The organism is Halapricum hydrolyticum (assembly GCF_025517535.1).
GTDB lineage: Archaea > Halobacteriota > Halobacteria > Halobacteriales > Haloarculaceae > Halapricum > Halapricum hydrolyticum.
Map to the genome: position 1 here is coordinate 113,237 of NZ_JAOPKC010000001.1, position 57,671 is coordinate 170,907.

The following is a 57,671-nucleotide window of genomic DNA, read 5'->3' on the forward strand; positions in this document are numbered from 1 at the left end:
TCGACGCTGTCGTCGGCTACAGCGGCCCGTACGATTTCACCGTCCCGGAAGCCGAGGAGAACCTGCTCGTCGCGGCGTTCTTCGGCCCGGATGCCAGCGAAGCGACGCTCCAAGAAGGCTCGCCCGTCACGCACGTCGATCCCGGCGATCCGCCCGCCATGCTCGTGCACGGGACCGAGGACTCGATCGTCCCGTACCGCTCGACGACGGTGCTCGCCGGGACGCTCCGCGACGCGGACGTGCCGGTCGAGGTGGTCACCGGCGAGGGGGCCGGGCACGGGATGATCGACGATCCGGACTGGCGCGAGCGGACGCTCCCGCGCCAGATCGGCTTTCTGGACCAGCACCTCTAGCGATCGACGACGTCGCCGATCACGACTTCCGCTCCGGCTGAAAACCGCTCGCCACGGGATTCGGGCGGCGTGCGCGTGTTGACCATCACCCGGTAGTAGTGGTCGAACTGCTCGTCGTTCGCCCACGACGGCAGCGTCTCTCGACGCTTTTCGACGAACGTCGTCCGGAACCCCTCGATCGGACTGCCAGTGTCGGGATCGCGCGAGGGAACCACACACCGCTGGCAGGGCCCGTACCCCTCGAAGGTAACGTCTCCGACGTCGAACTCGACGTACTCGTCGGGCCCTGCATAGAGTCGATCCTCCCAGAACGGTGCCGCATCGACGACGAGATTCGGACGGAGTCGGCGACGCATCTCTCCGGGGCCGTCGATCGCGTCGAACCACTCGGTGACGACGTCCAGCGTCCCCGTCGAAATTACGGTCGGACCGGTGTCGGTCGTATCGTCGGGAAAGCCCAGGTGGTCGTCGCGAACGAGTTCGATCTCGGCCTCGAACCGCTCGTCGAGCCACGCCTGGGCGCGCTCGCGCTCGCCTTCGAGGTCGAACCGTGCCGTCTCTGTCGCGTCGTCGAACGTGACGATCGCCCCGCCCGGACCGAAGTCGGCGTCGATGCGATGGACAGCAGCCGTCCGCTTGCCGTTGACGTACTCGCCGTCCGAATCGATCATCGCGTACTGTCGGTCCCGCGCTAGCGACCCTCCAGGGTCGATCTGTGCCGTCTCGAGTTCGAGACCGTCGAGGGATTTGATCGGATAGACGTATATCGCTTCGAGTCGCGGCATGCACGCATACAGGTCGGGCCCGGGGCAGTCGGTTGTGGTTCAAGCAAATTTGGCAGCCATTCGCGAGCGGCTGTCAATCGACAGATGCGCCGGTCGTCGCGGCCTCGACGAGACGAACCGTCCCGTCCAGTCCGAGGTCCGCAAGCGCGTCGCGAGCCATTCGTTCGGCGGTGTCGGCCGTCGACGCGTGGGTGATGCCGTAGACGGTCGGCCCCCAGGACGATTGGCCGGCACCCGAGATCCCGGGGATGGAATCGAGTGCGTCGATCAGCCGACCGGCCGGCGGTCGATAGACGCCGCCTTGCTCGTCGGCGTACCACGCCCCGTTCAGGCGGCTCAGGCGGGCGACGGCGCGTCCGAACGTCTCGTAGTCGCCGGTCGCGATCGCCGGGAGCAACTGCCGGGTGAGCACGAGCGCGATGTCGTCGGCAATCCCGGGATCGGCCCGCTCGACGACCGATCTGATGCTCGCGTCTTCCGGATCGCCGCTGCGACCCCGCTCGACGTCGGGCGTCACCAGCAGGAAGCGCCACGTCCCGGGCACATCGTGGCGAGCGACCACTGGCGGGACAGTCCACTCGCCCTCGGCAGGCGGCGCACTCGTGAACAACTCCGTCGGATGTCCGGCGTCGACGACGAAGCCGCCGGCCTCGAAGGTCGCGATGCCGACTCCGCTCCGACCGCCGCGACCGAGATCGGGTGCCACGTCTCTGACGTCGACCGAGCGGTCGTACGCGCGGGCGACAGCGACCAGACTCGCCAGTGCGAGTCGCGTCCCGCTGCCGAAACCGACGTGGCGCGGGAGCCGCTGTTCGACTGTTACGTCCGCCCCCGGGACGCCGAGCACGTCCACCGCACGGGCGACGTACGCGGCAACGGCGGGCCAGTCACAGGACACGTCGTCGGCAGGCTGTGCCGTCAGCACCAGACGCGGCTCCGACAGACCGACGCCGACGCCGCCGTACAGCCGATCGTGTGCCAGCGAGAGGTTCTGGAACCCGAAGTGGATCCGACCCCCGACTGTGACTCGTGTCATACCTGTCCTGTGATGGGCGAAACCAAGAACCTGTGGACACGCCGCGCCGTCATTGTCGCAGGCCGCGATACGTCTCGAGAGCGCGGTCCCGGGACCACTCGATGAACATGACGTACTGATCGTAATACCGCTCGGCGAACCAGACAGCGATGACAGCCAGGCCGATCCCGGCAACGACGTCGGTCGCCCAGTGGATCGCGAGATACATCGTCGAGACACAGACCGATACCGCGAGCGGGACCGCGATCAGCGGCCACCGGGGATAGCGGTCGCGGGTCTTGACGGCAAGGATCGCGATCGTCGTCGACACGGAGGAGTGCAGCGACGGGAACACGTTCGTGTTGACGTTGACCTCGGAGGTGAGCAACTGAGACTGGGGCCAGGTGTCGTACAGGAACTGTGCCACGCCGAGGTGCTCGTAGTTTCGCGGACCGTACGCGATGAACGTGACGTACAGCAGGATCCCGACGACGTAATTGAACGCGTAGGCCAGCGACAGCGTTCGAAACGGCTGGTGGTCGCTCGCAAGGAGATACGCCAGGAACGGAAAGATAAGCAGATACACGTAGCCGTAAATGTAGACTCCTGTGAAATACGCCGTCAGGGCAGATGACTCGAACGACTGCAGCCACAGGATAACGGCACCGCCTTCGAAGTCGAGGATGTACGAACTGATCTCGATGCCGACGACCCACGAGAGGTCGGAACCGACCCTCCGAAACGTGCCCATGACACCGAGCACGATCCCCAGAAAGACGAGATACGGCAGTGCTGCCGCGATGCGCTTCCGGAGCCCGTCCCGATAGATCGACCGGAGTCGGCCAACGCCGACGATCAAGACGAGAGAGACTGCCAGCAGTGCTACCGTCACCGTCGTCACATCAAGCAGGACATCGAATAGTGCCATATGTTATCTCGTCTGTCGCGCTGTTAGTATACCAATCGTCCGTCCTCACCGTAGTGAAAGCCGGCCGCGCGGAAATGTTCGCGAGCACGGTCGGCGTCCAGTTCGTCTTCGACTCCTGCGAACGGAACCTCGGGATCGCCGCCGTTCCACCGAATGTTCCCGGGGATCCACGATTCATCAAGTACCGGGGACGTGTGCGGGTCTGCGTACCCACCGAAGACTGAGTCGACGACGCTGGCCTTGTTTATCAGGTGTGCGACCGCACGACGGAAGCCGGGGGTTCGAAGCGGCCGTCGCCGCGCGTTGAAGCCGACGTGATACAGCGTCCGAGACGGACTGGTGGCGACCGATAGTTCGTCGTTCGTCACGATCCGCGAGACGACTTCGTTGTCGAGGTGCGGTACCGTGACGTCGGCTTTACCCTCTTCCAGGAACGAGACCATCGTCAGGTCGGAGGGCGTCACGCGAACGACGAGTTCGGTGAACGCGAGTGGACCGAACCGACGGGCGAGTTCGGAGTCGTCGTCGCGGTTCACGGGGTGGTTCCCGACCCGGCTGAGCCGCAGCGAACGCTCTCTTCGTCGGCTCTTGAGGGCCATCGGGCCGGATCCGATGGCATCTGTGTTGCCGTGTGTAATCGCTCGTGTCAGCCCGGTCTGTGCGTCGACGACGTTCGTCCGTGATTCCCAGATGTGTTTGGGCAACAGCGCCACTGTGAGGGCGTCGGGTGCGACGGCGCCGGACGCGTCCATACGCATCCGGACCTGGCGCTCTCCGAGTACCGTTACTTCGTCGACGAGGCTCGCCTGACGCTGGAAGGTCGGGGCGGGATAGACGGCTTCTGTCGAGTCGAGTGACGTGTCTGATACGAACTGATACGTGAACCGGACGTCTTCGGCCGTCAACGGTTCGCCGTCGTGCCAGCGTAGTCCCGGTCGGAGCGTGACTGTCAGTTCGTCGCCGTCGATTGACCACTCCCGGGCCAGCCAGGGACGAACCGCTCCGTCGTAGTATCTGGCCAGCGGATCGTACAGCAACGATCTCACCAGGTCGAATTCATTGATCCAGGGGACGAGTGGATTCAGCCGCTCGGTTATCCGCTTGTCTTTCGCCGTGACGCGAAGCGTCTGCCCGTCTACGCTTTCTTCAACTGGTTCGATCTCGAACAGCCAGGTCGGGTCCCGAAGCCGCGTGCGTTCCCAGCCGGCGAACGCGTCCGTTCTGACGGCTGCGATCGCTCTGTCGGTTGCGATCGGGACGAACGGCTGCTCGCCGGCGATCGTCTGCAGCATATCGCGCACGACGTCGGCCCGATCGGCGCCGGCCTGCCGACGCTGGGCGTCAAGCCGTTCGTCGAGTGCCTTGTCCGTGAACCCGAAGGGGTTCTGCCACCCGAGCTCGTTCGTGCGCGTCGACGTGAGTAGCGGACGCAGGAAATCCGGATCTGATCTGACTGGCATCGTTCCCACGTACACGTCGAAGTCGCGCCGATAGAGGATCTGCTCTCGGAACTGTTCCGGCGGAAGCAAGGGAAACCGCGTGTCGACCCCCACCTTCTCGAGTCGGTTGACGAGCTGGCCCGCGATCTCGTTCGCTCGCCGATCCCAGTCGACCGGCGGTGCGACGACCCGAAGCGACACCTGACTGGCCGACGCAAGACCGAGAAGGTTCCGCACCGAACCCAGACAGCCGCCGGAGAGCGCGGCCACGCCGGCAGCTCCGCCCGCGACTACCTGCCGTCGCGTTAGCGGAGCCTGACCGTCCGTGTGATTATTCATCTGTTACCACCACTGCCTTTGCCGTGCATCCCGGGGACCAACCGGGGCGATGAGTTGCATAAATCATCTCATCGCCGACATATGAAGGTGTCGACTCGTCTCTCAGCAGCCGATTCTGCCGGTATGTCTTCTCCGGCTATACGTTCGGAACGATATTCGGCACGACGGGGTATCGAATGGTTTCGAAATGTGATAGCCGGCCGTATATTCCGGCCGCCCTCACCGGTCGCGAGCACAGGAGCCACCGCCAGCCTATTAGGAGGGGCTAGCCAAGCGATAGCTGTCGATGCCACTCGAGCTCGACGGGGAGTACACGACTGCGACGGTGATGATCGACGACGAGTCGCTACTCGAGACGTCAGCCCGCGAGCAGATCCAGACGCTGATCGATCACGAGGCGTTCACCGAACCGGTCGTGATCATGCCCGACACACACTGGGGAGCCGGCGCGCCGGTCGGGTTCACGATGTCGCTGCCCGACCGAATCGTTCCGAACGTCGTCGGCGTCGACGTCGGTTGTGGCATGGCCGCGACGAATCTCGGCGAGACGCTGCCACTTTCGGATCCCGAACGCGAGCGACGCGTCCGCGAGGCAGTCCCGATGGGGCGAGCGGTTCACGAGTACGACGACGCCCCACACCTCGTCGAGGAGTTCCCCTTCGAGCGCGCCAACAGGGTCTTCCAGCGTTTCGAGGGCACCTATCGCGAGCGGTTCGGTCGACCGATCGAGCCGCTCTCCTTCGAGTTCTCGGGGTACGGCGAGCAGTACTTCAAAGCGCTGTGCGATCGCGTCCTCTCCCGGAAGCGCCAGGGGATCGGCCACGTCATCAAAAGCGCCGGGACGCTCGGCGGCGGCAACCACTTCGTCGAGTTCGCCCGCGCTCGGGAGTCGGGCGAGTACTGGTTGGTGATCCACAGCGGGTCGCGCTACCTGGGACTGGCCGTCGCCGAGTACTGGCAACAGCGAGCGACCGATCTCCGGAACGCCGACGCGATCCGCGAGGCGATCGACGACGAGGACTATCCGTATCTCACATTCGACCCCGAGACGGTCAGCGACGCCGACCTGTACGCCTGGGTCACCGGCGGGATGGGCGAGTCCCACATCGATCGCGAAGCGGTCCTCGAAGATCACGACGGCGAGGCTATCGAGCGGACGTTCGACCGGCTCAACGACATCGAGCCGGAGCCGGGGACGCGCAACACGGACCTGGACTATCTCGACGGCCGCGAGGCCCACGGCTACTACGTCGACATGCTCTTCGCTCAGCAGTACGCCCGCTGGAACCGCGAGCTGATGAGCGACGCCATCTGCGAGGCGCTGGGCGTCGAGCCGCTCGATCGGTTCCAGTCGATCCACAACTACATCGACTTCCGGGATCTGACGATCCGGAAGGGCGCGACTCCGGCGAGGGACGGCCAGCGGCTGGTCGTCCCGTTCAACATGGCCGACGGGTCGATACTGGCTCGCGGGAAGGGCAACGAGGCGTGGAACCGGACGGCACCCCATGGTGCGGGCCGGACGATGAGCCGTCGCGAGGCCAGCGAACGCGCGTCCGTCGAGGAGCTTCGCGAGCGGATGGACGGCGTCTACTCGGAGTCACTGGTCGAATCTGTGCTGGACGAAGCGCCGATCGCGTACAAGGACGCCGGGCGGATCGCCGCGTCGATCGAACCGACCGCGGAGGTCGTCGACTGGCTGGATCCCGTGCACAACGTCAAGGCGCTTGAGTAGTCCGGACCCGTCGCTGCCATTCTGACGACGTCGGTCAGTAGTCACCGAGGACGCCGAGTCGCCGCGCCCGTCTGCTGGCGTAGTGGAAGACGGCGTAGCCGGCCACGACGTAGACGGCCGCAACGCCGACGAGCAGCGCGAGGTCAGCGGGCGAGAACTCCCAGATGCGGGTTCCGTCTCGCATCGCTCGCTGGAGGAGCGCGCTCCCGTGGACGAGCGGCAGGAACTCCGTCCAGCTGAGTTCGAACGCCGGCGCGGAGATGAGGACGACGAACCCGAACTGGAGGAGATTCAGCCAGTTCCCGATGCGCTTGTACAGCACCGACAGCCCCCCGGCTGCGAAGCCAAGTCCCATCACCGAGAGGATGGTGAACGTCGCCACGACGAGGATCGTCACGACGGGCAGCGCCAGTGTCGTCCCGGTGACGAGCAGCATGACCGCGAGGACGACTGTCGAGGTGAGGAACGTTCGGACTACCTTCGCGACGCCTTTCGCGAACGCCACCGGTGCGAACCCGAACGGCGTCATGAAGTGTCGCTCCAGCGTTCCCCAGGAGACGTCGCTGCGGATGTCGTTCGAGACCGAGGAGTAAGCGCCGACCGACAGCGTCCACAGGAAGTAGCCGACGACGATGCCTTCGAGCGAATCCGTCAGCGCCTGCCCTGCGAGCATCCGGCCGCCATAGAACAGGAGACCGAAGAAGATGAGCGAGACGACGATCGCTCCGACAGCGTTGGCCGGGTAGCGCACGAATATGAGGTATTCGCGGTAAAGGACGGCCTTCGCGAGGTGATAATACCCCGCCTCCGCGGACTCTCCGCCCGCGTCGCCCGGGGGGACGGTGGGGTCGGGGCTGCTCATCGCGCACCGCCGCCGGTCATCTCCAGGAACGCCTCTTCGAGGTCGGGTTCGACGGTGTTCACGGCGTCGAGGGTGACGCCGTGGGCCTCCAGCAGGTCAGTCAGCTCGTAGAAGCCTGCGGAGTCGGTCGCGACCTCCACGTGGACGCGACCGTCGAAGCGCTCGACTTCGGTCACCTCGAAGCGCTCGCGGATGGCCGCAACGGTCTGCTCGTCGAAGTCCTGGCCCCTGATACGGTAGCCGTGCGTGTCGAAGCCGCCGAGCAGGCTGGTGACGCTGTCGTCGGCGATGACCTGCCCGTCGCTCATAATGACGACGCGGTCACAGACGTCTTCGATGACGTCCATGTCGTGGCTCGAGAGGACGACCGTCAGGCCACGCTCGGCGACGATGCGACGGAGCTCTCGCCGGAGTGTGAGCGAACTCTCGACGTCGAGGCCGAGCGTCGGCTCGTCGAGAAAGACCACGTCCGCATCGGTCGCGAGCACGGAGGCCAGCGACACTTTCTGTTTCATCCCCCGCGAGAGGTCTCGGACCGGCGTGTCCGCCCGCCCGGCGAGGTCGAGCTGTGCCAGCAGCGACTCGTGGCGGTCCGCGACCGCGTTCGGGTCGACGCCGCTTATCGTGCTGAAGTACCGGAGGTTCTCCCGAACGGTCAGCCGCCAGTAGTCGTTGCGGGCCCCCTCGAGCATGGCGTCGACGTGCCGGTACGCCTGGCGCGGGTTCGCGTGCACGTCGATGCCCCGGATTCGAACCGACCCTTCGTCCGGCAGAACCATCCCGAGAATGGACTTGATAGTCGTCGTCTTGCCCGCGCCGTTGGGACCGAGCAGGCCGACGACCGACCCGCGCTCGACGGTGAACGAGACGTCGTTGACCGCGGTGACCGCGTCCGGGCCGCTCCCGAACGTCTTCGACAGCCCCTCGACGGAGATGGCCGGCGGAGCGGTCGCCCTCCGGGCTCTCGCATCCACTTCGTCGTCCCGCTCGTCGGCGACGGCGTCACTGCTCCCGGACCGGCCCACGGGCTGCTCTCTCGACTGGCTCGCCATGTAGCTCCGTTAGGTTCTCGAACGGCAAAAGCAGCGCCCTCGTCGTCCCTGAATCGCTTCGCGCGGAGCGTGGATCAGAGAGGCTGCCGACCTGACGCCCTCTCCGCCCTGCCTTGACGCGTCCGTGCCCCGTCGAGGACAGCAGCCCCTGGCGGTGGCACAGTAGTTTGCGGTCAGCGACCGCGGTTCACCCCGTGGATCGACCGACCCGACGAACGTCTTGACGGACGCACAGCGGCAGTATCAATACTCGGGTGCTTCGAGCACGAGCGACTGCTCGCGACCGGGGCCGATGCCGACCGCGTAGATCGGCGCGTCAAGTTCGTTGCTGAGATATTCCAGGTACTCTCGGGCGTTCTCGTGGAGTGCGTCGTACCCCTCGTCTGCGACGGCGCCCCAGTCTTGCTCCGGCCAGCCCTCGAACGTGCGGAAGCTGGCCGCGCAGCGGGCCCACTGTTCGGTCGTCGCGGGGACCGTCTTGCATTCCTCGCCGTCCAGTGTGTAGGTGTGGCCGACTTTCACCTCGTCCAGACCGGCGAGCGTGTCGACGTGGTTGACCGCGAGGCCGGTAAAGCCGGACGCGCGGGCCGCGTGGCGCAACATCGGCATGTCGAGCCAGCCGACGCGGCGCGGCCGGCCGGTGACAGTGCCGTACTCGTCACCCTCCTCGCGGATGTACGTCGCCAGCTCCTCGTTTTCGCCCTCGCCTTGCTCGTCGTATCCGGGCGTGTCGCCGACGACGCCGCCCAGTTCGGTCGGCATCGGGCCGGAGCCGACGCGGGTCAGGTACGCCTTGACGACGCCGATCACTTCCCCGTCACCCACGACGCCCGGCGCGAGCCCGCTCCCGACGCAGGCCCCGCCAGCGGTCGGGTTCGACGAAGTCACGTACGGGTAGTTGCCGTGATCGATGTCCAGAAGCGTCCCCTGTGCCCCCTCGAGCATGACGTTCTTGCCCTCGGCTCTGGCCTCGGTGAGGAACTGCCCGGCGTTGACCGCCATCGAATCCAGCCGGCGGCCGTATTCGCTGAACTCCTCGTGCAATGCGTCGACATCGAAGGCCTTCGGGTACTCGGTGTCTTCCGGATTCAGTCCGTAGACCTCCTCGGCGAGCGCACGCTTCTGTGGGACGACGTACTCCAGTCGCTCCCGGAGCACGGCCGGGTCGAGCAGGTCGCCGATCCGGACCCCGCGGCGGCCGGCCTTGTCTTCGTAGGTCGGGCCGATACCGCGGCCGGTCGTGCCGACCTCCTGGTCGTCCTCGCTTTTGACGTCTTCCTCGATCGAGTCCAGCACGCGATGGAACGGCATGATCACGTGTGCGCGCTCGGCGACGCGAACGTCCGGGTCGAGTCCGCGTTCGCGAAGCGAGTCGAGCTCCTCGAACAGCGTTCGCGGATTGATCACGCAGCCGTTACCGAGCACGCCGATCTTGCCCCGGACCGCACCGCTTGGCACCAGCGAGAGCTTGTACGTCTCGCCGCCTTCGACGACGGTGTGACCCGCGTTGTCTCCGCCCTGATATCGAACGACGATGTCGGCCGCGTCGCCGTAGAGATCGACGACGCCGCCCTTTCCTTCGTCGCCGAGCTGTGAGCCGACGATCGTGACAGTCATCACGGCCGACTTCCCACCACCCGGGTAAACAGATTACGGTCCGAACTTGCGATGGCTGCTAGTGAATATATCCCAATATCTAAATACCGGGACACCGTAGTTCGCTGTAGCGATTTTTCCTCGGACAGACAGCAACCTTTAAACCCTGGGCATACAAGTTAACAAATGCCATGATAGACCGGCTTGAGAAGGAAGTCGACATGCTGGAACGCCATTTGCAGGTATTGCGGATGGTCATCGAGAACGAACCGATCGGGATCGTGAAGATGTCCAACGAGACGGGCTACCCCCACCACAAGGTTCGCTACTCGCTTCGTGTGCTCGAAGAGGAGAACCTCATCGAGCCGTCCAGTCAGGGTGCGATCACGACCGAGCAGACCGGCGAGTTCGTCGACGACCTCGACGGCAAGATCGATCATATCATCGAGAAACTCGAGGGGATGAAGATCGACGACGCGGCCGAAGTCGAAAGCTAAAGTTCCGGAACCGAGAGGTGGAAGTCGTCGTCGCGAGACTCGACCAGACAGAGGTGGAAGCCGTCTTTTCTCGATAGTCGCACGAAACTCTCGCGCTTGTCGCGACTGAGGATGCCGCCGCCGGTCGCTTCGGCGGCCGTCTCGAGTGCGTCCGGATCGAAGAAACTCGACGTGACGAAGAAGGCACCGGCGAGCCGGTCGTGTGTTTCGCCGGCGCGCGTGGCCGCTGTCACCAGGGTCGTCATCATCTCTTCGGTCGTCGCCGTCCGAGAGTCGTCGAGGTTCGTGACTACCAGTGGGTTGCCCATCCGATCCCGGACGACGACGTCGAACGATTCGTTCCCCGGTGTTTCTTCGTCGTCGCCACCGACGGTGACGGTCCCGGCGAACTCCACGCGATCGACCCTCGGGATCGCGTCATAGAGGTTTTCGAGCGCGCTCCGATGGCCAGTATCCCGGATCTCGTAGAGCAGTTTGTGGACGAACCACTCGACGAACCGGTAGTGGATCGTGTCCTCCAGGAACGATTCGTACGGCTCGCCCTCGACTGTGGCCTCCGAGTCGTCGAACTCCGTGTGATATTCCAGCGAGAGGTTCGCGTTGACCGCGTCTGCGTCCGCGCCGCCGCCGTGAGCCGCCGAGAGCGTCGCGTCGCTTTTCGAACCGTAGCGCACGAACAGGTTCGTTCCCGCGATCGCCTCCCGAGGCGACAGCGACGATCCCGTCGTCGACGGTGGCGTCTCGGCCGCGGCCGACGACCCGCTCGACGCTTCCGCGGCTTCGAGACGGTCTTCGAGCTCGGCGATCTCCTTCCGAAGCCGCTGCACCTCTCCCTGCAGGTCGTCTCGTTCCTGTCGGACTTGCTGGAGCTGTGCCTGCAGGTCGTCCCGTTCGGCCTGCAGTTCCGATCGACTGGCTTCGAGTTCCTCGATTCGCTGTTCGAGATCGTCGATTTCCGCCCTGGCCTCTTCTGGCTCGGGACTCGGCTGCTCGGATCGGCGTCGACTCGACGCCGACTGGCGGGACCCCCTCGTGGGCGTCTCGGCGGGGCGTTCGTATTGCGATCCGCCTGCCGAGCGGTCGTCGTCGGGCGTCCACGTCCGGTCGGGGTCGACCGACGGGATCGTCCGCCGCTCGAGCGACGCGTCTCCGGAACTGTCCGGGGCGTTTCCGGCCCGGGTGGCCGAATCGTCGACGTGTTCCGTGACGGCACTCTCGGCGTCGGGCGGTCGACGATCCCGCCGCGGTTCGGCATCGCGTGCCGACTGTCGTGACTCGCGGGAGCCTGACGGCGTCGAGTCACGCTCGTGTCGCTGGTCGTCACGCGACGTTCGTTCGGACTCGTACTGCTGTCCGTCGCGCGCTGTTCGTTCGGGCTCGTGTCGCTGGTCGTCGTGTGCTGGCGTCGAGTCACGCTCGTGTCGCTGGTCGTCGTGTGCTGGCGTCGAGTCACGCTCGTGTCGCTGGTCGTCACGCGACGTTCGCTCGGTCTCGTGTTCGGGCGGATCCGTCGACGCTGGTTCGTCCCCTGGCTCGGTCGCGTCCGTCGGGTGCTCGCCACCACGTTGATGCCGCTCGCCCGCCGCCGACTCATTCCGCTCGGCCGTCACCGACTCGCGGTCGCCGCCCTGGTCGGGCACGTCGGTCTCGCCCGTCGTGTCCGCAGCCCGAGACGGATCGCTCTTGGACTCGACCGATTCGGACGCGTCGTCCGCCGGTTGATCTCCGTCTGTGTCGTCTTCCTCGGACGCCGCGTCCCCGTTCTCTCCTCCGGCCGCCGCGCCCGTGTCGACTCCCTCGGATGCCGCGCCGGCGTCGTCGCTCGGGGGTTCGGGTTCCGGGATCTCGATCGGATCGATCGCGACTGGCCGGACCTTGTAGATCCCGACTTCTTCGTCGGCCCGTTCGAAGGCGTCCTCGCCACTAACTAGTCGTCCACTCTCTCCGAGAAACGCCACGCTCATGGACTTGCCTGCCTGATAGACGACGTAGTAGTCGCCGCTGAGGACGTTCTCCGACAGTTCGACGTAGCCGGTGAACCCGCCCTCCGAGAGCTTCCCGTCGGCCTCGCTCAGCGGCGTCTCTTCGCTGTAGTATTTCGCTCGCACCTCGTCGCTCCGCTCCTGCATCACTGCCAGCAGTGTCAGTGCCGGTGTCGGTGCCTCGTAGATCGTTCCTGTCGCGTCCTCGAAATCCGCGATCGTTCCATCGAGAACCCCGACGGCCGTACCCTTGACCATGTACAGCGTCGCACGACCTGCCGTGATCGCACCGGAAAACGACCGGTCGGCGAGCGTCCGGAGCTGCTCGTAGCCGTCGGTGAACGGACGCGACTCCCACTCGTCAACTCGCTCGGCCGCGCGCGTCGTCATTATCTTGCACAAGTCCCATCTGGGCCAAATAGTTTGCGCCGATCGCCGGGACCGGTGAGCCTTTTCGGCTCGAAGACAAATCACGCCCATGAGCGAGAAAGCGGGTGTCAGCGACCGCTACCGGATGGCCAGTCCCTGGCCGGTGTTCGTTGCGCTCGGGTTCGCGCTGACCGAACTCGGGCTGGTACTCGGCGTGTTTCCCGTCGCGGTCGGCGGTGGACTGCTCTTTGGTGCCAGCGTCGCCGGGATCCTGACCGAGGCCGACTACGTCGGCCACCTCTGGCGGACTGCCGCGTACATCGGCGTCGCGCTCGTGGTCGTCGGCGCGGGCCTGATCGCACTCGGCGGCCAGTTCGGCATCGATCCCGCGGTCGCCGCGGTCGACCGCCCGAACGCCGCCGGACACCGCCTGCTCAGCCGCGGACTGGCGATCGCGACTGCCGGCGTACTGTTGATCGCGACCGGCGCAGTCGGGCAGTTCGGCCGACACCCGACAGCTTAGCCGGTACCAACAATCTATTTATCTCGCTGGTCCACGTCAAACATATGACTGGCCGTATCTTCGACCGGGACACGCTGCTCGATCTCACTGTCAACGTCATCCCGCTGGCTATGCTCGCGTTCTTCCTCGTCGCGTTTCTCGTGTACGCGCCCGGCCCGTTCGCGTTCGATTCGGTGCTTTCGACCGTCCAGCTCGCGATCGTCTTCACGACGTTCGTCCTACTGGCCGTGCTGACCTACTACGCCGGGAAAGCGATCGCCGGCGCCGAGAAAGCCCAGGGCATCCACGCCGAGACCGCGACCGTCCAGCCCGACGAGTCGGCCGACCCCGAGACCGAATAGCCCCCAGAGCGCCCTGCCTTCTCTCGAGCCACCTGCAGAAGTTCTCTGTCCCTTTTCGCGCATCCGCCGCGTGCCCGGATCGAACGTCACTGGATGAGGGTGGCTTTCTACCCCGGATTACTTAAATAACCCCATATATAGTGGGTTAGTCTTCAAATCAGATCGCCGATTGACCCTAACATTTCTTTACCCCCCGGACCCGAATGGGGGACATGGCAAGCGGACAGATCGCGATCACTGTGCTGATGGGGCTCCTCCTCGTCGTCGTCGCGGCGCTGCTCACCCGCATCGAGAACTGGCGGTCGTACGCGCCGACGGCGGGTGCGAGCAGCCTCACCGGCGAGGAGACCAGCTACGGACACAGCGAGAAACCGGGCGGGATCACCCGCTGGCTCACGACGGTCGATCACAAGGACATCGGGATCCTCTATGGCGCGTTCGCGCTGGTCGCGTTCGCGGTCGGCGGGATCATGGTCGTCCTGATGCGCACCGAACTGATGTGGGCCGGCGAAGATATCATGTCTGCGTCGTTGTACAACTCTCTGCTGACAAGCCACGGGATCACGATGTTGTTCCTGTTTGGGACGCCGATTATCGCGGCGTTCGGGAACTACTTCGTGCCGCTTCTGATTGGAGCCGACGACATGGCGTTCCCGCGGATCAACGCCATCGCCTTTTGGCTGTTGCCGCCGGGAGCGCTTTTGATCTGGGGCGGCTTTCTCATCCCGGGCATGGAGGCCGCCCAGACCTCCTGGACGATGTACACGCCGCTGTCGGCCGAGCAGCCGATGATCGGCGCGGACCTGATGATCCTCGGGTTGCACCTCACGGGCGTCTCGGCGACGATGGGGGCGATCAACTTCATCGCGACCATCTTCACCGAGCGCGACGAGGAGGTTACCTGGGCCAACCTCGACATCTTCTCCTGGACGATGCTCACCCAGTCCGGGCTGATACTGTTCGCGTTCCCGCTCCTGGGTAGCGCGCTCGTGATGTTGCTGCTGGATCGCAACGTCGGGACGACCTTCTTCGCGACCGAGGGCGGTGGCGCGATCCTCTGGCAACACCTGTTCTGGTTCTTCGGCCACCCCGAAGTGTACATCCTCGTGTTACCCCCGATGGGATTGATTAGCTACATCATTCCGCGGTTCTCGGGCCGGAAGCTGTTCGGGTTCAAGTTCGTCGTCTACTCGACGCTGGCGATCGGCGTACTCTCGTTCGGCGTGTGGGCCCACCACATGTTCTCGACGGGGATCGACCCGCGCCTGCAGGTCTCGTTCATGGCGGTCTCTTTAGCGATCGCGATACCGAGCGCCGTCAAGACCTTCAACTGGATCACGACGATGTGGAACGGCAAGATCAGGTTGACGACGCCGATGCTGTTCTCGATCGGGTTCGTCGCGAACTTCATCATCGGCGGCGTCACCGGCGTGTTCCTGGCGACGATCCCCGTCGATTACCTGCTGCACGACACCTACTACGTGGTCGGGCACTTCCACTACGTGATCATGGGCGCGATCGCGTTCGCTGTCTTCGCCGGGATCTACTACTGGTTCCCCATCTACACCGGCAAGATGTACCAGAAGGCACTGGGCAAGTGGCACTTCTGGCTGACGATGATCGGGACGAACCTGACCTTTTTCGGCATGCTGATCCTCGGCTACCTCGGGATGCCACGCCGGTACGCGACCTACAACCTGGTCTCAGTCGGCCCGATTGATCTGTTCACGATCCTTCACCAGTCGGCTACCATCGGGGCCTTCATTCTCCTGATCGGCCAGCTCGTCTTCGTCTGGAACGTCGTCTCCTCGTGGCTGTACGGTCGACGCGTCGCTGACGGCGACCCCTGGGATCTCAAAGACGACGCCCTCTACAGCCGGGAGTTCCGCTGGCACGAACGCCGGATGAACGACGACCTCGTGCTCGCGGACGGCGGGGCATCGGACGACGGTTCCGAAGAATCGTAGCTGTCTGTCCTCTCATACGGGGTTTTTTCCGGTCGACAGCTGTAGACACCGGTCATGTCTGGGCAACAGCCGAGCGATACGATGCGCGAGCGGGCCGGGGAGCGCTCGCGGGTGCTCTGGGTGTTGCTGGAGGCCAATCGCTGGCTCGTTACAACGTTCCTCTCGATAGCTCTTTTCGCTTCGATCGTCGCCGGTGGCGTTCTCGTTCCCGATCCGGGACTTTCGACCGGTGATCCGATCGAGACGCTCTATCAGGCCCTGATTACGTCGACGGTGACAGGTGTGACGCTCGTGTTGACGCTGAGTCAGCTGGTTCTCTCACAGGAACTCGGGGCAGTCGGCGACCAGCGCGAACGGATGGACGGTGCGATGTCGTTCCGCCAGGACGTGGCCCAAGTGATCGATACGGGGGTCAGCCCGGCCGAGCCATCGGCGTTTCTTCGGGCACTCGTGACAGGGACACGAGACCGCGCTGCGGCAGTCGACGACGCGCTCGCGGCGAGTGACCTCGATTCCGACGCCAACGACCGCGTCACATCGTATCTCGACGGGGTGATCGAGAACGCCGATAGCGTGATCAATCAACTCGAGGGCGCCACCTTCGGCGAGTTCGATGTCGTCCGGGCGGCACTGAACTACAACTACTCCTGGAAACTCTACGAGGGGCGCTCGATCCACGAGGACGCTGCACTCCCCGACGCTGCCGTATCGGAACTCGAATCGCTGCTCGATACCCTGGAACTGTTCGGACCTGCCCGTGAACACTTCAAGACGCTGTATTTCCAGTGGGAGCTATCGAATCTCTCACAGACGCTGTTGTACACCGCTGTCCCGGCGCTTTCGGTTGCGGTCACGTCGTTGCTGTTTCTCGATCCGGCGACGTTCGACGGAGCGACCGGTGGCGTCTCACACGCGCTCGTGCTCGTCGCTGCGACGACGACGGTCTCGCTGTTACCGTTCACGATCCTGCTGGCATACATGCTCCGCATCGTGACGATAACGAAACGGACGCTCTCGATCGGCCCGTTTATCCTCCGTGAGACCGATCGGTCGGCAGAATAGCCGGATCTAGCCGATCACGAGCGCGAAGCCGGCAGCGAACATCATGATCGCGATCGCCGCCAGCACGAGCAGGAGCAATTCTTTCTCCGACATTGCCCGACGTTATCGCCGGAAGTGAAAAGCATAATCGCTCCCGGCACGAATCGAGGGTTGTGTCACGACGTCTGTCCGGGCGGCGGGTGATCTACATCGTCTACGCCGCCATCGTCTCGATCGCTGCCCTCATGGGATTCATCCTCGGAACTATCAATCCCGAGGGGATGGACCCGACGTTGTTCTTCGTCGTCGATCTGCCGGCGACGCCGGTCGGGATGGTGATCTTCGGCGTCTCGACGATCGGCCTGGGTCTGGGCGCGTTGCTGTTGCTGGTCGCCTACGTCGCGGATCGATACGACGACGCCGAACTCTCCTGAAACGGTCCTGATCACGCGGAGTCGTCGCCGTCGTCGCCGCCCATTCGTTCGGTCGTCTCGACGAGCGGGTGGCGGGCGTAGTCGACGATCGTGATGTCGTCGATCGATTTCAGGTCCTCTTCTTCGGCGGTTTTGGCCATCTCGAGATCGACGCGTTTGTCGACGCTGATGACGTATGCTTCCATCTCCCCGATCCCGAGTTCGTTGGCTGCGGTCGTCCGGTGGTGGCCGTCGACCAGCAGGAGTTCGCCGTCGTTGTCGACGACAACTAGCGGCTCCGCCAGTCCGCGTTCCAGTTCGTAACTCCGCCCTTCGAGCTCGTCGGCGTAGACGCGGGTCTGTGTCGGTCGGAGCTCCGACAGCGCGACCTGCCGACGATCCCGGTCCGTCTCGACGCTGTGGACCTCTTCGATCGTTTCCTGGAGTTCCTCGACTTTGTCCGGCGTCGCGCGCTCGATCTGACTGCGGATGACGTCCGTGTTCGCGATGATCCCGACGAGATCGCCGGTGTCGTCGACGACGGGCAATCGCTGGATGCCCGATCGCAGGATGACGCGAGCGGCGTCGTCCAGGTTCATGTCCGGGTGAGCGACGAGCAGATCCGTGCTCATGACCTCGCGGATCTCCGTCTCGTCGTCGGCCAACAGCAGATCGCTCGCGCTGACGAACCCCTCGACGTGGCTGTCGTCGGTGACCGGAAGCCCGCTGTGGTCGTCGCTGTCGGCGATCCGCCGGGCCACGTCCCCGACTGTCGCCGTCGGTGCGACTGTCGAGACCTCGCGCGTCATGTACTCCTCGACTGTCAGCGACCCATCGGAACTGGCCATCAACGATACTGACGGCGCCATGATTGAAAAACCCCACGTCAGACGGACCCGCTGTACGTCTGTTCCGTATTATCGTGACTGTTATACGTCTGTTCCGTATTATCGTGGTTGCTGTAGTCAGTACCGGATCGACCGCGGAGCGGTCGAAGCGGCAAACCGGTACGACAAACCGTATCAGTCGTCGATCGACTCGGCGTCGGGCGGGGTGACGAACACGTCGCGATCCTCGGGTTCGCCCTCGACGTGATACTGCTCGCCGGTCCCGGCCCGGATCGGCCGGTTCCAGCGCGCTTGCAGCACGTCGAGAAATCGATCCGTGACGATCTCGTCGACGATCTCGACGAGTGGACGATCGTCCGCTTCGAAGCCGTCCGCTTCGAAACTCCCGGCCTCGATCTGGGCGCCGGCCATGTCGGCGTGGCCGCCCGCACTGCCGATCGGTCCGAACGCGTCCCGGAGCGCCTCGCCGATGTCGAGGTCGGCTCCGCGCGTCCGCGCCGAGACGTGGATCGTGCCGTCTTCGATCCCGTAGACGAGTGTCGTCGTCACGTCCTCGATGTTCAGCAGTCGGTCGGCAGCCTGTGCCAGTGCGTCGCGGTTCTGGATGTCGTCGACGCCGGTGATTACGACCGGTCCGTGCCTGGTGCGATTGCGGATCGCACAGCCGATCGTCTCGAAGGTTTCCGGTGACATGCTCGGGTTCTCGATCCGCTGGAGTGTCCCCAGGTTCGCGACCGGGAGCAGTGCCGCTGCCGCCTCGAAGTCGGTCTGACAGGCCTCCCGACGAAACTCGTCGGTGTCGATCCGGATTCCGAACAGCAGTGCCGTCGCGACGGTCTCGTCGATCTGGACCGCCGATTGCTGGAGGTACTCGACGAGGAGCGTGCTCGTCGCGCCGACGTCGCTTCGCAGGTCGACGTGTGCCGCCTCGACCGGCTCTCGTGGCGGATGATGGTCGATGACGATGTCGATCGGCGTCTCGATCGGCAACTGGTCGTTGACGCCTGGCCGGGAGTGATCGACCAGGGCGAACCCACCGAATTCAGAAAGGTCGTCTCCGGCGTCGAGGTTCCGCAACTCGATGTCGAGGAGGTTGACGAACGCCCGGTTCTCCTGGTGCGTGATCGATCCGTAATAGCACAGCTCCGCGGTGCGTCCAGCCAGGTTCGCGAGCCGTGCGAGAGCGAGTGCGCTCGCGATCGCGTCCGGATCGGGGTTGTCGTGCATGACGATCGCCAGCGGGTCGTCGATATCGGTGAATACGTGCCGCAGGCTCCGGAGCCGGCTCCCGGCCTCGCTCAGCCGATTCGTGATCGCCTCTCTGGTGGCCGTCGACCGGTCGATGACGCGGTCGGCGTATCGTTCGATCGTCGCTCGCGCGTTTGTGTTCTCCGCTCCGAGGTACCCGATCCGGAGCGTCTCGGGGAAGATGTCCGCGGCGGCGCGCAAGATCTCGGCGGTCGTCGAGGGGTCGTCCGCGAACGCGAGGACGCTCTCGAGTTCGGTTTCGATCGCTTCGAGCGTGTCGGGTTCGGTCGGATCGCCGTGTCGCACAGTCGCGCCGGGCACGTTCTCAGTGGTAGTCTCCAGCAGCCGCTCCTCGTCGCTGACGACGACGAGCGGTCGGCTCCCGTCACCCAATCGCTCGACGAGTTCGTAGGCGAGCGTGCCGGATCCCGCCACCAACCGCGCGCGCATAGATCGGAACTGCTATCTACAGCGTCAAAAGAGCGTCGTTGCCGCCCTCGCCGGAGAATGCCGTCGTCACTCTGTCAGGATTACTTGAGTCGTTCCTGCAGAAACGAGGGGTGAGCGGCCGTCACGCCCTCGATGCTCAGGATCGACTCCTCGATGATGTCTCCCAGTTCGTCTCCGTCCCGTCCACGAACCTCGGCCATCAGCATGTGATCGCCACTGGAGGTATACAGTGCTTCGACCTCCCCGACGTCCCGGAGTTCGCGAGTCGCCTCGACGTAGCGTTCGCTTTCGACGTCGATACCGACCATCGCGATCGACTGGCTCGAGAGCTTCTTCGGGTCGACGTCGGCGGAGTAGCCGACGATCACGCCCTCCTCTTCGAGCTTGTCGATGTACTTTCTCACTGTTGGCTTGGAGACGTCCGCCCGTTCGGCGATCTCCGCGTAGGACGCCTGGGCGTCTTCTTCGAGAACGGCGAGGATACGGTCCGCCGTAGATTCCGCGCTCATGGACGTTTCTTTCCGGTGCGCGAAAAAATACCTTGCGAACGGGGAAACGGGGTTCGCCTCGTCGAACCCTTATTTATGCTTTTCGAGAAGCTGGTAGGATCGGTCCCACTCGGCGTCCTCGTCGAAGTACCGCTCGGCCAGCGGCTGCTCGGGCATCTCGCCGATCGCCTGCTTCTCCGCGGTGTAAGAGGGGCGCTCGTCGTCGACGTAGAAGCGACCGGTGAGGATCTCGCCTTCGTGGAGCTTGGATTCGGCGTCGTACATGGCGTGTGCGGCCTCGGCACGGTCGTTGATGTCGTGACCGTACTCGTCGGATTCCTGGATGTCGATGTAGGGGACGTACTGTTTGGCGTCCTTGTTCCAGGTCGGACACTGGGTCAGGAAGTCCACGTGTGCGAAGCCGTCGTGCTGGATGGCTTCCGCGAGGATCTCCGCGGCCTGGTTCGGGTTGACCGCGGCCGTGCGGGCGATGTAGGACGCACCGGCCGACAGCGAGAGGCTGAGCGGCCGAAGCGGATCCTTTGCGCTTCCGGACGGCTGGGTCTTGGATTTGTGGCCCTTCGGCGAGGTCGGGGAGGTCTGGCCCTTCGTCAGCCCGAAGATCTCGTTGTTAAACACGATATAGGTCATATCGTGGTTCTCGCGGGCCGTGTGGATGAAGTGGTTGCCACCGATTCCGTAGCCGTCACCGTCGCCACCGGCGGCGATGACTTCGATACCCGGATTGGCCAGCTTGGTCGCCCGTGCGACCGGCAGCGACCGACCGTGGATCGTGTGGAAGCCGTAACTCTCGAAGTAGCTGTTCAGTTTGCCGGAACAGCCGATTCCGGTGAACACGGCGACCTCGTCGGGATTGAGGCCGACTTCCGGCATCGCCTTTTTCAGTGCGTTGAGGACACCGAAGTCACCACAGCCCGGACACCACGTAGGCTGGGGCTCGATCCCCGGTGTGAACGCTTCGTCTTCTAGCTCGCTGTCCGATCCGATTGCGCTGAATGCACTCATTGGTTAGTCACCTGCCGCTGGGACGTAGGTCATTCGCTGGTGGGGCAGTTCCCCGCCCTCGTTGCTCGTTTCGAACCCCTCGACGATGTCGCGAGGTTCGAAGGGGTTGCCGTTGTACTTGAGGAGACTGGAGAGCTTGTCGCCGTACTTGCCCAGCTCCTTCTGGATGTGCCCGCGGAGCTGTCCGCTGGCGTTCATCTCGACGACGACGGCGTGCTCGACGCTGTCGAGGAACTCGGTCATCTCCGTCTCGGGGAACGGCATCAGATCCGAGACGCCGACGGCCTTCACGGAGTGGCCCATCTCGTTGAGCTCGTTGACGGCCTCGAAGACCGTGTCCTGCTGGCTCCCCCAGGTGACGATGCCGTAGTCGGCGTCCTCGGGGCCGTGATAGGTCTGGTGAGACTGCTCGGCGGCGTCCAGTTCCTCGCGGATGTCGTCGAGCTTGCCCATCCGTCGGTTCATCTGGATGACCCGGTTCTCGGGGTCCTCGCTGATGTGGCCGACTTCGTTGTGTTCGTTACCGGTCGCGAGGAAACGGCCACCCGCCTGGCCGGGCACCGAGCGCGGGCTGACGTTCGAGCCGTCCTCGGGACTGTGGAGGAATCGCTTGAACTTGCCGGAGGCGTGGTGGGCAGCCTCGGCGATCTCTTCTTCGGTCAGCACCGATCCGGGGTCGGTGTTGGGCTCCTCGTCGAAGAAGCTCTCGGGGACGTTACGCAGCTCCCCCTGGAGCTTCTGGTCGTAGGCGACGATCGCCGGGATCTGGTACTCGTAGGCGAGTTCGAACGCCTTGCGAGTCTGGGTGTAACACTCCCTGATGTTGGCCGGGGAGAACACGACCCGCGTCGAGTCTCCCTGACTCGTATAGAGGATGTGTTCGAGGTCGCCCTGTTCGGGCTTGGTCGGCATCCCGGTCGATGGACCGGCACGCATCGCTTCGACCAGGACCAGCGGCGTCTCGGTCATCTCCGCGAGTCCGAGCGGTTCGGACATCAGCGCGAAGCCACCGCCGGAAGAGCCGGACATGGCCTTCACGCCGGCGTGGGAGGCACCGATCGCCAGCGCTGCGGCGGCGATCTCGTCCTCGACCTGCTCACTGATTCCGCCGAACTTCGGCAGGTTCTGGGACATGATCGTGAACACGTCGGTCCACGGGGTCATCGGATAGCCCGCGATGAACCGACAGCCCTCGTCGATCGCCCCGTAGGAGATGGCGTCACTGCCCGACAGCAGGACCTGCTCCTCGTCGTGGCCTTCGCCTTCCGGCGCGGACCAGCCGTGGGTCTGCTCGACTTCCTGGCCGAGCTCGTAGGCGTCTTCGAGCACCTTGAGGTTCGCCTCTTTCATCTCTCCGGACATGCCGTTGGAGATGATTTCCTCGAAGTACGCCGGATCGATGTCCAGCAGTGCCGCCGTGAACCCGACACCGGCGGTGTTTCGCATGACGTCGCGGCCGTGCTCGCGGGCGATCCCGCGCAGGTCGACGGGATAGACGTGCCAGCCGTTCTCCTCGGCACGCTCCTGGAGGTTGATCTCCGCGACATCTTCCTCGTCGAGCAAGCCCTCGTCGTAGACGATGACGCCACCCTCGTTGAGCTCGTCGAGATTCTCCGTCAGCGGTTTTGCCTCCTCGTTGCCGTAGTAGGCGTCTTCGCCCGGATTACGGGCGAAACTGTCCCCGAGCGTGAGGAGGAAGTTGTATCCGTCGCCACGCGACTCGACCGGGCCGTTGCCGGCACGTACCTCGACGTACGTGTGGCCGCCGCGGATCCGCGACGGGTAGTGTCGATGTGTAAATACGTTGAGTCCCGAACGCAACAGGGCCTTCGCGAAGTTCTGGCTCGTCGAGTCGATTCCGTCGCCGGAACCGCCTGCGATTCGCCACATGAGGTCTTCTGGCTCTGGCATGTGTAAATCATCGGCCCCCTGCGGGCGCCGTATACGAACCAGGATTCGCCCGGACAAAAGCGTTGTCACTGACTTATTTTACAATGTTTATTATAATTCTGTCGTATCCTGATAAGAAATTTATCGGCCCTTATTGCCGGTTTCGGTCTGTCGGGGTTACTAGTGGTGAGCCGTGCCTCATGGCGGTTGCTATTGGTGTGTTTTGGATCCTACTTCGGCTGCTGGCGGTAGATCAGGTTGCGCTGGATGTCGTTGGCCCCCTCGTAGATGACAGGGATCCGGACGTCCCGGTAGACGCGGGCGATCCGCCGGTCGGCCAATACGGAGCGGCCGCCGTGCAGTTTCATCCCCTGTTCGGCACACTCGGCCGCCACCTCCGTGGATTTAGTCTTCGCGAGCGCGGCCCAGAAGCCGGCGTCGTCGCTCGCCGCGACCTTGCTCGCGGCCCGCCAGGTCAGCGCGCGGGCCGCCTCGAACTCCAGGCGCATCTCCGCTAGCGTATGCTGGACCGCCTGGAAGTCGGCGACGTCCCGGCCGAACGCCTCCCGGTCGTGCACGAAGTCGTTTGCCTCCTCGATGGCGGCCGCGGCCAGCCCCAGACCGTGGCCGCCGACGATCACTCGGCCGTGGTTGAAGAACTCCGCGAGCATGAAAAAGCCCGCGCCCTCCGCCCCGATCAGGTTCTCTTCGGGGATCCGGCAGTCGTTGAACTCGATGTGAGCCTGCTTGCTCGCGCGAAACCCCATCTTCTCGGGGATGTGTTCGGCGTCGTAGCCGTCGGCGTCGGTCGGGACGACGAACAGCGAGTAGTTGCCGTAGCGGTTGTCCGGGTCGTCACCGGTCTTGGCGTAGACGGTCACCCAGTCGGCCTCGACGCCGTTGCCGATCCAGTATTTCTCGCCGTTCAGCACCCACTCGTCGCCGTCCTTCTCGGCGGCGGTCGTCATCCCCGCGAGGTCGCTGCCCGTCTCGGGTTCCGAAACCGCCAGCCCGGTGAGCTGTTCGTTCGCGGCGACCGGCCGGAGGTATTCCTCCTTCTGGGCCTCGCTGCCGTGATCGGCCAGGATCTCCGCGCCGAAGCTCGCGAGCTGTAGCGTCAGCGCGATCCCCGCGTCCGCCCGGTAGAACTCCTCGGCGATCGCCAGTACCTGCTGGAGGTCGAACCCGCGTCCCCCGTACTCCTCGGGGATGTCCTGGGCGACGAGTCCGGCGTCCATCCCCGCTTCGAGGATCTCCCAGGGGTACTCCCCCCGTCGATAGTGCTCCTCGGCGTTCGGGATGATGTGTTCGGCGGCAAACTCCCGCGCGTCGTGTTTGACCTCGCGTGCGTGTTCCGGGACGATCCCGTCGTCGAGTAACTCCATAATAGATCATGTCGAATCGGGTCGATAAATACGCGATGGAACCGGAAGAAACGACGCTGGAGTTTCGGAGTGGGGTCGTGAGGAGGATACGGGGGAGCGTTCCACAGAGGAAACAAGGCGAGTGCCTCGGGGCTTGACCCCGAGGCGGTTCACACTTCGATTTCTTGCATCAGGTCGACCAGCTCTTCCAGCTGTGGGAACGTGTAGACGGTGACGTCGATATCGGAGTTCAGGGCGTGGATGTGCGAGTCGAACATGAGTGCCATGTCGGAATCGCGGCCACCGACGAGTTCGTCGACCATGCCGCTGCCGGGGCCGTAGGTGAACGTCGGCGTGCCCATGTCGATGGTCGTCTCGAGGACGTTCGCCCAGCCGTCGATGAACCCCGAGGTCATGATGTTGCCGATCTCTTCGATCGCCGACCGCTCCATGTCCGTGAAGCCGCTCTGGTCCGGATCGGCCCCGCCCATGTCGCCGAGCATCCCCTGGGCGAGGTTCTTGGCGTTCGTGTAATCGAGCAGAAAGAGGACGTGTCCGTGTGGCGGTTCCTGGAGTTCGATAGAGATGCCGATCAGCTTCTCGTCGCCGACGTGGGTCTTGATGTCCGGGATGTCGATGAAGTTGATCTTGGTGATCTCCATCTCGGTCTCCATGCCGGTCATCTGACTGAGGTGGTCGGCGACGGTGTTGCCCCCTTCCTTGGCCATCTTGTTGAACAACGCGAGCTTCCGGATATCGAGCATCAGACTCATGGTGACGATTGAATTACCCGCCTGTTTCGACCGCATCCCTATAAGTCATAGTCCCGCGATTTTCGCTGCCGAGAATCGGCCAGGGGTCGTGGGTGTTTGGACTGCTGTCGGCTCCGATGCGTTACTCGATCCGGTAGCTCACCGCGACGCCCTCGCCGACAGGCAGCAGCGTCGTCCGGAAGTAGGGATCGGCCCGGACGGCCGACAGGTACTCCGCGATTCCCGCTGTCGGGCCTGTCGCGTCGACGGACTCGCCTTCGAGCAGTCGTCGCACGTCCTCGTGGTCGATCGTGCTCCCGGCGACGGCGTTGTCCGCGACCACGACCCCGCCAGGGGCGACCTTCTCGCGAACGCTCTCGAAGGCCTCGCGGTAGCGGTGTTTCTCGTTGTCGATCAATACGACGTCGAAGGGGCCGCCGTAGGACCCGATCGTCTCGATCGCGTCGCCGAGTTCGAAGTGAGCGGTCGCTCCGAAGTCCCCGCGGCCGAGGTACTCGCGGGCCAGCTCGAGTTCGTCCTCGTCGACCTCAGTGAGGACGATTTCGCCGTCATCGGGAAGCGCCCGGCAGAACCAGTACGCCGAGTAGCCGTACCCGGAGCCGAACTCGAAGACCCGCTCGGCTCCGACCATGCGCGCGAACAGTTCGAGCCAGCCGCCGACGGCGGGACCGACGGTCGGAAAGCCCTCACGGTCGGCATAGTCGTCCATCTCCGCGAGTACCGCGTCGCCGTCCGGACCGACGACGCGTGCGAGCTGTTCGACGCTATCGGGAATCGGGTTTGACATGTTGGGTTTTCGGCGGGCACTGGTGATAGGGATTGCTATACCGACGGTGTAGTCCGGGCTCACGTAAATGATATCGAATATATGATTTTGGAAAATATTATGCGTGCAGCGTTTTGGCGTGGAATCATGGGCACGTTTTCTCGCGGGGTGACCAGGAGACGATTCCTCGGAACGGCCGGGGCGTCGATGGCGGCCACTACTGGCTGTCTCGACAGTGCCGAGCAGTCGACGCCCGTTGCCTGGCCACAGCGGGGCTATGACGCCGGAGCGACGTTCTACAAGACGGAGGGGTCGCCGCCGGTCGAAGACGCCGAAGTCGTCTGGACTGCGAACGTCGACAACAGCCTGTACGCTGCCATCGACGAGCAGTGGCGCGGTGCCTGGGAGCAGGACCGATATCGGGACCTCACGAACCAGCGGTACATCGCGACGTTCGCCAACAGATACGGTCGGACGCCCCTCATCGTCGTCGGCGATCGTGCGCACGTCCAGGGGGGGAAAGATTCGGTCGTCGATCTGACTGACGGCACAGTGGTAGAGCAAAGCAACTGTGCGGAGCGCGCGCTGGTCGGTGCCGCCCGGACGAACACGTACCGGGACGGAGTGATCGTGGGCACGGGATCCAGCAACGGTTCGGATTGCCGGGATCGCTGTGTCGTCCTCAAGGGGTTTCGACCCCCCGACGGCGGGGCGTGGTGTAAGGGGCCACAGCGGTGGGCAGCGGGCGCACCCCGAGACCTCGCGTCGACCGCGGCCGCGGGCCGAATAGCGGACGGGATGGTCGTGACGGTTACCCCCGATCGGGAGCCACCCTACCGGATCGTCGCGATCGACGCCGACGACGGGCGCATCGAGTGGGAGAATACGGTCCCGCACGGCGTCCATCGGCTTCGCGTGGACGACGGGGTGGCGTACGCGTCTGTCGCCGGCGAGGCAGGCGGGACGATGACGATACTGGACGGAGCCTCGACTCACCAGCGCGTCGAGATCGGACCGACGGATCTCCTCGAAGCAGTCCGGGACGACGTGTCCTATTTTCGGGATTTGGGAGCCAAAAATAAGACTCCGTCTATCAAGGCGATCGACACCGAGTCCGGCGAGACGAGACAGTTGCTGGACGGACCGGCGGTCTCGGAGCGGATCGCGGGTACGCCGGCCGGCGTCGGTGATATCGTCGTCGGACCGGATCGGCTGTTCGCGACCCTGCAGACCGAGACGGGGAGCGACCCTGCAATACTCGCGCTGGACCGATCCGACGGGGCGGTCGAGTGGGTGCGCCAGCTGTCCGGTCCGCTTCGACTCACCGGGACCGACGACGCCCTGTACGTGGCGGGGTCTCGTGAGCCCGGTCCACACGCATACGCGCTGGATCCGGCGTCCGGCGATCGCCTGTGGTCGGTCGAGCTACCCGACCGTACCGGTTTCGGCCGCGGCGTCTATCGTCCGGCCGTCGTCGATTCGAAGATGCTCGTTCCCCTCAGCGGCCTGCTCGTCGCACTGGAGGAACCATGACCGCGGCCAGTCGGAGCTCTCGGGAGCGTCGAACCCGGCGACACCGAGTGAGCACGGTTGCGATCTACGCCGCGGTCTTCGCCGCCGTGGGTGCGCTCTCGTTCGGGACGATACTGGCCTATCGCTGGCTGTCGATCCCGCTCGCGGATCGGATCTCCGTGAATTTCGCGCTGTCGGTCAGACCGACCACGATCCCGGTCTGGGTGGATCCGGTCGGCCTGGTGGTGGGGGCGCTGTTCGGCCTGCGGCCGGTCCCGCTGGTGGCGGCCGTCGGCCTGTGGGCGGGCTCGATCGTCGGCGTCGCGCTCGCTGCCGGACTCGCCTGGTGGTGGACCGACGAGGGTGTGTCCGCCCGCATGCCACCGTTCTCGCGTCTCGGATACCTCGTGGGCTATGCGCTGCTCACCACCGGCCCCCTCTACGCCCTCGTGCCCTGGCTCCGTGACCTCGGGACCGAGGTCACCGAGACGGAACTCGCGCTCCTGATCGGTGTCCTCATCGTCGCCACCCTGCTGTGGATCGGTGCGATCCTCGTCATCGCGCTCGTCTCGGTCGGGGTGGGGCGTGACACGTCTCTCTGGTCGATGCCGCTGTCGCGCTTCGAATACGCCGCGATCTACGCCGGCGCGGTCGTCGTCGCGCTGCTCGTCATCGCGCTCGGGTCCTGGTCGACGCCGCGGCTCGATCAGGTTTCCTGGACCGGAATCGCCGGCATGTTCGGCATCGTCGCGATCGTCGTGGTCGCCGGGCGACTGTTCGTCGCACCCGTGACGATCATCAGAGACGGTCGCGGCCCGATCGAGGCGATCCGCTGGAGCAACGAGTCGATCGCCGATAGGAGACTGACAGGAAACACAGCTGTTTTCGTTTTCGTCGTTGCTTTCCTCGTCCGTCTCAATGCCTACTTCGTCACTGTCCCGTCTGATCCGGTGGCCGGACTGGCACTCGCGACGGTCGTCGGAACGGCAGCTGTCGGCCTGATCCACGCATCGGAGATGGAATCCGTTTACCGGATCGTTCAGGAAGAGCCGAGATACCGTCCGTCGCTCACCGATTTCGGCCGATAGGTCGCTCACCGATTTCGGCCGATCGGGAACTTCACCCGCTCGGGATGCTCGTTCAGCGCCGCGAGCACTCGCTCGTAGAGAGCGTTTTTCGTCCGCTGGCCCCGGCGCGGATGGACGAGATAGCGCAATCGGAGCGTCACCCACGACTCCTCCTGGACGACGTTGACGGTGGGTCGGTCCTGCACGTCGAGTTCGACGGGCGTCTCGGCCAGGCGGTCGCGATACTGCTCGATCCGGCGGGCCATCTCGTCGCCGAGATACTCGTCGGCCACCTCGGCCATGGTCGCCCGGGCGAACTCACGGTCAGTCTCGTAGGCGACCTGGACCTCGATCTCGTTCCAGACGAACGGGAACTCCTCGCGCGTGTAGTTCGTGACGTGACTGGAGAGGACGACGCTGTTGGGGACGGTGATGATCCGCCCGGAGGGCTGGTTGGAGGCGACGAGTTCGCCGTCGATCTCCCACAGCGTCGTCACCAGGTAGTCGACGTCGGCCACGTCGCCTTTCGACCCCTCGATGGCGACCCGGTCGCCGACCTGGTAGGGGCGTTTGGCGACGATGTAGAACCAGCCCAGGAACGAAAAGAGAGGCTGCTGGAGCGCGAAGGTGATCGCGAACCCGACCACGCCCAGCGAGAACAGCAGGCCGAGCCATTGCTCGGTCAGCGCGCCGAGCACGCCCGCGACCGCCGCGATCAGGAACGCCAGCCGGAGGATATTTCGGACGTCGTGCTGGCGACGTTTGCTCTCGATCTGCGTCTCGATCGCACGGTAGGTGAGCAGGTAGACGCCGGCGGCCAGAAGCGCCACGGCAGCTGCGAGCAGCAGTCGGATCGCCACCGGCGTGACCGCGACGCCGCCGACCTGCGCGGTATAGCCGACGGTATCGAGTCCGCTCGCAGCGACGGCGCAGGCGAGTCCGAAACCGACCAAGACGGTGCCGAGATGACGAACCACGACCACGGTATCGGATGGCTGGGTAAAAATCGTTTGCACGTCAGAGTCGCCGTGTCGAGATCACTGCGGAGCGACCTTGCAGATTTTTCTCCCATGCATCATCCAAAACTTTCTTTGAATTTCGATCTGAAAATCGGTTATGGCTCGCCTGTCACGCCGAGCCCTCCTCGGCGGGATCGGGGCAGCGTTGGGATCGGCCGCGGGGTGTCTGTCCCTGGATCGCTCGGAGTTCGGCCCGGCCGACTGGCCGCTGTTGCAGGCCGATCCCGGGCAGACGAACTACTCGCCGGCGTCCGGTCCCGTCGAAGACGCCGAGATCGTGTGGTCGAGACCGATTCTGACCAAATACAGAAGCAAGCCGCTGTTTCTGTCGGACGGCACGCTGTACACGCTGTTCGCGGATGGTGAAGGGAAGTACCTCTCAGAGCAACTAAGTCTCCACGGGATCGACGCCGAAACTGGCGAGACGCAGTTCCGCGTGCCGGACGTCACACAACTGTTCGCGCTGGGAGCGAGTACGTCCTACGAAAACGGGATGATCCTCGGTCGTGGCACGGGAACGTACGACCACGGCGCCATGCTCGGGATCAACCCTGACGATGGCCCTGCGCCCCGCCGGTGGACTCACGAGAGGCCTGGTGTCCACACTTTCAGGCACAGGTCGCCGGTCGACTCACAGACCGTCCTCGAGGGGACGTGGTACTACACGACACGTTCGCCCCCGGGTCCAAACGAGATACTCGCCGTCGACGTCGACGACGGTCGAACGCGCTGGCGACGGCAGTTCGACACCGATACAGACTGGTCGCTGGCCGCGACCGATGGGCGCCTCGTGTCGACGATCGACCACGACGAGTCCCCGTCGACGATACGGACGCTCGATCCCGATGACGGCCACACGCTCCGGGAGGTCTCCGGGGGACAGTGGTCTCGATCGATGGCGAGTGACAGGACTGTCTACGTTACGGCATCCTCGCGACTCGGGGCCTACGACGTCGACAGCCTCGAACAGCAGTGGGAGAGCCGGGTCGGACCGGCAGATATCCATATCTGGGCCAGTGCCATCGGTCCGGAACGCATTGTGATCGCTCTCGGGAGGCCGAACGACGGCGAGCCCGAAGACGAGATATTTGCAGTCGCACTCGATCGGGATACTGGCGATGAACAGTGGCGCGAGCGCGTGCTCACTGTGGATGCCGACCGGCAGTCGGAGGGTGTATCGATCTCGATCGGTTCCGAGACAGTCTATTTCGCCGCCTTTCCCGATCGCGTGGCTGCCCTCTCGATGACAGATGGCACCGTCCGGTGGCAGATAAGACCCGAGTTAGAGGACGCTTCCTCTTTATCAAACGGTAGCGTCAGCGAACCGGTCGTCGGCGACGGTCGCCTGTACCTCCTGATCAGTGGCCACGGACTCGTCGCGCTAGGGGAACCATGACGAAGCAGGAATTCACGGGTGGGATACACTTCGATCGCACGTCCGACTATCTCTTCCGAAATCGAGTTACACTGCCGGCGTTCGCGCTACTCGGGATTGTCAAGGGGCTGCTCGCAGCAGTCTGGATCGCGGCGGAGATCCCGCTGGTCACGTTCACCTATCCGCGACAGGGGTTCTTCTACCCGATGCTGTCGCTCGTTCCGAGCGGCCCGCTCGTCGCCCACCCGCTCCCGGGGACGTTCGTCGGGCTCGATCCGCTCCTGATCGCGACCTACGCCGTGGGCGTTGTGGTGACGCTCGTGACGGTCACGCTCGCGTTCGCGACGGTCGCCTGGCGAACTGCGCCAGAAACGACGGGCTGGCTTCCGCCGGTCCGCCGGCTCCTGTGGCTGGGGACGTTCGTCACAGTTGCTATCGTCGCGTCCGTCCCGGCTCTCGTCGCGTGGCTCCCCGTGACGGGGCGGCTCACGAGCACGCTCCTGACGGCCCTGCTTGCGTATTTCCTCGCGCGGCTGTTCGCCGCCCCGGTCTCGATAGTCCGCGACGGCCGTGACCCACTGGCCGCGATTCGCTGGAGCTGGGGCGTCTCCAGGAAAATCCCCGGGAGCTGGGGCGTCTCCAAGGGAGTCCCCGAAATCGCGCTCATTATCTTCTTCGTCGCGCTCACCCAGTACTGGCTGTCGGGACTTCCGTGGTTTGCCCTGCTGGGTGACTCAACGGCGACGGTGGTCGGCACGGCCGTCGGCACGACGGTCTTCGGGTCGGTCTTCGCTGCGGTCATGTGCGCGACCTACGATTCGGTTCCGCTACCTTCGAATCAGTAGTTCGGTGCTCCACTCTACGAGCGAGGTCGGGCCTCGAAGTACTCGGGTTCGTTGCCCGCCTTCCACTTGATCGAACAGCCCCGCGAGGGCTTGTCCTCGGCGTCGACGTCCTCGCCGGCCAGCACCGTCTCGACGTACTCGCGCATCTCGTACTCGGTCGGTTCGTCGTCTGGGTTCAGGGCGTTGTCGATCCGGCCGTGATACGCCAGCCGGAAGGTCCCGCCGTCGTTAGCGAACAGGAACGGATCAGGCGTACAGACCGCGCCGTAGGCCGCCGCGACGTCCTGCGAGCCGTCCCGGAGGTACGCGTCGTAGGCAACCGTCCCGTCGTCGACGAGTTCCTGCATGCGGTCGAAGGAGTCGTCGGGGTACTCCTCGGCGTCGTTGGGGTTGATCCCGACGACTGCGAGGTCGTCGTAGGTCTCGGCGAGATGGTTCAGCTCGTTCATCTTCGCTTTGGCGTACGGACAGTGGTTGCAGGTGAACACGACCAGCAGCGCGTCGAAGTCCTCGAAGTCCGCCAGGCTGTATTCTGCTCCGTCTGTCCCGGTCAGCTCGAACTCGGGGGCTTCGTCGCCGCGTTCGAGTCGATAATCGTCGGTGTCGAGTGCGACCATGACGGGTGCGGCTACGAGCGGAACGATGAAATCGGTGTCGGCGAGACTCGGCGCTGACTACGGTTCGACGCTCTCTGCCAGCACCTGCTCGAAGTCGGCCGCACGTTCGTACACGGGCGAGTCGTCGTCGATGACGTAGGTCGCCTCGCCACCGTCGTCGACGCGGTCGAGAACCCCGATTTCCGTCAGAGCGGCCAGCGTGTCCGAAAGGTAGAGATCCTTGAGCGGCACTCCCGCGGCGTCGGCGAGTTCCGAGCGGGTGTACGGCCCGACTGGCTCCAGCTCCACGACCGCACTGAGAACCGAAGCCATATGGTCGTGCTCGGCGACAAGTCTCCAACCACCTCGCGAAGCAATCGGCTTTCCCATCGCTATCGGATATGCGCCACATAGTGTTAATTCTTCCGACACGTTTTCCGATAATCACGTATGATATTATCTACATAAAGTTTATCCCGGATAGCCGCAGAACAAGGAACTAATGGCAATCGATGACACTGACGGGGGGGAGAGTGAGGGGACTCGCTCCGAGAGAGAGCGGATGTTACAGAACGTCAGTGCCGGTGGCGAGTACGACTGGACTGATTTCCGACGCGAGTTCCACGACGGTGGTCGGTTCGACCGCAGCAAATATCTGGGGTTCGATCCGCACCACACCGGGGATCGATTCGAGGACGGGGCGACGGCAGCCAAGACGCTCAATCAACACTGGGAATCGTTTCTCGACGTCGAGACGACGCCGGTCGCCAAGGGGAGGTATTTCTGGGAGCACTTCAAGCGGGAATACTACTACAAGAGCGACGGCGAACCGCCGCGGGACGGCGACGGGAACAAGGTCCCATTCGAACCCGAGGAGTATCTCGGATTCAATCCCGACGAGACCGAACAGCGGCTCAGCGGGGCGCAAGACGACGCGAGCGCGCTCAAAGAACTCGTCGACGAACGCACGGTGGACGTGAACGAGGAACTCGACGAGGACGATTTCTTTTCGACGCCGGAGGGACATACGACGGTCGTTAATCGATACCATCTGGAGAAGGCCGTCCCGGTGGAAAAGAAGAAACACTTCGACGAGGTCGAGCGATACTGGGTCAACAAACCCTACGCCTGTGCGATCGTCTTTCATTCTCGCAAGGAAAACGAACGCAAGTATTACGTCGTCCAGCCGTACCTGAATCCGATCGAAGAAGACGTCAGGGACTTCCTCGCGAAGAAGCTCCGGACGGCGATCAAGTACGCCGACGACGAGGTGGCGATCGACGGCTCACAGGCGGAACGGGCGAACGTGATCCAGCGCGAAACCGAGCAGTTGCTCGATCGCTATGACCTCTACAGTGGCCCGACCCAGAACGGCGTCGGTCAGGTCGGCAAACTGAAGAAATTGCTGGGAATGAACGTGGACATCGAGGATTCCTCGGGCGAACTTGAGGGGATCAAAACCCGTCCGGAACCGGCCGTCCTCGCGGACGATCCGAAGACGCTCACGGAGTATCAGGTCGAGAAGCTCCTGTACTACCTCAAGCGTGACTTCATCGGGTACTCGAAGATCGACCCGATCAAACACGACATCAACGTCGAGGACGTCTCCTGTGACGGGTACAACTCCCGGGTGTTCGTCTACCACACCGAATACGAGAACATCATCTCGAACGTCGAACACGGCAGGGGAGAGCTCGACGACTTCGTCGTGAAACTCGCCCAGCGATCCGGGAAAGGCATCTCCAAACGACAGCCACAGGTCGACGCGACGCTGCCGGACGGCTCGCGTGCACAGCTCACGCTCGGGAAGGAAGTCTCGGATCACGGGACAAACTACACGATCCGTCAGTTCAAGGACGTTCCGTTCACGCCGATCGACCTGATCAACTGGAACACCTTCTCGCTGGACGAGATGGCGTTCCTCTGGCTGTGCATCGAGAACAACAAGTCGATGATCTTCGCCGGTGGTACTGCCTCGGGGAAGACGACCAGCCTGAACGCCATCTCGCTGTTCATTCCCAGCAACTCCAAGATCGTCTCGATCGAGGACACCCGCGAGGTCGAACTCCCTCAGCGCAACTGGGTCGCTTCAGTGACGCGCCCCTCGTTCGGACAGGACGACACCGGCGACGTTGACGAGTTCGATCTGCTGGAGGCCGCACTCCGTCAGCGTCCCGACTACATCGTCATGGGTGAGGTCCGCGGTGAGGAGGGTCGAACGCTGTTCCAGGTCATGTCGACCGGGCACACGACCTACACCACGTTCCACGCCGACTCGGTGGGCGAAGTCATCAAGCGGTTCACGACCGATCCGATCAACGTCTCGAAGACGCTGTTCACGGCACTGGACCTGGTCTCGATCCAGACCCAGACTCGCGTCGGCGGCTCGAAGGTCAGGCGCAACAAGACGCTGACTGAGATCAACGAGTACACGCCCGAGAACGACGAGATCAACGTCAGGGACGTCTACCAGTGGCAGGCAGATACCGACCAGTTCATCCAGATGGGCAACTCCAACACCTTGGAGGAGATCAAGTTCGACCGCGGGTGGGACCAGGATCGGCTGGACGAGGAGCTGTTCAAGCGAAAGGTCGTGCTGGCGTACCTCATCGAACAGAATCTCAACACCTACACCCAAGTCGCCGCGACGCTGCAGGCGTTCATCAACGATCCGGATACGATCATGACGTTGATCGCGAACGATCAACTCGAACGCAGTCTCGAGGACCTCCGAGAGATGGAATCGGTCCAGATCGAGGTCGACGCGGAAAAGGAAGAACTGGTGCCGCGGCCGGATCCCACCGACGAGATCCTCGGAGAGGCAGAGGAGATTCTCGACAACGCGGATCCGCTGTTCCGACAACTCCGCTCGGCCGAGACGTCCGATATCGTCGAGGCGCTGACCGGCGTCGAGACCCAGGAGGACGTCACGGTCGAGGAGGCGACCGAAGAGACGGACTTCGGTCAGTTTGTCCCGAAGGCTGGCGCGGAGGCGTCTGAAGAAGAATGAGCCTCGACACCCGCTCGACCGACGCTGGTTTCGCGACGAGCAGCGCCCTCGGCGACACGTTTTACCCGCTGTATCAGTGGCTCTTCGACGAAGAGGGGGATTTCGTCAGCAACGTCGAGGACAAACTCGCGGAAGCCCGGATGGCCGACAACGTCGAGATGTTCCTCTCGCGGGCACTCGCGGTCGGGCTGATCTCAGGATTCGCGCTGTGGCTCGTCGGCTCGCTACTTGGATACCTCATCGTGTCGATGTTCCTGCCGGAGGACTGGCTCATCCTGGGCATCGATCTCGGTCAGTACAACCAGCTCGTCAACACACTCAAACTGCCTGCGATCGTCCTCGTAACGGGGATTTTCTTCGGTGCGATCGGCTTTGCAATCGGGTTCGGCTCGCTCGTCTCGATTCCGTATTTCAGATCGAGCGCCCGCAAACGCGAGATCAACGTGCTGCTGTCGGACGCGATTTCGTTTATGTACGCGCTCTCGGTCGGCGGGCTCAACCAGCTGGAGATCCTTGAGGCAATGGCCGCGGCCGAGGACACTTACGGTGAAGTCGCAAAGGAGTTCCAGTCGATCGTCCTGGAGACGGAGTACTTCGACACCGATTACCGGACAGCGTTGCGAAACCAGGCGCTGCAGACGCCCAGCGACGAACTCAGTCAGTTCTTGACGGACATGCTGTCGATCATCAACTCCGGCGGGGACATGACGAGCTTCCTCGAAGACCAGAAGAACAAGCACATGCGCACGGCAAAACAGGAGCAGGAAAAGCTCCTGGAGACGCTCGAGCTGTTCGGCGAGATGTACATGACGATCTCGCTGTTCCCGCTGCTTTTGATTATCATTCTCGTGATCATGAACATGATGGGAAGCGGGAACCCGATGCTCATGTACGGGACGGTGTACGGCCTGATCCCGCTGACGAGCATGGCGTTTCTGGTGCTGGTCTCGACGGTGACCCAGGATACGGTGGGCGACGGGTATCTCGAAGCGGGTCGTGGCGAACAGATCGAACAGCGTGCGAGTGGCGGCATCCTCAATCTGGGACTGGCCAAGCAGTTCACTGGCGAGTACAGCGTGTTCGACCGGATCAAAAGCCGGGAAGGGAGCTACCAACTCAAGGAGATCCTCCGACAGCCACACATTTTCTTCCGGGACAACCCGCTGTACGTTCTCGGGCTGACCGTTCCGATCTCGCTGTTCGCACTCGGCGTTTCGATCGTCGCCGGCTGGGCGGCACTCCCCTTCCCGTTTCAGACGGCCGACGGCACCGGGTTCTTCTCTGCGATGGCCGAAGACCCGATCCAGCAGACGTTCTTCTGGATCTATCTACCGATGTACATCAACTTCATCCCGCTGGCGATCTTCTACGAGTGGAACCAGCGCTACCGGAAATCCGTGATCGGCAAGCTCTCCGAGAACCTCCGCAAGCTCGCCAGCGCCAACGACACAGGGATGACGCTGCTCGAGTCGATCAACGTCGTCGCCGACACCTCGACGGGACGGTTGGCCGACGAGCTCGATACGATCCATGCGAAGACCAACTACGGGACGAGCCTCAAGCAGAGCCTCCGGGAGTTCAACAACAAGTTCCACGTGCCCCGCATGGCCCGGACGGTGAAGCTGATCAGCGAGGCACAGGAGGCATCGAGCCAGATCCAGGACGTCCTCTCGACGGCCGCCCAGGCCAGCGAGAACCAGGACGACATCGAACGCGATCGCAAGTCCCGCACGCGAATGCAGGTCGTGATCATCATCATGACCTATCTCACGCTGCTCGGCGTGATCGCATTGCTGAAGGTGCAGTTCCTGGATACGATGCAGGGGCTCGAAACGGCAGCGTCTGGCGGGAGCGAGGCCGGATCCGGGCAGTTCCAGGTCGAATCGCTGGGGCCGCTGTCGATGTTGTTCTTCCACGCCGTGACGCTGCAGGCGATCCTCTCGGCGTTCATCGCAGGTTATATTAGGGATGTCAATCTCGTCTCCGGCGTGAAGTACGCGGTGATCCTTTCGACCATTGCACTGGTGGTCTGGATCGCCGTCGGTGGCGGCGATACGGCTACTGGCGGTTCGAACGAGACGGCTGAAGCAGCCCTTGTGATGCTGGTGGCGGGGCCCGCCGGTCACGATCTGCGGCGGCTTCGAACGTGGGTGAGAGATCGATGGAACGGGGACAACTCCTGACGGACGAACGGGGACAGACGCTACAGGACTTCGCCGTCGGGATCGGCGTCTTCCTCGTCGTATTCGTATTCGTGCTATCGCTATTTCCTGGCCTGTTGACACCGTTTCAGTCCTCTGCAAGCGGTGCTGAACGGGCGCAGGCTGAACAGGTGACGACCCAGATGATGCACAACCTTTCGGAGGGGTCGGAGCCGAATCATCTCAACGCGACGCGTGTGACGGCGACGCTCAACCAGCCAGAGAGTGACCTTCGCGACCGGTTTGGATTGCCGTCGACGGTGAATCTCAACATCACCGTCGAGACGCTCGATGGGGAAACACATATCGAGTCGACAGTGAACCGTCTCTACGATCGAGAAGTAGCGACGTCGGCACGGATAATCACAATGGATGACCCGGAGTGCGATCCAGCGTGTCGCCTCGTCGTGCGAGTGTGGTAAGATGCGTGAGGATACATCGATTACAAGGGATTCTTCCGATCGGGATCGATCGACTGACCGTGGACAGGCATTCACCCTGGAAGGGATTATCAGTGCAATCATCGTGTTGACGGCGCTGCTGTACGCACTTCAGGCAGTCACGATCACACCGACGACGGGTGGAACGGTTGATCAAGGTGTCCGCACGGAGATCCAACAGCAGGCTGATGACATCCTCGTCGTCGCTGGCACCGACGAGACGAACCAGCTTTCTGCGTTAGCCCGAAACTGGTCACAGACCCGTCAGACGTTTTACGGGGCCGTGAATCCCCGGATCGGGTACGGGGACGAACAGATCCCTGGCTCGCTGGGGACGATGCTGAGCGAGACGTTCGACGAACGGGATCGAATGTACAACGTCGAGATGCGATACCTGCCGAAAGATCCATCCGACGGGATACAACGGACAGTCATTGCGTCCCGGGGGACTCCCTCAGACAGTGCGGTCGCCGCATCGTATCAGGTGACGCTATACGATAATATGACGTTGACGTCACCGACTGCCGGATCGGCAGAGCTGCGGCAGTACGATACGTATCCGACGACGAACCCGATCGACGGGAAGAGCGGGTACTATCCGGTGCCGGACGCGATTCCGGGCCCCGTCTACAACGTCGTCGAAATCAGGGTGATCGTCTGGTGAGCGACCGTCGCGGTCAGTTGCTGCTCGTCGGAGCGATTGCGCTCGCGGTCATCATTCTCGGCCTGTCGGTCGTCGCAAACACCGTCTTGTTTACGGAAAACGTCGGTACCGGGGAGGATCGCGTCGAGTCGTCCGAGATCGGCGAGTTCTCTTTCGAGGCCCAGAAGGGGACTCGCTCTCTCCTGCTTCGGGTCAATCACGCCAACGAGACCAACACGATGGCCGAGCTAGACGCGAACGTTCGAAGACAGGTCACCAATTACAGCGATGGCCTGGCCCGTATGTACGCTTCCGCCGGAACGAAGATTGTCGATATCTCGTATAACCGGACACTCGCAAACGGGACGCGAATCGTCCAGCGAACCGATCGTAACTTCACCTATCCTGACGGTGGCTCGCGCGTCTCGGACTGGTCGCTCTTCGATGATCCCGCTGATGTCGGGTGGATCGTGTTCAACGTCGATTTACGAAACACGAGTGGCAGACAGATGACGGTTAATGTCAGTGGCGACAGCGAGACTCTCCAGTACCGATTCAATCGCTCGAACGGCGGGGACGGGGCAGCACTGAGAGTGACGACGACGAATTTGAACACGGGGGCGACTGACACGACGGCCTGCGAGTCGACCGGCGGTCGCGTATTGTTCGATCTCCGGCGTGGCGAAGCGTTTTCCAGTGAGTGTACGTCCCCCGGAATCGAGACACTCGCCCCTCCGTACGAAATCAGCGTCTCCGACGGTCACAACCTCGCCGGCCAGTACGACGTCGTCGTTGACGGGAGGTGGCATTCTTCGGAATCGGAGACCCTCGATGCTGTCAATACCGATACCGGGAACGATCTCTCGTACCCACACTGTACCGGGAGCGATCCGGGCCCCTGTGTGTTACCCGTCGTCTGGGAGGGACAGGTCGATCTAGCCTATCGTTCCGACCGGACTGACTTCGCCACGACCAGAAACGTCACCGTCTACGATCCGTGAGCGGGAGCCATCGAGTCTTTTTCGCACTCGCTAATCACACAATGGTATTTATATATTATGGCCGAAAACGAGGGTAAATGAGTGGGCGGGCCGGATCGAGAACCGCTATCCGGGTGGCCCCAATGGTGTGACCGGGACGGAAAAGTAGCGTCATCACAGGAGATCAACAGAGGGAATCACGATGGTCGACAGTAACCGACAGGGTGGAGCAAAGGGACAGTCGTTGTGGGGTGACGGTCGCGGGCTTTCGACGCCCGTAACGCACGTGTTGACAATCGCAATCACTGGGCTCGTACTGATTATGCTGGTGAGTACTGCCAGTGGGTTCCTTTCCGATCAACAGGAGTTCGCGGCCCGAGACGAACTGGATACGATCGGCAACCGACTGGCTGACGACGTCCAAGAGGTCGTCGCACTGAGCGAAGAGAGTGGGGAAGCGACGGTCTCTATCGAACAACCTGGTTCGATCGTCGGCCACGAGTATCGCGTCTCCTACGAAAGCGATCCTGCCGCCTGCGATGGCGCGACGCACGCGACCGACACCTGTCTCGTCATGTCTGTCGTCGGCATAGACGTCTCACAGACGGTCCCCCTGTCAGTGCCGTCGGACGTCAGCCTGCAACTCTCCCGTTCGGGTTCGACTTTCGAGCTGACTGTGGAGAAGACTGGTACAGGAAGCAGTCGCGACGCCGTCGTGCCGATGACGCGAACGATGCGGGTCGGCGTCGGTCAGAACATCAATACCAACGAGTACGGCGAGGTGATCGACCCGACGAACCGACCGCCGATTCCGAAGCTCACGTTCGCGCCTGATTTCCCCCATAGTGGAGCAAAAATAACGTTCGACGCCGCAGCCAGTCGAGATCCTGATGGAGAGATCGAGGAGTACAAGTGGTATATAAGCGAATCATTGGCCGGCTCTGGTCAAACTTACCGCGAGGAACTGCCTCCCGGACAGTACAACGTGACGCTGCTCGTCGAGGATGACGAAGGTGCTCAATCAATCAGGACACGCCAAGTGAGGGTTTCGGGTCTGGCGTATAACGAGGACCTCTCTTCACCTCCCAGCAGTGAGACGCGCTGTAATGGAGTTGGGGCGAAATTCACTATGACAAATGAATGGGACTACACTGTTCGCGTGGATCATCTTAGCATTGACCCACCAGATAATGTAAACAAGATTAAAAACAATCGTGGTCCAGAAGTAGCCTTCGATCTCAATAATGATGGGGGCTATGAGACGGGAGTCAATAGGGAAATGAACTTCAAAAATAAAAAAGACGGCTATATCATGTCCTTGCGATCACGAGATGGGTCATTGCCAATCACGATCAGTTCTGGAGATACAGTTGGTGTGAGCGTCTGTGCGTTTAACGGCGGTGGTGATTTGAAGAGCGGGGCTGCGGAGACAACTTTTGGATTCCGCTATTGGAACCGTGGTACAACGAACCGGACAGTAATCGATCCAGAAGACGTTTCTCGATCCTCGTCTGCTGTCGGCCGAACCAATGGCGAGATCACCATTGATCCCAAATCAGACCACAATCACGATTCGTCTTCCACTGGAACCAATAACAGGCAGGCGTACGATGATACTTCGCGAGGAGGTCATGATGTCGCATCGATCGAGTAACCGCGGGGTGAGTGACGTTGTCGGGTTCGTGTTGATGTTTGGGATCATCCTCACGTCAGTCGGGCTCGTTGCGACGTTTGGGCTGTCAGAGATAGAGTCGTTCGACGAGAACCAGCAACTGAACAACGCTGAGCGAACCTTCGACCTGATCTCCCGTTCGTTCACTGAACTCGAAGAAAACCAGGCACCAACTCGAACGGAAGCGATCGAACTCAGCGGGGGATCGATCACCATCTCGCCATCGTCGTCAGTGACGGTCAACGTGACGGATACCGGCGGTACGACTCACACAGAGTCGTTCCCGCTTAACGCGCTGGTCTACGAGAACAACGACGTGCAGATCGGTTACGAAAACGGTGCGCTATTCAGACTCCAGGAAGCGTCCGACGCGGGGCTCATTACCAGTGATCCGGGATTCGTCTGTTCGGACGGGACGGTTATACTCTCATTCGTGGCTGTCAAGGGGGATGCTGCGCGCCAGATCAGCGGCGAAGGAACGCTCCGTCTCACGGGACAGCTGACCAACCAGTCGCTGCTGTATCCCGTCGCATCGTCAGGGGTCGGCAACGCCTCGACGGCTGACGAGGTCGAGTTGGAGTTCACGTTCAGCGGCGGGAGTCGCACCAGGGAGTGGGTCAATCACTTCGAGAACGCGGACGGCGACTGGAATGTCACGGGTGAGACCGATACGTCGGTGACAGTACAGTGTGGCAGTACGAGTTTGGATCGCGTGTACGTCCGACAATCCGTTATCTCGATCACGTATTCGTGATGTCGGCGTGTCATTTCGATCCGTGAGCCTGTCGGAACCACTTCATCCGTAGTGACAGCCGAACATCAATACCGTGTCGCCCAGTTGCGACGGGAGCCTTTGACAACAATCGCTGCGATCAGTCCGCGACTTCGACGTTGTCGATGTCGATGTCGATCACGCCGGTCAGACGCGCTTCCTCTTCCGAGAGACCGACGTTATAAAGCATCAACATCCTGTTGTCGGTGTGCTTCCCATCGGGGAAGTCGTACAGGACCAGCACCTCGTTGCTCTTGAGTGTCAGCTCGTTCGACGACTCGTTGTAGAGGCCGCCGTAATCGTCGAGTGCTTCAGAGAGGTTAGTTTGCCACTCGGCCGACGACGTGTTATCGAGGAAGTCGTTGAACACTGCGGAGTCGTCGTTCGTGAAAACGGTAACGTTGTCGCTGTCTACGACGGTCGGGCTGGTAGTGTTCATCTCCGCACAGCGCGTGACGGGGATCGACGAACCGTTGATCATCTTCGTCTGTCCGGTCCCAACCCATTTGTCACAGCTGTACTGCGTGGCCGTGAAGTCGACCATGTCCCCGCCACTGACGGCGAAGGCGTGGCTGAACGCCGACGGCGCAGTGGGATCGTTGACGTTCAACCACTCCTTTCCGTCCGCGGTTGCAGTTGCGATACGACTGACGTCGCCGGTGATCTGTGGCGGATGTGCCGTCTCGTCAGTAGAGAGGTTCGTCGTCACACCGTAGTGGCCGACCTGTTCGGTGCTGGAAACGCGCTCGGCAATCGAAGAGAAGACGTCTTCGAGTTCCTCGCTGTCTGTTGCGAAGTAGTACTCGCCACCGCCTGCGTCGGCAGTGTCTCTGAGGAAGTCTTCATTAACCCTATCGTCGTCTTCGGCGAATCCGATAGTGTAGGTAGTCATGCCCGTCTGATTCATCCGCTTAGCGAGCTCAATCGTCGCGCTGTTGCTCCCTGTATATGAATCTTTCCCAATATACCACGTATCGGCCCCAGTGTTTTTCCCATCTGTTAACATTACAATGGTGCGGTTTCGAGTCTCGTTACTTTGGAGATCTAGCATGCCCGCGGCCTTTTTCATACCTCCCCCAGAATACGTCCCCCCGACTGCCTCGGTTTCAGTGACAGTCGAACTATTGAATTCAACGAAGTCTCTTGTTAACATCCGACTGTTAGTTCTGTATATCGCTCCTCTGTTGGAGCCTTCATTGATTTCCCGGTATTCTCCGTCGAGATAGTATGATACGCCCCCGTTATCGACAACGAATTCAGTGTGATACTGGTTGTAGCCTACGAGACCCACACGATCCATATTGCTGTCGAGATACGTCGTGAAATCCCTCATCGCGTCCCGAACCGCCTCGTATTTGGCCTTCGAATCGCCTGCAGCGCTCCAAGCCATCGACCCAGATTCGTCGACGACGAACACGACGTCGAGCGGTGGACGAGTCACGTTATCGGCCTGTGCCACCCGGCGGACAGTCCCAATCTCCGGTCGCTCGGAGATCGGTTCACTGTAGACCGTGTACGTGTTGTTGACGCCCTTGTCGATCCGGATGCCGTCGTCGGAGACCGTCACGTCGTGCATGTAGTCCGCCCCGGTGACGTTGACGACGTTGTTGATCTCGTCGTTCGTCCGGCGCGGCAGCGAACTCTGATTCAGATAGACGGTGACGGTCTGGGTCGCGTCGTCGACCATTAGATAACTGTCGTCACCCGACGGCGTTGACGTCACTCGTTCGAGTCCGGTCTCGCCCTCCAGGTAATTCCCCCATCCTCGATAGAAATCGCTCTGAACGCGCAGCGTGACGTTGTCCGGGCGGACACATTCGTCCTGTAATAACGTGTTCACCGCGTTTTTCGTGTCCCGTCGAGACGTGTTGACGTCGACTACAGCCTGATTGTTCCCCTCCCGTACTTTGCCAGTCAGGTTCAAGAGGGCGATATCGATCGTCCCGTTTCTGTAGAAGATGTCCGGTGCCGTGTTGTAGATCGCTCCCCCATCGGGACTCTTGATCCACGTCCCCCCAGCTTCGTAGGCGACAATCTGTCCATCGTCGCGTTCGACGCGCACAGAGTCAAGCGACTCCTGTACGGAACACGCGCTGCGTTCGTTGACCGTCAGGTGCACGTATCCCTCGTTTTCGGCGAGAGACGCGTCGCCTTCGATGTTCGATCCGATCTCGAAGTTCGCCACGGTCGTCGCACTGGAGGTCGCCAGCGTGCTCAAACGCGAATCTACCTCTTGGATTCCGATTTCCGTCGACTCGTCGCTTTGTCCCTGCTGTGCCTCGTTGATGGTGTTCGTCCCGAAATAGACGACGAGTAGCGACCCCGTCAGCACCAATCCGACAATAATCACCGCACCGATGAGTTCTGAGACCCCCCGTTCGTCACCCTGCATCGCCCCTCTTTCCGGCTGGCGCATAGTTTCGCGTACTCAGCACGTCACAAAATGTGTTTTGGTGCCCGTTGATCTGTTCTGGCGACACAGACTCGTCGGGTCTGGTTGCTGGAGCGCGCTCATTTTACATGCTCGCCGACGCGGAGCTGATCGACTCGCTGACGACCGATCTCGAACACCGAGTACTCACCTGGGCTGACGAACGGTATCTCGCCGAGGAGCTGGTCGACTTCGTCCTGTGAGAGCCACACTTTCTTTCCGTCCTGGTCGGGGTAGTCGTCGAGATTCACGTCCGGAATGTTGCCCTGACCGGACAAAAAGGACCCAAATGAGCGAGTGATCGGGGCGAGTCGAGGGGGCTCCCGGCGTGATCGAGCCGAATCTGTCCGCGACTGGCCGGAGAACCGGACACTGTGTCCGATCTGCGTTTCACGCACTCCGAGAAAACTGGCTGCTAGATGGAGAATGCAAATCCATCGGTTATGAGTGAGTCTGACAAAATATATCAAAGATATAATAGACGGATTGTTTTCAGTGGTCACCTACGCAGCCATCCGGATGGAACAGCTTGCGTGGATTGGTTGGATGGAATACTCCTTCGGGATTGTAATTGTGAACCCACGCGTGGAGGGTCCACAGTTCTTCCGTCGGCGCAGGTGCTTCCGGTGGAAGCTCCAGCACATGCCACTCTGGATCAGCGTTCTCAAACAAGTCCTCAGGCGGTTCCGGGAAGAACGGCTCCGGCCCCTTCGGGACCGCGTATTCCACCGCTCCGAGGACAAGATTGCCATTCCGCTCGCCATAGGCCAACACTTCCGGCTTGGTCTTGACGACCTCAAAAGTCATAGCGAGGTCGAGATTCATCCAGTGATAGCCCATCCCACACACTGGAGGCGCTTCTTCAGCATGGTATCCCGCTGCTTCCGCGTTTGCGGGGTTGTTGTACGCAGCGGTTGCCGAACGTACCTCGGCCAATTCCCGCTGTAAACCGCGTTCACCTGCTGCTGCAGTCCCGCTGAGAGCAACACCACCAACAACGCCCGTGCTGATTGTTTTTAGTACTGTTCGTCTGGTCTGTTGTCTGGGTGCCATCCTTATCCCTCTGTAGACATTCTCCCCACACATTTCATCGGCTGCTGTTCCGACGCAGAGAATGCCACCCTCTAGTTATTAATGATTAATATTGATTTTTATCTAGCCGGTAGAAGTTGCCGTATGATAGGCCCCCCTCTGTCTCTCCCAATCGGAAGATCGTCCGATACTGGGCGCAGAACCGAACAAGAGTCACGAAACGATAACGTCGAGATCAACAAGCTGGTAGACAGATGGTTTGTCGAAGTCGTTGCTGTTGTGTGTGATGAACGTCGCCCCGGCCTCATGAGCAGTGGCGAGGTTCAGAAGGTCGAGGATGTCGAGTGAGATCTCCTGTGCAAGAAGCCGATCGTTGAGACGCCAGGCCTCGACGGCGACATCGTCCGTGAACGGTAGAATCTCGTCGAAAACGTCGTGGAGTCGCCGCTGTGTCTGAGCAACAACAGTCAGCTCTCCGTAGTGTTGGAAAAACTCGAAGCTCACCAAGGACGGAATCGCCCAGGCTTCGCCGCTGTACTGACTCAGATGAGATTTCACCGCAGAGTCGTCTTCTCGAAGGAGTTTGACCGCGACGTCGTTGTCAAGAACAATCACTGCTCGGACCGCTCCATTCGCTCTTCGAGAGACTTGTTCAGTTCCTCATGTGCCCGGCTGACGGACTCGGCCAGTCCTTCGTCTTCTGGCCTGTCGAAACTGCCAGCGATAGCGTCAATGTCTTTCTCGTCTCGGCTGAGGCGGTCAAGTAACTCATCAAACGTCTCGTCGTCTCGCTTCAACCGCTCAAGTCGATCTTTGATGTCATCGGAGACCCGGATAGTCGTTGTCATACGTATACATTGTAGATCGGTCCCTGTAGTTATTTCGCCAGTCACTCGAACAGGTCGACGTCGTCGGACAGCGGGATAATTAGCGCGCGACTCTCAGGGTGGAACGCTCGCGAAAGCGACGCCCCCGGTTCGATCCCGTAGTGCTCGATGAGCTGGCGCGGGATCGCGACGTAGGCGGTGCCGCCTCGATTCTGAGCGGACGCCGACCCTTCGGGACTCAGCGTGTCTGAGTCAATCATCGCGGCCTGAACACGACGTTGGGCGTCAGCCTGACTCATCACGCCGATGTAGTGGCTTATACCACTAATATGTCCCAAACGATGGGAGGACAGCCTCCCAGTCAGTCCCCCAGAAACTGGGGAACCTGCGACTGAGGTATCAGGCGACAGAGGAATATCCGACCTGTATGTCAGCCGAGACTGGTCACAAGACGCACCCCCCAAAGAAGCCGCCAAGCGGCTTCACGAGATCCTCGTCGGCAATCCGATCGTCGAGGTCGTCGGCAGGCTGCCAGGCGGGATGTCGAGACTCATGGCCGACACACCCCGCTATCGAGAGCTGGGCACCGCTGATGATCGTGATCGATCGGTAGCCCGATAGTCATAGACCGATCTGAACTCCCTTTCAGAACCGCTCGACGCTGCCGGGGCGCGTTCGAAATCCGAACGTACTCTCTTCTTTGAGGGAGTCGATCCAAAGCTGAGACTGTCGAACTCGAGGACCTTAGAAGCTAAAACGCGATTCGAGGAACCCCCGCGATGGGGGTTTGGTTCAAGTGGACTCGCCGGGATTTGAACCCTCTGCTCGCTGGCGCTCGCGGGCCTCTCCGGCTCGCTCACGCTCGCCGCGTCTGCCAAGGGGGATCAACCGCAGGAGACCCGAGCCGGTGTGGATTACGGGAAAACCAATGACCGCAATCCACGGCCTTGAACCAATGACACCCGAAGAAGGCGTACAGACATACATCAACAGTCGCAAATCGGAACTTTCCCAATCGACTGTCTACGAACACACCACCAGACTCAACCGGTTCCTCGAATGGTGCAACGAAACCGGACTCAACGATCTAAATGACCTATCCAGCAGGAAGTGCCGCGACTACCTAATGCACCGCCAAGACGACATAGCCGCAACCACGCTCGAAAACGAGATGCGAACCTTCCGGCTGGCCGTCGAAGAATGGGAAGCCGTCAACGCTGTCGTCGATGGACTCTCCCAGAAAGTGAAAGTGCCGACCGCGAACAAACGACAACAAGCCCGAAAAGTCGCAATCAACCCCGACCACGCGACCGCGATCGAGAAATACCTCTCCAAATACGAATACGCATCATTCCGGCACGTTATGTTCACGATCTTCTGGAAGACTGGGGCGAGAAGTGGTGGTCTCCGGTCTCTCGATCTCAAAGACTTCTACCCCGAGAAATACAAACGGCCCGTCATCGCCTTTACTCACCGACCCGAGACCGGAACGCCGCTCAAGAACGATCGATGGGGAGAGCGAGAAGTACCCGTATCCGAGCCAGTCGGCGAACTGCTCCAAGACTACATCGAAACCGCACGGCACGACGTGCAGGATGAGTACAACAGAAAGCCCCTTCTGACGACCAAACAAGGGCGACCGCAAAAGACCACTGTCCAGCGGAACATCTACAGAATCACTCAGCCGTGCTATATTGGGCAAGAATGTCCTGCCGACAAAGACCCCGAAACGTGTGAGTGGACCAGTTACAACAAGTCGTCTCAATGCCCGGACTCTGTCTCACCTCACGCCATTCGAGCCGGGTTCGTGACCCGAATGAGAAACAAAGGGGCCGACTTCGATACAATCGGGGACCGGGTAGACGCTACAACGGACGTTCTGAAACAGCACTACGACACACCAACTCCAGAAGACCGCAGAGACAGACAGATGGAATGGGCCGATAAACTCTGAAGAAGATCTCTTCCAGAAATCAGAGTAGCCCGCCAACGACTTACTCCGGGATCTCGTATCGAACGAACTCGTTTTCTCCACAGTCCGGACATTCTTCAGTCCCCGGCGACACGCTCGTCCCACAGTTGCGACACTCGACTACGACCTTGGATCCGCCACCGGGAAGTAGCCGAGTGATGACTGTACGGACACTCATCGTTCTTCAACCTACAGGTAACGACGACTTAACTGTAGCGGACAACTAATTTCAGCCGAACACCGGTCAATCGGGGATGGTCTTGCGGAAACCTTACAATTGTGGGCCTCATATATAGCTCTGGAAGGAATCTGTCACACGCTCCTTCCCATCCCCTTTGTATGACGCCCGATGAATCGTACCTCGGTCGCTGTCCGGAGTGTGGTGAGGATATTTCCGAAGCGTGGCTTTTGGTCAAATACACGAAGGACAACGGCGAGACAGGGATTTGGGCGGAATGCCCTAACTGTGAGGACGTTGTAGCGCCGGAGTAGCGCAGACAGTAAAGTCAAGTGTTCTCCCTCGCGTATCCGGCGTAAGGTCTACAAATGACGATTTCCGACCAATTACGCTGTCTGTTCTCTGCTAATGTCGAAGAGCGCGACGGGTCGTATGTGGTTGAGGTACCTGAGCAAGAGATCCGGCTTGGTGGCCTTCAGGAAGGCGAAACGTACCGTGTGGCTGTTCTGCCGTCACCCGCGACTGATGAATCCGACGATACTAATCCCGACCCACGCCCCGAACAAGCGCCACAGACGCCACCTGTCGAAGAGGGAGAGAAACACACCGTCGAGATCGAAGACATTGGCGAACAGGGCGATGGTATCACCCGTGTCGAGCGCGGTTTCGTCGTTATTATTCCCGACACCGAAGAGGGCGAGCGCGTCACCGTCGAGATTACTGATGTGAGAGAGAACGTTGCCTTCGCGGAAGTTGTCGAGCGTGTGAGTTACCACGACTGACGCCCTCTTACCCCGAGATCCGTTCGCAGGGTTTGATAAGCCGTCCCTGTGATGTGATAGAACAAGATGAATAGGGACGCTGTTAGAGAGTATATCGAACAATCTGAATCTGTTCTCGACTCGTCTCCACAGATGGATGAGGCGAATACAAAAGCCGCCGTATTACGAGACTTCTTGGACCTTCTCGACTGGCAGATTCCACAGGACACACAACTCGAATACTCTGTCGAAGCCTTCGGGAACACATACAAGGTCGATTACGCGCTGATACTCGAAGGGACACCGGTCGCATTTCTCGAAGCCAAGGGAGCGGACACAGCCCTGACTGACGACCACGAAGAACAGTTGTCGTCTTATATGACGAACAAAAATGTCACCTACGGAATCCTCACGAACGGTAAGCAATACCGCTTCTTTCAGCGCCGTGTAGACGCGTCTAACGTAGATGTTCAGAGGGTCGGTGACGTAGCTCTGAAAGACCTTCCCAACCGTCTCCCTGTCCTGAAGGCCTACCAGAAAGACGCTATCGAGTCCGGCGAGTCCAGCAAAATCCTTGGTCGAATCAACGAGTTGCGAAAAGCCCGCCGAACCCTCGAAGCCGACAAGGATGGCTTGGCAGTCGAACTCTCGAACACTCTGGCCGACGAGGTCTCTGAATCTATCTCGTCGCTCGCAGAAACACAGGCGAAAGAACTGATTGACCGGCTTGTCGAGGATATTGAGTCCGAAATAGACGCTGATGGTGGCGGTAGTGGCAGTAGTACTGACGGTCCGACTGGCAGTGGAAACGATGGAAGTATCGAACCAAGACAGAATCACGTTGTTGGGAAAATCAGACGGAACGAGCTTGAAGGCGACGGCGAAGCTAAGGTCGCAGTGTTCCCGACGAAAGAATCTGGTCTACCGTTTCTGAAGGAGAACAATGCTTGGGCGTTCGTCCGTATTGGTAGCGAGTTCGAGTACGTGGCGATGTACGTAACCGGCGACGTGCGTCAGGTCAAATACTTCGCTAAAGTCAAAGACGTAGTTCCACCGAGCGAGGCCGACTTGGAGCGCCCCCCGCTATCATACGTGGAACGAAACGAGATTAGTGAAGACAAAATGGTCGTTCGTTTCGAACCGGAAAGCCTCTATGAGCTGGAAGATCCGGTTCCCTACGAGACGAAGTACCCACAGTCGCTTCAGTACACAACTCTCGGAGCGCTTCGGTCGGCAGAGACGACTGACGATATGCTTTAATCCTCTTCGTGGTCTCGGAATGGCTCTGTAGCCGAATCAGCGGCTTCTGCGGTTTCTACTCCCGTCTATCTCGAACAGCCACGCCGTTGAGTTCTGCCCCATCTGGAAGATAGTCTTCTTCGATACCGTGGTACCAGACGCATTCCTCGTTCTCGTCCTTGTCGGTTGTCCTAAAGACCATCGCTATCCTTGTGGGCCAGAATGAACGTCTCGTATTCGTGATTTTGTTGCTTCCAGCGGGAGCGGTCAATAAATATTCAGAAGTTATAGTATTACCGTGGTACATTATCCATAGGGCCGGTATTCCATATCCTGCAAGGGTACTTCCTTACTTGCCCGTACTGTCACTGGATTTGAGATAAGTTTATATCCCCTACTTCGAATAAGATGGGGGGAAGAAAAGATACCACTCTGAGTAGCAACTGCGATGATCAGCGATAGACTTATTACCTCGTCTGAGAACACAGTGGGGGAAGTAGCAAAGAGACAACCCAGATAACCAGATACATCTTCCGCACTGATTGTCTCCCAGCGAAACAATCCAATCAGCCAGAGGTATCGCCAGTCGAACCCAGCCACATACTCGGCTTGTGTTCTGTTACCCGAACGACCAAGAGTGGCAAGAACACGACCGATACGGAAGTGAATATATAGAAATAATAAGAGTTAAATCCTAATCCGATCCCTCAGCGATAGAACTGATTCAGCAAGAACTCGTTCCCTTGTCGAACGTAACAATACAAATAGAGAACATTAATGTCTACAACAATTAGCGAAAGCGTTGCAGATCGCCTTACGAGCAAGTACATTCCGTGTGTCCGATATGGATTTCCGAAAGAGTCGAAGCACACCCGACAACATCCGCGCCTCATCCCGATCACAGAGCCGATCCCCGACGAAGCAATAACCGTCAGCCCGATCTACCTTCTGACACAGAGCCAGTACCAACGCCAAGCGGCCCTCGACAACCCATATGCAGTCTCCGGCGCACTGGACATAGCCAAATTACTGCAAGACGAATGCGAGGCCGACGACCGAGTGATCCACCCACTTTACGTTGAAAGCGATAAATACCGTAAACGTGGGCCGGACGCGCTCTTGGAATGGCTCCGGACGTTTACTGAGGAAGTCCTTGAGATGGATCCTGCGAGTGGGACCTACTTTCACTCAGGAAGCCGGTCGATCCACCTACACGTTCCGAGATTCCTTCTCGGAGAACCTGACTGGAAACCGATAAAAGCCCAGATAGAGGCGTTCACCGAACAAACTGACGCGGAGTTTGATTTGGCGATATACGGCGCAAAACGCCTCTTCCGGCTTCCCGGGGTAATCCATTCTACAACCGGCTTCCCGAAAGTCAAGATTGGTCCCTACTGGAGCGAAGAGCAGATCATTGACGCACTGACCGGTGAGAACCCACCCGTTCCCGAAACCTACGCCGACGTGCTGGCGACTGTCTTCGGCCATCCACCCAAGCCAGAGGTTCCGACACCAGCAGGAACTCCCCAGCCGCTTGAGGACATTCTCGCACGCTTGGGTGGGCCAGACAACGTCGCACGCTTGGGCGAGAACAATGCCCGCACAGCCACAGACTCAGAGACAACCATCGAGACGCTCCCCATTGAACAACAGACAGAGCCAGTCAGTGAGACTGAGCATAAACGCTGGTGCGCCTACAATCAGAAGGAGTTCTCGCCCTATGCAAAAACCGGTAACGGTGAGCGAAGCGTTGCTGTCGTCCAGCCGATCGGGGGAACGTTCGCCCGAAAAACCGTCCGGAACGGAGCCGCGCTGGTTCCGGCTTACTTCTTCGGCGGGATCGGTGGCGATGGAGACTTCGAAAAGTACCGCACCTTCGCCCCGCTTCAACTCTCCGAACGCGACCGAAAGAAGTGGGACCCAGATGCAAAATACGTTGTTGTCATCGGTGGCAGAAGTCGAGCATCCCACATTATTTCCGTTGACGAGAAGACAGCGAAGCACCTCGGAGACGTACTCCACTCAGAGGACGGGGGTAGGCAGGAAGCGCGTGCCCATCTCGAAAAGCAGGGGTATGATACCGGGTCAGCCGGACAAGCCAGTACCCGACCATCGAAACCCGCCGGAACACAAGACTACGACCGCGTCCTACCGGCAACACACCCACGCACTGACGCTGGTAGATTCCAACAGCGCGCCGAAGAAGAAGGAATCCAGACACTCACTCACGACGAACGATTCCGGGTTGCCTGCCGGCTCCTCTACAAGTACCCTTGGGACCCCGTCTGGGACTGGTTCAAGACACAATACGCCGATGACTTCGATCCAGACGTGACGTGGACACAACTCAACAGTGCCGCGCAGACGATCAGCGTTGACGTGACCGTACCAGCCCGACCCTGAACACGCCGGAATGCCCCGCCACCGTCCTCACCACTCCACTCTCCACACCCCCTCTTAACTCCCCCACTCTGGTTCTGACTCTCCTATGTCCCTACCTGTTAGGTTCCCTAATACACCTTCTACGGGATAGATAGTTCCTATACTAACCCTCTCTCTACGCTCACCTACTCTCTATACAATAGGGGACCGAAGGAAGAACTACAGTATACTTGTTGCGAGACAGGCCAGAGACGGGCTGAGAGTGCCGTATTCGAAGCGAGTTGCCCGCCGAGTATATATAGGTAAATACGGCCGTCTCACGGGCTTCTCGCGGCATTTAGCGACTGAATACGATTGGCTTCAATCAAAGACGGAAGCCCACCAGCGGCCTACCAAGAGCGAGAAATGGCTTCTACGCTGGACCAGAGAGCGGATCCAGATCCACAGTGCTGAGTTCCAACGACCTACATATCAGCATTCCAGCCGTCGCTCCCCTCAGAGGGCCTATAAGACCCGTAGTGAAGGATCAGGTCCCCGATGAGGAATCGTATTCAGCCATTTGAAAAGTGCAGGAGAACGGCTCCTCGTGCGTCTGAGGCGATTGTAGGGGTGAATCGAAGATGGATCCCAAACGCGCCCGGAACACTGGCTCGGTATCGAGGCGACTAACTGCGGATTGCTGAACAGAAACGGGGATGATGTTTCAATTCGGATCCATAGATCGGCTCCGGGCTACTGTCAAGCCTCTGTGGACAGACGCATTCCCGCCCGATTGGATTCCACTCAATAGGAAACTCCACCAGAGTTTTATACGGGTGAATGATACCGTCCACTTGCCCCAATTAGGGGCGACCGAAGCCATAGCGGCTGGGCGCATATGTACGCTCCCATCCCCTATTCCCCACCCCCCATTTCGTTTTCCTCACAACGTAGACAGATCCCTACGCGTTTTGAAAAATCCGCCCGTTATCGAGGCGACTAACTACGGATTCCCGATCAGAAATCGAAGTGGTGTTCTAACCGGCTTGTAGATCGGCTCCCATTTGTTGTCTCACTTGCTTCTATGGACAGACACCTTCCCGCCCAATTGGGCTACTCTTCGGGATCGCGGCTCAGCTCGTACAGGCCTTGGTGGAGCCGTGTGACGTATCCAAGTTCGGTGAGTCGTTGGAGTCGATTCCGGACGTGCGCCCGCGTGTAGTCCTTCTCAGCGGCTATAAATGCGGGTGTACAGCGACCCTCGCGTAACATTTCCAGTATCGCTTTGTCTGTCGGACTGAGGTCAATCTCACTCATACTCTCTTGTTCGTTCTCACCCGACAAGAGTCTTACGAATATATGCATACGTTCGATAGGTTTATATTGACAGGGTGCGTACTGTTGAGTAGGAAGCCCGGTTGTGCCAGATCGAGAATGGCCCCGTGCTGGAACACGGGACCGGTGCTTCTGTGGAGACCAGAAGCAATGCCAACTAACGACAAGCCGGAAGAAAAGAGTGTCGTAGCGCAATTGAACTTCGGTGCGAAGACAGCCAAGCGAGTCGCGTGGGAGTCGTGGGAGTTCACCGTGGTCGGCCCCTACGAGGTTGAGGTTACGAACGCGAGTTACGGCTACCTGAAAGACGACCACAGTTACCGCGTGATGGTGGCAGAGACGGACGCGGGCATACTTCCCGCCGAATGCGAATGTCCCGCTGACCAGTACAGTGAGGACTACGACTGCAAACATAAAGTGGCACTTGCGGCTGTTGGTGGTCCGACTGTCCTACAGGCCGCTGTTGACTTCGATCCCACACCGACGCCCGTGCGGGCTGATGGCGGCTGTGAGTGTGATGCTCACGAGTTCCCCTGTTTTGAGTGCTACCGATCCGGTCGACGGGAAATCCCCGAGTCGGATTAAGACCAATGACAATATCAGTCTCGGTAGCACCAAGTTGAAATAGGAAAGCGGTACCAGAGTATCCCAAGAGCAAATGATGATCGAAGAAAGCGAAATCGATGAATGGTTGAACAATGATGATATGAATGCCCTTATAGAGGGAGATAGCCGCGAAGTTCTACGTTCTTTTCCTGCTGAATCAATCGACTGTGTGGTTACATCACCACCGTACTGGGGTGTGCGAGAATATTCCGGCGACAGCCAGCTCGGTAATGAGGAGACAGTAGAGGAGTATATCGATAATCTTGCCGAGATAATTAACGAACTCAAACGAGTTCTCAAACCAGAGGGTAGTTTTTGGCTAAATATTGGGGATACTTACCAAAACAAGGACCTTGTTGGAGTCCCGTGGAGAACTGCTCTTGCTCTTAAAAAGCGTCAAGATTGGATTCTTCGAAACGATGTAATATGGAACAAGGTCAAAGGAAACCCGTCAAGTGCGACTGATAGACTTCGAGTTATGCACGAATATATCTTCCATTTCGTAAAAAAACAAAAATACTATTATGATATGGACTCAATCCGTGAAGATCCCGATTTTGAGGTTGAAATCCGGGAGAATGGCGATGTTGTGTCCCCAACTGGAGTATCAGGTACACGGTATCGGAAACAGATCAAAGAAAATGATACTCTAAACAAGAAAGAGAAAGAAAATGCGCTTGAAGAGTTGGAGAGGCATCTTGAAATGTTAAAAAATAAGGAAATAAAGGATTTCCGTATGGTTATTCGAGATGAACAAAGATCGACTCACGGAAACTCAGAGGAACTCTCTGGGCGAGCGCGGGAACTTGCTGAAAACGGATTCTATTTTCTTCGGTATAATGCTGAGGGAGCAGCCCCGGGCAATATTTGGGATATAGTTCCAGAAGATCAACACAGAGACGATACCCACTGTGCAGTTTATCCGGCGGAAATTTGCGAGATACCAATCCGAGCGACGTGCCCACCAGATGGTGTTGTATTAGATCCGTTCGTCGGGACGGGGACTACTGTTGTCGCGGCTAATCGACTCAAAAGAAAAGCGATCGGAATTGATGCCAGTTCTGACTATCTCAAAACAGCAAAATCAAGACTTGCCGATGGTGTTCAAACAAAACTCAGGTAATTAAAACCTGTCTGACACAATCCTTTGAAATTCTTCTTTTGTCGGTGGTGTTTCTTCATCTGACGAATTCATCATTTGTGAAACGCCTTCCATATCAGACGAGACTTTACTGTCGATCTCAAGAATGTACTCCCCTTCATCATAATCATAATTCATCGAATAAGCGTAGAAATGTACCGGATCATCTTCACGAGCGGGGTGTAATGAGGTTGTATTGGCGTTTTGATGTAGATATTCAAGAGATTCGTCTTGGAGAAGGAATATTATGTTTTCTCCCCAATCGTTGAATACGTGACCCTTTTTCCACGCCTGTTGCATCATCGTCTTCGTGATAGACATTGCCCAATTTATACCATATGATCCATCCACCTCGTTCATATCTTCTTCCCTTTCATATGCTTCCTTATATGGCCAGACAGACCCTGTAGTATCAAGAGCCTGAATTTCTACACCAGCAAAGTCAATGACTTCCCCCTTCGCGTCTCGCTTGCCAGCCACATAATCGATTGAAGTACCAAGAAGAGGGACTTCGGGAACACGAAAGAACTCCCCTCGATCTTCGAAGAGTGGCTTAAGTTCTTCAAATACCCCGTCAACCTCGAAACGGTGAGGACAGATTATGTGTGGAGAATATTCAGACTGCCCTCGTTTTTTATATCCCACAGAACAAGTTCCAATAGTAATATCATTGTCACTCTTTCGTCGTTTCTTACAAGTTTCACTTAGGAATGGACACTGCTCTTTTTCTCGCGATCTTATGGCTTCTTCTGACTGATCATTGTAGAAGTATCCATAATACTCGACAGGATACTTTCCTATTTCAGGATTCATAAAAACGTGTTCCGATTCCTGTCTGATAAATCTTTACTACGTTGGTGTTCAATGTGGAGTTATGGCACTACTCTTAGCCCCCGCAGACGATGCCTCTTACCAAGCCACCTTAGAGTCGCCTATTGACTTGAGTGATTGGGACGACCGTCCAGAAGAATTCCCCGAACAGACCCGAGTCTGGGGTATCCGTACAGATCCAGAGATGGGTGAATGGAAGCGGAACAGTCGAATTCTCAAGAATATGCAAGAAGGAGATCCAATCTTATTCTACAATAGCGAGACATATTTTGCCACTGCCCGAGTTGGCACTATGTGTGAAACGGAATATATTCGAGATAATTATTGGGGCGGGGGCCCAGCCATTAATGTATTTTCTGTAGAAGATTATAGAGAGAATATTAGCCTTAGTAAGTCGGAGTTGAACGATATTCTGGATTATAAACCCCAATTCCATCCGCAGGGGATTTGTGAAGTTAGGAGTGATCGACCGGTTGATAGTCTTCTTAGAAAGGTCGGGTTAGAGTAGAATCTGGCCTCGGGTTCGAACATCTACGAAGTAACAGTTTATAAGATCGTAAGGATCGTGGTGGCAACAAGTGAGAAAGAACTGCGGAAAGTCCAAGCTGAACTCGACGCGGCCGCATTCCACGCTTACGATCTTGACCGCGAGCAGACCGCGTTCGTACTGGATGACTTCCATCAGGTACAGGATCCCCGGCTGATGGACGACGGGTATTTCGAGATGGTATTAGA

53 protein-coding genes (2 of these 53 running past the window's edge) are annotated in these 57,671 nt (G+C 60.4%); 27 read left to right on the forward strand and 26 right to left on the reverse strand.

The annotated features are described in order from the left end of the window. Positions 1-353: the end of an alpha/beta hydrolase gene (locus OB916_RS00555; protein WP_315907326.1), read on the forward strand. Its footprint begins 652 nt before the window's first position; 353 of the gene's 1,005 nt are visible here — the last part of the coding sequence; its start codon lies off the left edge, out of view; the stop codon is at positions 351-353. Here the strand turns inward: OB916_RS00555 and OB916_RS00560 are convergent. The 4 genes from OB916_RS00560 to OB916_RS00575 form a co-directional block, all read right to left on the reverse strand. Then, positions 350-1,138, reverse strand: a complete 789-nt coding sequence (locus tag OB916_RS00560) for an MOSC domain-containing protein (RefSeq protein ID WP_315907327.1) — start codon at positions 1,136-1,138, stop codon at positions 350-352. The two genes, OB916_RS00555 and OB916_RS00560, sit on opposite strands and share 4 nt — an antisense overlap. 73 nt (positions 1,139-1,211) lie before the next feature. After that, positions 1,212-2,174, reverse strand: coding sequence for a beta-ribofuranosylaminobenzene 5'-phosphate synthase family protein (locus tag OB916_RS00565; protein WP_315907328.1), 963 nt, complete (start codon positions 2,172-2,174; stop codon positions 1,212-1,214). 49 nt (positions 2,175-2,223) lie between these two features. Continuing rightward, positions 2,224-3,081 carry a phosphatase PAP2 family protein gene (locus OB916_RS00570; protein ID WP_315907329.1) on the reverse strand — a complete coding sequence of 286 codons (858 nt, stop codon included), beginning with the start codon at positions 3,079-3,081 and terminating at the stop codon, positions 2,224-2,226. 23 nt (positions 3,082-3,104) lie between these two features. Next, positions 3,105-4,859, reverse strand: a complete 1,755-nt coding sequence (locus tag OB916_RS00575) for an ABC transporter substrate-binding protein (protein WP_315907330.1) — start codon at positions 4,857-4,859, stop codon at positions 3,105-3,107. Between the two features lie 286 nt (positions 4,860-5,145). Between OB916_RS00575 and OB916_RS00580 the strand changes: the two genes are divergently transcribed. After that, a complete protein-coding gene (locus tag OB916_RS00580) occupies positions 5,146-6,594 on the forward strand; it encodes an RtcB family protein (RefSeq protein ID WP_315907331.1) in 1,449 nt (482 codons plus the stop codon). Positions 6,595-6,628: 34 nt separating this feature from the next. Here the strand turns inward: OB916_RS00580 and OB916_RS00585 are convergent, their stop codons facing one another. The 3 genes from OB916_RS00585 to OB916_RS00595 all read right to left on the reverse strand — a co-directional run bounded on the left by OB916_RS00585 (position 6,629) and on the right by OB916_RS00595 (position 10,125). Continuing rightward, entirely contained in the window at positions 6,629-7,456 is an 828-nt protein-coding gene (locus OB916_RS00585) for an ABC transporter permease (RefSeq protein ID WP_315907332.1), read from the reverse strand. Continuing rightward, a complete protein-coding gene (locus OB916_RS00590) occupies positions 7,453-8,508 on the reverse strand; it encodes an ABC transporter ATP-binding protein (RefSeq protein ID WP_315907333.1) in 1,056 nt (351 codons plus the stop codon). Before OB916_RS00590 ends, OB916_RS00585 begins: the two co-directional genes overlap by 4 nt. A 243-nt stretch (positions 8,509-8,751) precedes the next feature. Then, entirely contained in the window at positions 8,752-10,125 is a 1,374-nt protein-coding gene (locus tag OB916_RS00595; protein WP_315907334.1) for an adenylosuccinate synthase, read from the reverse strand. Positions 10,126-10,295: 170 nt separating this feature from the next. On the opposite strand from OB916_RS00595, the gene OB916_RS00600 reads away from it, so the two are divergent. Then, positions 10,296-10,601 carry a hypothetical protein gene (locus OB916_RS00600; RefSeq protein ID WP_315907335.1) on the forward strand — a complete coding sequence of 102 codons (306 nt, stop codon included), beginning with the start codon at positions 10,296-10,298 and terminating at the stop codon, positions 10,599-10,601. Here the strand turns inward: OB916_RS00600 and OB916_RS00605 are convergent. Next, on the reverse strand, positions 10,598-12,973 hold the full coding sequence (locus OB916_RS00605; RefSeq protein ID WP_315907336.1) for a DUF7527 domain-containing protein: 2,376 nt from the start codon (positions 12,971-12,973) through the stop codon (positions 10,598-10,600). The genes OB916_RS00600 and OB916_RS00605 overlap by 4 nt on opposite strands. Before the next feature lie 88 nt (positions 12,974-13,061). On the opposite strand from OB916_RS00605, the gene OB916_RS00610 reads away from it, so the two are divergent. The 5 genes from OB916_RS00610 to OB916_RS00630 all read left to right on the forward strand — a co-directional run bounded on the left by OB916_RS00610 (position 13,062) and on the right by OB916_RS00630 (position 17,258). Next, positions 13,062-13,475, forward strand: a complete 414-nt coding sequence (locus OB916_RS00610; RefSeq protein ID WP_315907337.1) for a DUF7541 family protein — start codon at positions 13,062-13,064, stop codon at positions 13,473-13,475. A 44-nt stretch (positions 13,476-13,519) separates the two neighbouring features. Further along, positions 13,520-13,816 carry a DUF6684 family protein gene (locus OB916_RS00615; RefSeq protein WP_315907338.1) on the forward strand — a complete coding sequence of 99 codons (297 nt, stop codon included), beginning with the start codon at positions 13,520-13,522 and terminating at the stop codon, positions 13,814-13,816. A 212-nt stretch (positions 13,817-14,028) separates the two neighbouring features. Then, positions 14,029-15,783 carry a cytochrome c oxidase subunit I gene (ctaD, locus tag OB916_RS00620; RefSeq protein WP_315907339.1) on the forward strand — a complete coding sequence of 585 codons (1,755 nt, stop codon included), beginning with the start codon at positions 14,029-14,031 and terminating at the stop codon, positions 15,781-15,783. Positions 15,784-15,837: 54 nt separating this feature from the next. Continuing rightward, on the forward strand, positions 15,838-16,845 hold the full coding sequence (locus OB916_RS00625) for a hypothetical protein (protein WP_315907340.1): 1,008 nt from the start codon (positions 15,838-15,840) through the stop codon (positions 16,843-16,845). A gap of 152 nt (positions 16,846-16,997) precedes the next feature. After that, entirely contained in the window at positions 16,998-17,258 is a 261-nt protein-coding gene (locus OB916_RS00630; protein ID WP_315907341.1) for a DUF7520 family protein, read from the forward strand. An 11-nt stretch (positions 17,259-17,269) separates the two neighbouring features. On the opposite strand, the gene OB916_RS00635 is transcribed toward OB916_RS00630, so the two are convergent. The 8 genes from OB916_RS00635 to OB916_RS00670 all read right to left on the reverse strand — a co-directional run bounded on the left by OB916_RS00635 (position 17,270) and on the right by OB916_RS00670 (position 26,111). Then, positions 17,270-18,085 carry a CBS domain-containing ParB/RepB/Spo0J family partition protein gene (locus OB916_RS00635; RefSeq protein WP_315907342.1) on the reverse strand — a complete coding sequence of 272 codons (816 nt, stop codon included), beginning with the start codon at positions 18,083-18,085 and terminating at the stop codon, positions 17,270-17,272. Positions 18,086-18,259: 174 nt separating this feature from the next. Continuing rightward, a complete protein-coding gene (locus OB916_RS00640; protein ID WP_315907343.1) occupies positions 18,260-19,783 on the reverse strand; it encodes a DHH family phosphoesterase in 1,524 nt (507 codons plus the stop codon). Between the two features lie 80 nt (positions 19,784-19,863). Beyond that, a complete protein-coding gene (gene lrpA1, locus OB916_RS00645) occupies positions 19,864-20,292 on the reverse strand; it encodes an HTH-type transcriptional regulator LrpA1 (protein ID WP_315907344.1) in 429 nt (142 codons plus the stop codon). A 69-nt stretch (positions 20,293-20,361) separates the two neighbouring features. Then, positions 20,362-21,297, reverse strand: a complete 936-nt coding sequence (locus OB916_RS00650; RefSeq protein ID WP_315907345.1) for a thiamine pyrophosphate-dependent enzyme — start codon at positions 21,295-21,297, stop codon at positions 20,362-20,364. A gap of 3 nt (positions 21,298-21,300) precedes the next feature. After that, positions 21,301-23,208: a 2-oxoacid:acceptor oxidoreductase subunit alpha gene (locus tag OB916_RS00655; protein WP_315907346.1), complete on the reverse strand. Its 1,908-nt coding sequence runs from the start codon at positions 23,206-23,208 to the stop codon at positions 21,301-21,303. A gap of 209 nt (positions 23,209-23,417) precedes the next feature. Continuing rightward, positions 23,418-24,572 (reverse strand): acyl-CoA dehydrogenase family protein, encoded by a 1,155-nt coding sequence (locus OB916_RS00660; protein ID WP_315907347.1) that lies wholly within the window; start codon positions 24,570-24,572, stop codon positions 23,418-23,420. 149 nt (positions 24,573-24,721) lie between these two features. After that, positions 24,722-25,324 (reverse strand): chemotaxis protein CheC, encoded by a 603-nt coding sequence (locus OB916_RS00665; protein ID WP_315907348.1) that lies wholly within the window; start codon positions 25,322-25,324, stop codon positions 24,722-24,724. 121 nt (positions 25,325-25,445) lie between these two features. Then, positions 25,446-26,111, reverse strand: coding sequence for an O-methyltransferase (locus OB916_RS00670; RefSeq protein ID WP_315907349.1), 666 nt, complete (start codon positions 26,109-26,111; stop codon positions 25,446-25,448). A gap of 126 nt (positions 26,112-26,237) precedes the next feature. Between OB916_RS00670 and OB916_RS00675 the strand changes: the two genes are divergently transcribed. Together OB916_RS00675 and OB916_RS00680 are read left to right on the forward strand one after the other, a co-directional pair. Then, positions 26,238-27,623 carry an outer membrane protein assembly factor BamB family protein gene (locus tag OB916_RS00675; RefSeq protein ID WP_315907350.1) on the forward strand — a complete coding sequence of 462 codons (1,386 nt, stop codon included), beginning with the start codon at positions 26,238-26,240 and terminating at the stop codon, positions 27,621-27,623. A 47-nt stretch (positions 27,624-27,670) separates the two neighbouring features. Then, entirely contained in the window at positions 27,671-28,690 is a 1,020-nt protein-coding gene (locus tag OB916_RS00680) for a hypothetical protein (RefSeq protein ID WP_315907351.1), read from the forward strand. A 5-nt stretch (positions 28,691-28,695) separates the two neighbouring features. Here OB916_RS00680 and OB916_RS00685 read toward each other — a convergent pair whose 3' ends face one another. Next, the gene (locus tag OB916_RS00685) at positions 28,696-29,646 is read right to left on the reverse strand and encodes a mechanosensitive ion channel family protein (protein ID WP_315907352.1); all 951 of its coding nucleotides are present in this window, start codon (positions 29,644-29,646) and stop codon (positions 28,696-28,698) included. 139 nt (positions 29,647-29,785) lie between these two features. Between OB916_RS00685 and OB916_RS00690 the strand changes: the two genes are divergently transcribed. Continuing rightward, the gene (locus OB916_RS00690) at positions 29,786-31,084 is read left to right on the forward strand and encodes an outer membrane protein assembly factor BamB family protein (protein ID WP_315907353.1); all 1,299 of its coding nucleotides are present in this window, start codon (positions 29,786-29,788) and stop codon (positions 31,082-31,084) included. Beyond that, on the forward strand, positions 31,081-31,908 hold the full coding sequence (locus tag OB916_RS00695) for a hypothetical protein (RefSeq protein ID WP_315907354.1): 828 nt from the start codon (positions 31,081-31,083) through the stop codon (positions 31,906-31,908). Before OB916_RS00690 ends, OB916_RS00695 begins: the two co-directional genes overlap by 4 nt. Before the next feature lie 14 nt (positions 31,909-31,922). Here OB916_RS00695 and OB916_RS00700 read toward each other — a convergent pair whose 3' ends face one another. After that, entirely contained in the window at positions 31,923-32,525 is a 603-nt protein-coding gene (locus OB916_RS00700; RefSeq protein WP_315907355.1) for a thioredoxin family protein, read from the reverse strand. A 57-nt stretch (positions 32,526-32,582) separates the two neighbouring features. After that, positions 32,583-32,837 (reverse strand): hypothetical protein, encoded by a 255-nt coding sequence (locus OB916_RS00705; RefSeq protein WP_315907356.1) that lies wholly within the window; start codon positions 32,835-32,837, stop codon positions 32,583-32,585. 169 nt (positions 32,838-33,006) lie between these two features. Between OB916_RS00705 and OB916_RS00710 the strand changes: the two genes are divergently transcribed. The 7 genes from OB916_RS00710 to OB916_RS00740 all read left to right on the forward strand — a co-directional run bounded on the left by OB916_RS00710 (position 33,007) and on the right by OB916_RS00740 (position 42,204). Then, positions 33,007-35,514 carry a type II/IV secretion system ATPase subunit gene (locus tag OB916_RS00710; RefSeq protein ID WP_315907357.1) on the forward strand — a complete coding sequence of 836 codons (2,508 nt, stop codon included), beginning with the start codon at positions 33,007-33,009 and terminating at the stop codon, positions 35,512-35,514. Continuing rightward, complete coding sequence (locus tag OB916_RS00715; protein WP_315907358.1) at positions 35,511-37,697, forward strand: type II secretion system F family protein; 2,187 nt, start codon at positions 35,511-35,513, stop codon at positions 37,695-37,697. The genes OB916_RS00710 and OB916_RS00715 overlap by 4 nt, the downstream gene beginning before the upstream one ends. Then, on the forward strand, positions 37,676-38,137 hold the full coding sequence (locus tag OB916_RS00720; protein WP_315907359.1) for a DUF7287 family protein: 462 nt from the start codon (positions 37,676-37,678) through the stop codon (positions 38,135-38,137). Before OB916_RS00715 ends, OB916_RS00720 begins: the two co-directional genes overlap by 22 nt. 1 nt (position 38,138) lies before the next feature. Beyond that, complete coding sequence (locus tag OB916_RS00725) at positions 38,139-38,819, forward strand: DUF7288 family protein (protein ID WP_315907360.1); 681 nt, start codon at positions 38,139-38,141, stop codon at positions 38,817-38,819. Next, a complete protein-coding gene (locus tag OB916_RS00730; RefSeq protein ID WP_315907361.1) occupies positions 38,816-39,799 on the forward strand; it encodes a DUF7261 family protein in 984 nt (327 codons plus the stop codon). The genes OB916_RS00725 and OB916_RS00730 overlap by 4 nt, the downstream gene beginning before the upstream one ends. Positions 39,800-39,980: 181 nt before the next feature. Next, positions 39,981-41,432 carry a DUF7266 family protein gene (locus tag OB916_RS00735; protein WP_315907362.1) on the forward strand — a complete coding sequence of 484 codons (1,452 nt, stop codon included), beginning with the start codon at positions 39,981-39,983 and terminating at the stop codon, positions 41,430-41,432. After that, positions 41,413-42,204: a DUF7289 family protein gene (locus OB916_RS00740; protein ID WP_315907363.1), complete on the forward strand. Its 792-nt coding sequence runs from the start codon at positions 41,413-41,415 to the stop codon at positions 42,202-42,204. The genes OB916_RS00735 and OB916_RS00740 overlap by 20 nt, the downstream gene beginning before the upstream one ends. 118 nt (positions 42,205-42,322) lie before the next feature. Here the strand turns inward: OB916_RS00740 and OB916_RS00745 are convergent, their stop codons facing one another. The 5 genes from OB916_RS00745 to OB916_RS00765 all read right to left on the reverse strand — a co-directional run bounded on the left by OB916_RS00745 (position 42,323) and on the right by OB916_RS00765 (position 46,811). Then, positions 42,323-44,638, reverse strand: coding sequence for a vWA domain-containing protein (locus tag OB916_RS00745; protein ID WP_315907364.1), 2,316 nt, complete (start codon positions 44,636-44,638; stop codon positions 42,323-42,325). 507 nt (positions 44,639-45,145) lie between these two features. After that, complete coding sequence (locus OB916_RS00750) at positions 45,146-45,706, reverse strand: hypothetical protein (RefSeq protein WP_315907365.1); 561 nt, start codon at positions 45,704-45,706, stop codon at positions 45,146-45,148. Between the two features lie 192 nt (positions 45,707-45,898). Next, on the reverse strand, positions 45,899-46,300 hold the full coding sequence (locus OB916_RS00755) for a type II toxin-antitoxin system VapC family toxin (RefSeq protein ID WP_315907366.1): 402 nt from the start codon (positions 46,298-46,300) through the stop codon (positions 45,899-45,901). Next, on the reverse strand, positions 46,297-46,533 hold the full coding sequence (locus OB916_RS00760) for a DUF7557 family protein (RefSeq protein ID WP_315907367.1): 237 nt from the start codon (positions 46,531-46,533) through the stop codon (positions 46,297-46,299). Before OB916_RS00760 ends, OB916_RS00755 begins: the two co-directional genes overlap by 4 nt. Positions 46,534-46,574: 41 nt before the next feature. Next, entirely contained in the window at positions 46,575-46,811 is a 237-nt protein-coding gene (locus tag OB916_RS00765) for a hypothetical protein (protein ID WP_315907368.1), read from the reverse strand. 656 nt (positions 46,812-47,467) lie between these two features. Between OB916_RS00765 and OB916_RS00770 the strand changes: the two genes are divergently transcribed. From OB916_RS00770 to OB916_RS00790, 5 genes are all read left to right on the forward strand, one after another. After that, on the forward strand, positions 47,468-48,466 hold the full coding sequence (locus OB916_RS00770) for a tyrosine-type recombinase/integrase (protein ID WP_315907369.1): 999 nt from the start codon (positions 47,468-47,470) through the stop codon (positions 48,464-48,466). 357 nt (positions 48,467-48,823) lie between these two features. Continuing rightward, positions 48,824-48,976: a phage terminase large subunit family protein gene (locus tag OB916_RS00775; RefSeq protein ID WP_229126344.1), complete on the forward strand. Its 153-nt coding sequence runs from the start codon at positions 48,824-48,826 to the stop codon at positions 48,974-48,976. 54 nt (positions 48,977-49,030) lie between these two features. Further along, on the forward strand, positions 49,031-49,444 hold the full coding sequence (locus tag OB916_RS00780) for a TRAM domain-containing protein (RefSeq protein ID WP_315907370.1): 414 nt from the start codon (positions 49,031-49,033) through the stop codon (positions 49,442-49,444). Between the two features lie 66 nt (positions 49,445-49,510). After that, a complete protein-coding gene (locus OB916_RS00785; protein ID WP_315907371.1) occupies positions 49,511-50,683 on the forward strand; it encodes a type I restriction enzyme HsdR N-terminal domain-containing protein in 1,173 nt (390 codons plus the stop codon). 756 nt (positions 50,684-51,439) lie between these two features. Next, a complete protein-coding gene (locus OB916_RS00790) occupies positions 51,440-53,065 on the forward strand; it encodes a hypothetical protein (RefSeq protein ID WP_315907372.1) in 1,626 nt (541 codons plus the stop codon). A 1,071-nt stretch (positions 53,066-54,136) separates the two neighbouring features. Here OB916_RS00790 and OB916_RS00795 read toward each other — a convergent pair. Further along, positions 54,137-54,340, reverse strand: coding sequence for a helix-turn-helix transcriptional regulator (locus tag OB916_RS00795; protein ID WP_315907373.1), 204 nt, complete (start codon positions 54,338-54,340; stop codon positions 54,137-54,139). A gap of 168 nt (positions 54,341-54,508) precedes the next feature. On the opposite strand from OB916_RS00795, the gene OB916_RS00800 reads away from it, so the two are divergent. Together OB916_RS00800 and OB916_RS00805 are read left to right on the forward strand one after the other, a co-directional pair. Further along, positions 54,509-54,943, forward strand: a complete 435-nt coding sequence (locus tag OB916_RS00800; protein WP_315907374.1) for an SWIM zinc finger family protein — start codon at positions 54,509-54,511, stop codon at positions 54,941-54,943. 76 nt (positions 54,944-55,019) lie between these two features. Further along, the gene (locus OB916_RS00805) at positions 55,020-56,087 is read left to right on the forward strand and encodes a DNA-methyltransferase (RefSeq protein ID WP_315907375.1); all 1,068 of its coding nucleotides are present in this window, start codon (positions 55,020-55,022) and stop codon (positions 56,085-56,087) included. Here OB916_RS00805 and OB916_RS00810 read toward each other — a convergent pair whose 3' ends face one another. Further along, positions 56,088-56,918 (reverse strand): NotI family restriction endonuclease, encoded by an 831-nt coding sequence (locus OB916_RS00810; RefSeq protein ID WP_315907376.1) that lies wholly within the window; start codon positions 56,916-56,918, stop codon positions 56,088-56,090. A gap of 583 nt (positions 56,919-57,501) precedes the next feature. Between OB916_RS00810 and OB916_RS00815 the strand changes: the two genes are divergently transcribed. Beyond that, positions 57,502-57,671, forward strand: the 5' portion of a protein-coding gene (locus OB916_RS00815) for a hypothetical protein (protein ID WP_315907377.1). The gene runs 22 nt beyond the window's last position; only the first 170 of its 192 coding nucleotides appear in the window; the start codon lies at positions 57,502-57,504; the stop codon falls past the right edge of the window.

Excerpts from the sequence above, each read along its gene's own strand:
- OB916_RS00560 (WP_315907327.1), bottom strand. The coding sequence starts at position 1,138 with ATGCCGCGACTCGAAGCGATATACGTCTATCCGATCAAATCCCTCGAC.
- OB916_RS00565 (WP_315907328.1), bottom strand. The coding sequence starts at position 2,174 with ATGACACGAGTCACAGTCGGGGGTCGGATCCACTTCGGGTTCCAGAAC.
- OB916_RS00570 (WP_315907329.1), bottom strand. The coding sequence starts at position 3,081 with ATGGCACTATTCGATGTCCTGCTTGATGTGACGACGGTGACGGTAGCA.
- OB916_RS00575 (WP_315907330.1), bottom strand. The coding sequence starts at position 4,859 with ATGAATAATCACACGGACGGTCAGGCTCCGCTAACGCGACGGCAGGTA.
- OB916_RS00580 (WP_315907331.1), top strand. The coding sequence starts at position 5,146 with ATGCCACTCGAGCTCGACGGGGAGTACACGACTGCGACGGTGATGATC.
- OB916_RS00585 (WP_315907332.1), bottom strand. The coding sequence starts at position 7,456 with ATGAGCAGCCCCGACCCCACCGTCCCCCCGGGCGACGCGGGCGGAGAG.
- OB916_RS00590 (WP_315907333.1), bottom strand. The coding sequence starts at position 8,508 with ATGGCGAGCCAGTCGAGAGAGCAGCCCGTGGGCCGGTCCGGGAGCAGT.
- OB916_RS00595 (WP_315907334.1), bottom strand. The coding sequence starts at position 10,125 with ATGACTGTCACGATCGTCGGCTCACAGCTCGGCGACGAAGGAAAGGGC.
- OB916_RS00600 (WP_315907335.1), top strand. The coding sequence starts at position 10,296 with ATGATAGACCGGCTTGAGAAGGAAGTCGACATGCTGGAACGCCATTTG.
- OB916_RS00605 (WP_315907336.1), bottom strand. The coding sequence starts at position 12,973 with ATGACGACGCGCGCGGCCGAGCGAGTTGACGAGTGGGAGTCGCGTCCG.
- OB916_RS00610 (WP_315907337.1), top strand. The coding sequence starts at position 13,062 with ATGAGCGAGAAAGCGGGTGTCAGCGACCGCTACCGGATGGCCAGTCCC.
- OB916_RS00615 (WP_315907338.1), top strand. The coding sequence starts at position 13,520 with ATGACTGGCCGTATCTTCGACCGGGACACGCTGCTCGATCTCACTGTC.
- ctaD (WP_315907339.1), top strand. The coding sequence starts at position 14,029 with ATGGCAAGCGGACAGATCGCGATCACTGTGCTGATGGGGCTCCTCCTC.
- OB916_RS00625 (WP_315907340.1), top strand. The coding sequence starts at position 15,838 with ATGTCTGGGCAACAGCCGAGCGATACGATGCGCGAGCGGGCCGGGGAG.
- OB916_RS00635 (WP_315907342.1), bottom strand. The coding sequence starts at position 18,085 with ATGGCCAGTTCCGATGGGTCGCTGACAGTCGAGGAGTACATGACGCGC.
- OB916_RS00640 (WP_315907343.1), bottom strand. The coding sequence starts at position 19,783 with ATGCGCGCGCGGTTGGTGGCGGGATCCGGCACGCTCGCCTACGAACTC.
- lrpA1 (WP_315907344.1), bottom strand. The coding sequence starts at position 20,292 with ATGAGCGCGGAATCTACGGCGGACCGTATCCTCGCCGTTCTCGAAGAA.
- OB916_RS00650 (WP_315907345.1), bottom strand. The coding sequence starts at position 21,297 with ATGAGTGCATTCAGCGCAATCGGATCGGACAGCGAGCTAGAAGACGAA.
- OB916_RS00655 (WP_315907346.1), bottom strand. The coding sequence starts at position 23,208 with ATGCCAGAGCCAGAAGACCTCATGTGGCGAATCGCAGGCGGTTCCGGC.
- OB916_RS00660 (WP_315907347.1), bottom strand. The coding sequence starts at position 24,572 with ATGGAGTTACTCGACGACGGGATCGTCCCGGAACACGCACGCGAGGTC.
- OB916_RS00665 (WP_315907348.1), bottom strand. The coding sequence starts at position 25,324 with ATGAGTCTGATGCTCGATATCCGGAAGCTCGCGTTGTTCAACAAGATG.
- OB916_RS00670 (WP_315907349.1), bottom strand. The coding sequence starts at position 26,111 with ATGTCAAACCCGATTCCCGATAGCGTCGAACAGCTCGCACGCGTCGTC.
- OB916_RS00675 (WP_315907350.1), top strand. The coding sequence starts at position 26,238 with ATGGGCACGTTTTCTCGCGGGGTGACCAGGAGACGATTCCTCGGAACG.
- OB916_RS00690 (WP_315907353.1), top strand. The coding sequence starts at position 29,786 with ATGGCTCGCCTGTCACGCCGAGCCCTCCTCGGCGGGATCGGGGCAGCG.
- OB916_RS00695 (WP_315907354.1), top strand. The coding sequence starts at position 31,081 with ATGACGAAGCAGGAATTCACGGGTGGGATACACTTCGATCGCACGTCC.
- OB916_RS00700 (WP_315907355.1), bottom strand. The coding sequence starts at position 32,525 with ATGGTCGCACTCGACACCGACGATTATCGACTCGAACGCGGCGACGAA.
- OB916_RS00705 (WP_315907356.1), bottom strand. The coding sequence starts at position 32,837 with ATGGCTTCGGTTCTCAGTGCGGTCGTGGAGCTGGAGCCAGTCGGGCCG.
- OB916_RS00710 (WP_315907357.1), top strand. The coding sequence starts at position 33,007 with ATGGCAATCGATGACACTGACGGGGGGGAGAGTGAGGGGACTCGCTCC.
- OB916_RS00715 (WP_315907358.1), top strand. The coding sequence starts at position 35,511 with ATGAGCCTCGACACCCGCTCGACCGACGCTGGTTTCGCGACGAGCAGC.
- OB916_RS00720 (WP_315907359.1), top strand. The coding sequence starts at position 37,676 with ATGGAACGGGGACAACTCCTGACGGACGAACGGGGACAGACGCTACAG.
- OB916_RS00725 (WP_315907360.1), top strand. The coding sequence starts at position 38,139 with ATGCGTGAGGATACATCGATTACAAGGGATTCTTCCGATCGGGATCGA.
- OB916_RS00735 (WP_315907362.1), top strand. The coding sequence starts at position 39,981 with ATGGTCGACAGTAACCGACAGGGTGGAGCAAAGGGACAGTCGTTGTGG.
- OB916_RS00740 (WP_315907363.1), top strand. The coding sequence starts at position 41,413 with ATGTCGCATCGATCGAGTAACCGCGGGGTGAGTGACGTTGTCGGGTTC.
- OB916_RS00745 (WP_315907364.1), bottom strand. The coding sequence starts at position 44,638 with ATGCGCCAGCCGGAAAGAGGGGCGATGCAGGGTGACGAACGGGGGGTC.
- OB916_RS00750 (WP_315907365.1), bottom strand. The coding sequence starts at position 45,706 with ATGGCACCCAGACAACAGACCAGACGAACAGTACTAAAAACAATCAGC.
- OB916_RS00760 (WP_315907367.1), bottom strand. The coding sequence starts at position 46,533 with ATGACAACGACTATCCGGGTCTCCGATGACATCAAAGATCGACTTGAG.
- OB916_RS00765 (WP_315907368.1), bottom strand. The coding sequence starts at position 46,811 with ATGAGTCAGGCTGACGCCCAACGTCGTGTTCAGGCCGCGATGATTGAC.
- OB916_RS00770 (WP_315907369.1), top strand. The coding sequence starts at position 47,468 with ATGACACCCGAAGAAGGCGTACAGACATACATCAACAGTCGCAAATCG.
- OB916_RS00775 (WP_229126344.1), top strand. The coding sequence starts at position 48,824 with ATGACGCCCGATGAATCGTACCTCGGTCGCTGTCCGGAGTGTGGTGAG.
- OB916_RS00780 (WP_315907370.1), top strand. The coding sequence starts at position 49,031 with ATGACGATTTCCGACCAATTACGCTGTCTGTTCTCTGCTAATGTCGAA.
- OB916_RS00785 (WP_315907371.1), top strand. The coding sequence starts at position 49,511 with ATGAATAGGGACGCTGTTAGAGAGTATATCGAACAATCTGAATCTGTT.
- OB916_RS00790 (WP_315907372.1), top strand. The coding sequence starts at position 51,440 with ATGTCTACAACAATTAGCGAAAGCGTTGCAGATCGCCTTACGAGCAAG.
- OB916_RS00795 (WP_315907373.1), bottom strand. The coding sequence starts at position 54,340 with ATGAGTGAGATTGACCTCAGTCCGACAGACAAAGCGATACTGGAAATG.
- OB916_RS00800 (WP_315907374.1), top strand. The coding sequence starts at position 54,509 with ATGCCAACTAACGACAAGCCGGAAGAAAAGAGTGTCGTAGCGCAATTG.
- OB916_RS00805 (WP_315907375.1), top strand. The coding sequence starts at position 55,020 with ATGATCGAAGAAAGCGAAATCGATGAATGGTTGAACAATGATGATATG.
- OB916_RS00810 (WP_315907376.1), bottom strand. The coding sequence starts at position 56,918 with ATGAATCCTGAAATAGGAAAGTATCCTGTCGAGTATTATGGATACTTC.